Below are 57,671 nucleotides of genomic sequence, written 5' to 3' on the forward strand. Positions count from 1 at the left end.
TTTTTTTGCCCGGAAAAAGCGGAAAATAGCCGGGCGAAAAGGAAGGCGCAACGCGACACAGGAAACAACCAAAACGGCCGGAAACAACAGTGCCAAAAACCGGAGGGATCACCGGTTCCCGACCGGCATTTCCGGCTCGGATCGAATCTGACTCAAACCCGGAGATGGCGGAATCTCGTGATACAAATCGGACCTCGATTTCTTTCTCAACCGCAGATCAAGGTCTGCGAGAAGCTGGTCCCGCTGGGATCTGATGGCGGATCTCAGAGGCTCTGGAAGGCGTTCCGGATTGGTATATACCGGATCCAATTCCGCAGTCGACCATATCGGCGCAGGCTTCCAATTTGAAATCACATCCAGCAGCGGTGGATTTTCCACGAAGCAATGTTTGAGCTGCTCGAATCTCCCCGCCCATAGTAACGAGACCATCGTTCGCGTGCACTTTGGGCAGGTTCCACAATTGGCTGCCGGGCCAGTGCTTGCCCAACAGACTCGCAAGTGTTCTTGAACCAGAGAATTGCCGGCGATTTGTTCCATTTTCTCAGCCCGGGACAGGTGCTCCCCCCAGCTAATGAACCGGGTGTTTCCGGAACTCCAAAGATGATCAATCTGCCACGTGGATCCCCAGATGCGGGTGTCATTTCTCCGGGTGCTGGAACTCAGGACGAAATCATGGAAATCGGATTTCAGAAGATGGGCGACCGCGGCCATGGCACCACCGTGGGTGTAATCCCAATTGGTCTTATTGAAATAGGAATGCTCCCGAAGATTGGTTTGGATCTGCACCAAGGAAATTCCCTTTTGCCGGGCGACACTTCGGTAGGATTGCTCCGCTGGTTTCTGCCGTGATTCATTCGCTAGAGCGATGTCGAACCCGTGGATATTGACAAGTGCGTGGATTTTCTTCGGATAGTGATTAAGCGTGTGGAATGAATCGACCCCCGCGGTGAAAAACAGCGCCGTCTTGCGCCACCATCGTTTCGGTTTGCCACGATCGACGATGGGGACTTCGGGAGGTTTCACCTTCCTCTTCCACCAGCCGTTCGTGATTACCGATAGTTCATGGGTGTTGCGAAACCATGTCCCGCAGACGGGAGAGTTAGAAACGAGGCGGTCCTTCCGCAGTTGGGCGGGAATCAGAAATGCGGAGAGAAAAGCCTCGGGAGCCGCCGACAACACCGCATCTTTCGAGGAAAACCAGACCTCCTCTCCCGCGACCAAGGCGCTGACCACGCAGGAAGTTCCTTCCATGCGGGTGTGGATTTTTCCGATGTGGACTTGAGCCATCTACGGGGGGGGAGGGTTTCAAGCGGACGTCTAGAACTCGCAATTCCCGGGAGTTCGGGCGAACGGGATCACGTCGCGGATGTTGGCCATGCCGGTGACAAACATCAGCATTCGCTCGAATCCGAGGCCGAAACCGGCGTGGGGGACGCTGCCGTATTTCCGGAGATCCGCATACCAACCGTAGGCATCCGGATCGAGGTCGTGCTTCTTGAAATTCTCCATCAAGACGTCCAACCGCTCTTCGCGTTGGCTGCCGCCGACGATCTCGCCGATGCCGGGAACTAGCACGTCCATCGCGGTGACGGTTTTGTTGTCGTCGTTGAGCCGCATGTAGAAGGGTTTGATTTCCTTCGGGTAGTTGAAGACGGTGACCGGCTTTTTGAAGTGCTCTTCGGTGAGCCAGCGTTCGTGTTCGGATTGCAGATTGAGGCCGTATTCGACCGGGTATTCGAAGGCTTTGCCGCTGGCTTTGAGGAGTTCGACGGCTTCGGTGTAGGTAATGCGTTCGAACGGGCGGCTGGCTACAAACTCAAGTCTCTCGCGAAGGCCCTTGTCCACGAACTTTTCGAAAATGGCCAGATCGCCATCGCTGTTAGTGAGCGCTTCCTTAACCAGATATTTTACCAATGCCTCGGCGAGGTCCATGTCGCCTTCGAGATCGCAGAACGCGACTTCGGGCTCGATCATCCAAAACTCCGCGGCGTGGCGCGAGGTGTTGGAGTTCTCCGCGCGGAAGGTGGGGCCGAAGGTGTAGATGTTGGAAAGCGCGCAGGCGAATGTCTCGCCTTCGAGCTGGCCGCTGACTGTTAGGAAAGCGCGTTTACCGAAGAAGTCTTCCTCCGCCTTTGCAATCTTGTCATCCGGCAGCGTCGTCACCCGGAACATTTCACCCGCCCCCTCGCAATCGCTGGCAGTGATGATCGGCGTGTGGACGTAGATGAAATCCCGTTCCTGGAAAAACTTGTGCACGGCGAATGCCATCCGGCTGCGCATGCGGAACACCGCGCCGTAGAGATTGGTCCTTGGCCGGAGGTGGGCGATGGATCTGAGAAACTCGGTACTGTGGCCCTTTTTCTGGAGCGGGTAATCTTCCGGAACACCACCTAATAATTTAAGCGAAGTGGCCTGCATTTCCCAGGCCTGCCCTGCGGCGGGTGAGGGGATCAGTTTTCCGCGAATTTCAATGGAGGCACCGGTGCTCATTTTCGCGATGTCCTCGTATCCGGGGATACCGGCGTCGGCCACAATCTGCAAATTTCCAAGGCAGGTTCCGTCGTTGAGTTCGAGGAAGGAAAATGCCTTTGAATCCCTCCGGGTGCGAACCCAACCGGCGACGTGGAGATCATCGCAGGCTTCCGCGCGTTTGAGGACGTGTTTGATCAGCGATCGCATGGGCTTGGATAGCCAGCGGGCTCGGGCTTGTCAAAGCAGGTCCCCGGATTTGTTGATAGTTGACCTGAAAACCGCCTGTAATAGCCTTCCCTTCAAGATCGATCCAATCCATGAAATTTCTCTACCGGTTCCTGATTCTCGCGACGATGCCCGCAGCCCACGCCTGGACACCGGGCCAAGAGCCCCCGGCGATGCCACTCGCATCATTCAAGCTCCCCGAGGGCTTGGAAATCACCCCTTGGGCGGCCTCGCCCGCGCTTTTCAATCCGACGAATATCGACATCGACCATCTCGGCCGGATCTGGGTCACTGAAGGCGTGGACTATCGCGGGAAATCGGGACGTCAGCCTGCGGGTGACCGTATCGTGATTCTTGAAGACACGGACGGAGACGGGAAATCGGACAGTTCCAAGGTTTTTTGGCAGGATCCTGAACTTGTTTCCCCGCTCGGCATCGCCGTTTTCGACAACGTGGTCATCGTTTCCCAGCCGCCGAATTTGCTCAAGCTGACCGACGTCAATCGCGACGGGAAATTCGACCCCGCATCCGGTGACAAGCGCGAAGTCCTGCTCACGGGTTTCAACGGTAAAAACCACGACCACTCACTCCACTCGCTGACTGCTGGGCCGGACGGGAAGTGGTATTTCAACCAAGGAAACACCTGCGGCGTTTTCACTGACAAGTCGGGTAAGACATTCCGTGTCGGAAGTTACTACTACCAGAGCGGCGGTGGAGAGTGGCCTACCAATACCAAGGCGATCGCCGGTGAAAAAAGCGATGACGGCTTCGTCTATGTCGGTGGTTTCACGGTCCGCATGAACCCGGACGCGACACATGCGGAAATCATCGGCTATAACTACCGGAACTCTTTCGAGCAGACGATCAACTCGCGCGGCTTTGTATTTCAAAACGACAACGACGATCCGCCGGCTTGCCGTACCAGCCATGTTTTGGAACACGGAAATGCCGGCTACTTTTCCAACGACGGCACACGGTTCTGGGATGCTGACCGCCGGCCGGGTCAAGATGTTCCGACCGCCCACTGGAGACAGGAAAATCCCGGTAGCATGCCTGCTGGCGACGTCTATGGCGGCGGCTCGCCCACCGGCATCGCGTTTTATGAAAACGGCGCTTTGGGCGATAAATTCAACGGTACGCTGCTCTCCTGTGAAGCTGCTAGAAACGTCATCTTCGGTTATCAACCCGCTCCGGATGGTGCCGGTTTCAAGCTGGATCGCACCGATTTCCTTACCACGAACCCGGAGAAGCAATTCGACGGCGCCGACTTCACCGGTGGTGTGAAAAAGGCGGGATCCGCTGAACAGGACAAGCTGAAATTCAATTTCCGGCCGTCCGATGTTTGCGTCGGCCCCGATGGCGCGCTCTACGTTGCTGACTGGACCGATCCGCGGGTTGGCGGTCACGACACGCAGGATGAAGCCGCGTCCGGTATTATCTATCGAATCGCTCCCAAGGGCTTCAAACCGGTCGTTCCGAAGATTGATCTCGGTAAAATGGAGGGCGCGATCCTTGCCCTGAAATCTCCCGCCGTGAACGTTCGTTCGCTCGGATTCCAGAAGCTGAAAGCCGCCGGTGCGTCAGCTTACGATGCCGTTGCGAAAGTCCTCGATGATCCGAATCCCTACGTCGCCTCCCGCGCGATCTGGCTGATGCCTTATCTTGGTGAAAAAGGCCGCGCTAAACTCAACTCCCTGCTCACCAGCGGCAATGCCGCCAACCGTCTGACGGCATTCCGTGCGATACGCCGGACCGATGGTGCGATCGACGATCTGCCATACGCCCGCAAGCTGGCAAATGATCCTGCTCCGGAAGTTAGAGTGGAAGCAGCGCAAGCCGTGCGCTACCGGAATTTCGAAGAAGCCCGCGATGTCCTCGTCGCCGTGGCGTCGCAATATGACGGAAAGGACCGTTCCTATCTCGAATCTCTCGGCATCGGTGCGGGACACAACACCGAAGAACTTTGGAAAGCCGTCGGGCAAAAAATGAAACCCGGAGCGCCCGGCGAGTGGTCCGACATTTTCGCCCGCCTCACCTGGCGGCTGATGCCGGAAGCCGCGATTCCATCTTTGAAAACACGCGCCGCCTCGGCAAATTTGAGCACGGAGCAACGCTCGCTCGCCGTCGATTCCCTCGCCTTCATCAAGTCGAAGGACTCTGCCTACGCGCTGATGGATATCGCCGCGCAAGAGTCTCCCGTTAAGGACCAGGCCCTGTGGTGGCTGGCGAACCGGGCAGAAGGCGAGTGGTCGTCGTTAGGGATCAAGGACGAGTTGGAAAAGCGCAAGCTCATCGAGAAGCCCGTTCCGCTTGTTGAGATCATCGTTCCCGCGAAACCGGAGTCCACCAAGTTCAGCGTGGCCGATGTGATGGCATTGAAGGGCGATGCCGCACGTGGCCAGGCTGCGGCCGGACGTTGCATCATGTGCCACAAGATCGGAGAAGCCGGCCCGGATTACGGACCCAATCTCAAAGGTTTCGCAAGCCGACAGGCGCCGGAAATCGTCGCGCGTTCGATCATCGATCCGTCCTTCGATATTTCCCACGGTTTCGAAGGTTCGGCCATCAATCTGAAGGACGGAAAATGGATCGACGGCCACATCGTCGCGGACGGGGATCCCGTCGTCATCCGTTCGACCGGCGGTCTCACGCAGCGGGTGCCGAAGAACCAGATCGGCAGCCGCAAGGACATGGATCGCTCGCTGATGTTAGGAGCCGATCAGCTCGGCATGACCGCGCAGGACGTGGCCGACGTGGTCGAGTGGTTGAAAACCTATTGATCCGCTAATTTTTCCGTCACTCCGGCTTCGGCAGGCTTTTGTGCGAGCCGTCGCAGAGTGGCGGGTTTCCGGTGTGTTTGCACTGGCACCACCAGACGGTTTTTTTCTCCGTCACTTCGTATTTCACCGGCTGCAGGCCGGTGCCTTTGTGGGAACCGTCACAGAACGGAGGATGTCCGGAGCGCCCGCAGGAACACCACCAGTGAGTCCCTGCATCCACTTCGAGTGCCAGCGGCTTGGTATCACAAATAACGGGTTCGGCAGCCATGCCGACGAGACTGGTGAAGTCTCCGGATCAACGCGAGAGGGAAACCTGAAGGGCAGGTGATTTCTCGGAGGAGGTCGCGGTGGCATTCATCGACTCCAAGTCCAGTTTGACCGTCGCCGGGGTCTTGTCGAGTTTCGGATACCTTTGAGAAGGCACTTCGTTGAGAAATGTTGCTCCGAGCCATCCCACAAGGATGATCGACGAACCACTTACAAAGTTCCTAGTGCTCATTAAGTAATACGGGAATGCTTACTATTTCCGCTCGCAGGTTTTGGTTCCTTTGGCCGAAAATAGCAACCCTTAATATGCGCCTTCCGAAACAGATCTTTCAAAAGGGGATTGTCGTGATCCACACCTGCCACTAGCTTCGTCGCCACGAGACAACTGCCGCGGCAGCTCGGATTCCAGCAAGCAACTTTCCAATCCCATGGGCATATTCAGCAAACCCCGCCTGCGCGGTCGTGACCGACGTGAAGACATGCCGGAAGGCCATTGGACCAAGTGTCCAGACTGCGACGCACTGATCCACACGCTCGAGCTCAAGCAGAACCTTCACGTCTGCGTCCATTGCAGCCATCATTTCCTGATCGATTCGCGCGAACGCATTGCGATGCTCGCCGATACGGACACCTTCGAGGAAACGGAAGTGGGTTTGATCTCCGCCAATCCGCTTGGCTTCGCGGGATACGCCGAGAAAACGGCGGCCCTTCGCGAAAAGACCGGACTCGACGATGCGGTGATTTCCGGACGTCTCACGATCCAAGGCCACAAGGCGATGATTGCCGTTATGGATTTCAAGTTTTTCGCCGGATCGATGGGATCTGTTGTTGGTGAGAAAATCACCCGTGCCATCGAGATGGCCATCGCCGAAAAACGCGGTGTCATCATTGTTTCCGCCTCGTCAGGCGCACGGATGCAGGAAGGGATGCTTTCGCTGATGCAGATGGCGAAAACCTGCGGCGCTCTCGCCCGTCTATCAGAATCGAAGCTGCCCTACATCTCTCTTTTCACGCATCCGACGACTGGTGGCGTCACAGCATCCTTCGCCACCATCGGCGACATCAATCTGGCCGAGCCGAAGTGCATGATCGGCTTCGCCGGTCCGCGCGTGGTCAAGGAAACAACCCATCAGACCCTGCCTCCTGGTTTCCAGACGGCGGAGTTCATGCTTGAGCACGGTTTGATCGACGCCATCGTTCCGCGAACCAAACTACGCGAGCGGTTCGGGAGTCTGTTAGGATACATGATGCCGGGTTGAAAACGGAGGGCTGAAATGTCACCACTTTTTGGTGGCGTGTTCGTTCACGGCTAGTGATCTTTCCGCCATGAGTCAGGCATTGGAATCATTGTCTGAAAACCTTTCAATGCCAGTTGTCTGACGTCTTCGTAGTGGCTTGGAATGACCTCGAGTAACATCGGGAAATTGGCGATCAATTCGTCGCGAACAACTCCCAAATTGGTTTCGATCAATTCGTATTGGGGCGGAAGGCCGGGAATAAGCCCTGGCATCCTTCCGTCGCCATGTCTGCCTCCTCGAGTTCCTTCCGCCGTGGCAATGTCGGTGAATGTGATCCCAACGTTTACGTAGAAAACAGCCGCTTCTCCTTTGGTGTTCCATCGAGAGGATTGAAACTCCACTTCCTGAATCACCCCATCCAGCTCCCGAAGGAACTTGTTACGAACCTTCTTGAAGCCATTTACTTTAAAATAGCCCGTATGAAGATCTATCAGCAATAGTTTTAGTAAATGCTGCATCGATAATTTGTTCTAGCCGCACGACTGAAAGTCACCCTTCGGTGGGCGGAGTAATGACAGTGACGCGTTCGACCCCACGTTTCGAGAATTCCTCCCAGTAACGTTTTTCCCATGCGACGGTGCGGGCGCGGCGGTCTTCCTCGCTGAGTTTTTCCCATTCCGCGAAGCCGATGGCGCGGGCGAGATCGCGGTCGGCGAGTCTAACGGCCAGCTCGTCCCAGAAGCTCTCGTTGCGGAATTCCTCGTAGCATTCGTGATAGAAAAGGCTTTCCTCTTTCTCCGCCTTCACCCGGAAGCGCTGGCTTTCCTCGTCGAACTCGATCCAGTCGCCCAAACCCGAGTGGCCGGCTTTTTCGAGAATCTTGCTCTCCAGATTCTCAAACGCCGCGACCTGGTCGTTGGCGGTTTCCTTCTGGTTCCACGACGCCACATTGGCGGCGAGGCTAACCATTTCCACCAAGGTGGCGAGTTCCTGATCGGAGAGGCGCAAATGCATTCGTGCCGGGAACAAACCACCGCCGCGCCCCACCCGCAAGCCCGCATCACTCTTGGCTTGATCTTCGGGAAATCTCCGGCCAGCTTCCCGCCCTGCCGTGCACGAGTAGCTCAGCGGTAGAGCGGTCCGCTTACACCGGATTGGTCGGCGGTTCGATCCCGTCCTCGTGTACCAGTTTTTCAAACTGCCGTCGCCGTCCTCATTGTTGGGAATCCGCGAGGGAAGTTGCCCACGCCGGCCGTCCATTGATCACTTGATCCGCTGCGACCGAATCGCGCTGGATCGCGGTGTGGCTGTCATAAAGTTCGATTGTCGCCGGAGCTCCCGCGTTGCTGCATCTGATGACAATATCCCGACCCTCTTTCACGAACACCCAGCGCTCGATTGGCTTGGCGCAACGGACCCGTGAGATCAGTTTTCCCTTTTCCGAAACATCCAGCCCACCGGGAACTTCCACTGCCGAGAATTTCAGTTTCGCCGGATCCGCGACCGTCCATTCTGAGGCAGCGGGGGGCGGCTTAGGTCCCTCACGCACCTCATCCGAAGCGCAGGAAACCAGCGCCACCAGCGGCAATCCAGACATCAAAAAACGAGTCGTCATGGGCGGAACGGTAACCAGCATGCATGCCATGTCCATGGCGGGTTTCTCCAAGGGGAAACCCGCACGCTTCAAAGCCGCCAGACATCGAGCGCCATGCCTTTCCGGCAGTCCTGTGGGCTTTCATCGACCATCCCGCGGCTGAGCCAGCCATCGTTCCACTCCACCCAATGCGCGCGGCCGGGGCTGGTGAAGGAGCCGGTGTTGATGATGCGGCGGCCGTTTATCTCCCAGCACCCCTCTCGGTGGAAATGCCCGATGACGAGCACTTCCGCGTTCGGGAAATAGGAGTCGCAGAACTTGGCGCCCGCCGCGCCTTGGGTGAACCAGGCTTCCAACATTTTCACCGCGCGCTTGGGCGGCAGGACGGCATCCCAGGCGCGTTGGATGAAATGGCGGCCGTTCGGGTATTCCACGCTGCACAATTCCCGGGCGATTTCCCGGGCGACTCGCAATCTTTCCTCCGCGTCGTGATCGGCCAGCGGGTGTTGTTTCCAGAGCTCCAACACGCGCTCGCCGTTAACGAGGATTTCGCGCTTCCAAGGCGAGCCGTCGAAGAGCAGCGCATCGCCGTGCATGATGATGATTTTCCCGTCCGCCAGCTCCACCCAGCCGCGTCCGGGCCAGCCGGGGTCGTGGTTTCCGGAGAGAAAGACAGCCTCCACGCCTTCCTCGGCGCATAGGGCTCTCAGTTCTTCCAACAGCACGGTCGAGCGGGCGAGGAAGGGCTTCGCAAGCTCCTGCCAAGTGTCGCCATTGAAAATAACGGTGCCTGTTCCGGCGATCAACGGACGAAGTGCGGAGACGTCGTTGACTCGAGAAATCTTGTGACCCAAATGGAGATCCGAAAGTACCCGGACGGGTTCATTCATTGGCAATCCGGCGCTGTCGCACCGCCTCGAACACACAGACACCCGTCGCCACCGAAACGTTCAGACATTCGACTTTTCCGGCCATCGGGATGGAAGCCAGGAAATCGCAGTTTTCCTCCGTCAGCCGGCGCATGCCTTTTTCCTCGGCTCCGAGGACGAGCGCGAGCGGCCCCTTGAGGTCGAGGTCGTAGATTGACTTCGCCTTCGCATGGTCCGAGGTGCCGACGAGCCAGAGACCGGCGGCTTTGAGCTTTTCCATCGTCCGTGCGAGATTGGTCACCTGGGCGAACGGGACGTGATCCGCCGCTCCCACGGAAACCCGGCGCACGGTTTCGGTGATGCCGACGGCCTTGTCTTTCGGCGCGACCACGGCATGCACGCCCGCCGCATCCGCCGTCCGTAGGATGGCTCCGAGGTTATGGGGGTCTTGCACGCAATCGAGAATCAAGACGAAGGGCACCGCGTGTTCGGCCACAATCGCCATCAGGTCGTCCTCGTCGAGCGATGGAGTGATGGTTTCCACCGTCTGGACATGGCGGTTCTCACGGGCCTGTTTATTCTGTTGGCCATGCTGCGGCGAGAAGCGAGGTTTCATGGAGGGATTTTGCCTTGGTGAAATGCGCGAGTCGAGCGCGATGGCGCATGAATCAAGCCAAAAAAAGGCGACCCCACTTTCGCGGGGCCGCCTTGGAATTTTGACAGATCCGGTGAATCAGGGAGTCACGACCACATTCAGACGGACGAAGATTTTTCCTTGTCCCGGCAGGAGGGTGTAACTGATGAAGCCCGGGACACTGGTGTCCGCCGTTACAGGAGTCCAGTTGATGAGGTCAGGCGAGGTTTGGATGGTTCCGGTGGCGCTGGTTGCGGTGGAATCCTTGGGGAATGAGATCTTGTTCGCTACCAACTGGGGGCTGGTGGTGAACGAAGAACCCGTGGCACCGAAGAAGTATTCCACGCCATTGGAGACACCGTCCTTGTCGAAGTCCGCCGCCGCACCCTGGCTACCGGCGTTCGTGTTCGCCCACGAGGAATAGATGTTCGTAGGCGTGTCGTCATCGGTGATTGTATAGACTTTCGTTCCGGAAATGAAGCCCGCCGATGCGGCGGTCAAGGTTGCGTTGCGTGTGCCGGTGTAGATGGCGTCGTTCTTCGCAACCACATAGATCGTTGCCGAGGATTGGCCTGCTAGAATGGTGACGGTTGAAGGAAGAACGGCATATCCCGGGTAGTTGATACCATCAGGAGAGATATCCGCCAGAAGCGCTCCGGCCGTGCTCTCCGTGATGTCCACGACGAGCGTGGAAGCGGTGCTGCCTGTCCGGGCGACGGTCAGTGGCGATTCCTCGGTGACGCCGGTGGCACCTTCAAGCAATGTGGTCTTGGAGGTGGAAACGGTGATGAGCGGAGGACCGGTGTAAACGATGTCGGCCATACTCCTTGGGGCAACCGTGATCGTCAGCACCGAAGTGATCGAGGTCTTCTGAATGACGCCCGTCACCGTGTTGGGGCCGACGGGGATTGTCGCACCGGTGATTTCGAGGCCGCTGGGAGTGTTGGTGCCGAACAGGTTTTGGAACGTTCCTGCGGAGCCATCATTGATGCTGGTGAATGACGGAGCCGTGGCGAAGACAGATCCTGCACTTGAGAAAGTGACGCCCGTTACGGAAACCAACCTAGCTTGGTCCGCATCGGTCAAGGTGGCGAGTGTGCGAGACAGCGGCACTACCGCGTTACCTGACGAAATGGCGGTGCCGAAATCCACCTTCGGGGTGAACTGGAGCTGACCGTTGAACGTCGAGATGCTCCCGATGATGTTCGCAACATTGTCACCAACCGTGTAAGTGCTTGTCACCACCGTGCTGAAGTCATCGATCTGGATTCCCGCGCCGCTGTCCTGGAAGAACTTCGTGTTGCGGGTAGGGAGAGAGGCGGTGAAGGTCACTTGGCCGAGAACGCGGTAGATGGTGGTGCCTGTCGGCGATGCGCGCAGGGCGGTCAGGTCGGCCACATCGAGTGGAAGGAAGTAGGTCGACGTCGAAACGTTGCTGCGCGCCCCTCCTGTTGTGAATGCGGCCACCTTGAGAATCTTGGTTCCCGCTCCGATGTTGATCGTGATGCCCGTGCCGTTGTTGTAGGCGGGGCTGGTTGCGATAGGATCAGAACCATCCGTGGTGTAACGAAGGGTTTCCCCGGCCGCATAGGAGGCATAGTTCGAAACGAAGACGGTCTGATTGGTATAATAGGATCCGCCGGGCAGACTCACCGTTGGGACGAGGATGGTGCTGTCCTCGCCGACCATCGTGAGGTCGTCCATCGCGATGCCGGCGTCGCTTCCGCCATCGTTGAAGTCGCTCCAGCGGAGGAAGGCTACTTCGCCTGCCGCCAGGCTGATCGGCAGGGTGACAGAGACGACGGCGGTTTTATTAGCGGGGAGGTTTCCGTCGAGAGCTCCGTTTGCTCCAACGAACGCAGGCCCATTGAGATCAAGGCTGGGGAAAGTCGTGGCTCCGGAGGCCGTCAGGAAATTGTCGTTCGTGAAGGTGGTGCCATTGATTTTGCCGTAAGCGAATGCCAGGATGTTCTGAACTGCGGTGGAATTCCGCCAGAACTCGGCGGTGAAGGAGAACGTCAGGCCGGTGAGCGTGGAACCGCTGTCGTTTTTGACGAGAGTCCCGAAGGTCATGGTGTTGGTTCCCGAGGCGAGCATGCCAAGCGCCCGGTCGCTGGCAGCCGCCGCACCGTAGCTAAACATTCCGCCACTGCTGCCCGTTCCCGTATCTGCGGTGAGATTGACCGCCGCGACGGGGGGGGTTATGTTCCCGTTGTTCTTTACGCCGTACCAACCGTTGAGCGTGGAGCTGCTGGTGATCGTGCTGAAGTTGCCTTGAAGTCCGATCGTTCCTGAGAAAGCGCCCGTGATGGTCGTTGTGGGGAGGGCATCGAAGTTCTGGGTATAAGCCGCCCCTGGCGCGGTGAGCGAAACGTAGTTGATCGTGACTGCCGGAGACACCGTGCCGGAGACCGCGACATTGACCGTGGTCGCCCCGGTGCTGGTAACGGCTACGTTTCCGGAAGCACTGCCCGCGGCGGCGGCGGTCGAAATCCGAACAGAGATCACCGTGCTGAGAACGGTGCCGGAGGAGGGTGTCAGAATCACCGTCGGCCCATAGGATCCGGAGGTGGCGACTTCATATCCGGAGGGGGCGGTGATCGTGATGTTTCCTGTCAGGTTCGTGCCGGAAGCTGAAAAGGTCTGCGCGGCGGAAACGACTCCTGCGGATGTGGAGAAGCCGGTCAGGCTTGCGGGGGTGGCATCGAGCAGAGGTGCATTCAGTGCGTTTACGGTTCCACTGAGAGCAACTGTCTTGTTAGTGGCCCCAGTGCTGGACAAGGTGATATTGCCCGAGACAGAGCCTGCAGGTGCTGACGCTGCGATGCGGGTGTAAATGATGCCGGATGCAGAACCTCCGGATTGAGTAAGGGTTGCGGAACTTGAAAAAGTCGCGTCATCGGTGGAAACCTCAAAATTTGAAGGTGCGGAAACGGAAATGTCCGCAGTGAGAGCCGTGCCGCTGACGGTGAAGTTCTGTGAGGTTGAGGCGGTACCAGCCACCGTCGTGAATGATGTGAGCGAGACGACGCTAGTGCCAATCGTCGGGGCGCTTGAGATGAGTGGTGACAGATCAGCCCAGTTGTTTGTGACGAGCATTCTGCTGATCGTGCCTGCAGCGGCATTTGAGGCTGAACCTTGTCTAAGAGAGACGGCTGCATAGGAAGTAATCTCGGCGGAAGTTCCTGCCCAAGTCACCGTGTTCAGGTAGGGTGAATTGCTGGCTTCTGTTGTGCTGGTGGGGTTGATGTAGAGCGCACCAGTGTCATTCAGGGTGCCGGCATTGATATTGTATCTGAAAATCAACACGTATTCGGTGTTTACATCCAACTCTTGAGTTCCATAGGAAACGGTGGCCCCGGTATTTCCCATCAAGAGTCCGATCAGAAACTTGCTGGCTGTAGAGCCTCGCTTGACATACACTCGGCCATTGTAGGTGGCGCTGCTAGTCGCGAGAGAGTTGAAACACGTAAAATAATCGCCCGTTGCCTGGGCCGAAGCAATTTTTAATTTCAACCCGAGGTAAAGGTTGCCGCTGGTGGCTGCGGTAAAGCCGACTCCGCCATCCTGACCTGAGGTGTTTAGCACCACGACGCCTCCGCTGATCGCTAGAGTGGGTGTTGCCGCACCGCTCTCGAGCCATCCACCTTGTCCGATAAGATTTGCGTTTGTGAAGGTGGAAAAATCCTGATCAAGTAAGGCGGTTCCTTTGGACGTCTGGGGAAGAAACCCGAGAATTCCAGCGGCCAGCAACGCTGGGGCCGCCAATAGGCTAGATCTGATCCGGGAAGAAATCCCGGTTGAGCTCAATTTGTTAATCAGCGGGTTAGCGAGTAAAGCTCGCGACCAGTGAGCTAGCTTTGAAAGCCTGCCCGAGGATGGGGTTTGAGGGAGAAGTCTCATTTTTTTTGGGATATGGTGATTGAATACGATGCGATACTCTACGAGTTCATGGGGGCACTCATGGATTTAAATGTGTCTTGTTCGTCACGGGTTTAAGCAAATGCTGCGCCAGAATGGATCTGCTATATTTTGCCGTATTTCTTCTTGCTGTTTCCGAGTTTTCAGTATTTATTGAAAACCGTGAACACGGAGGTCGAAAAGCTCAAACATGCTCGTGACGAATTCGTCGCGCAGTGGGGCGCGCTCGGCACCCAGTGGGGGATCAATCGGACGATGGCGCAGATCCATGCTCTGCTCATGACCGCTCCCGAACCGATCACCACGGACGACGTGATGGAAGAGCTGCAGATCAGCCGCGGCAATGCCCACACGAATCTCAAGGAGCTGGTTGCCTGGGGGTTGCTGCGGGTGGTGGTGAAAAAAGGCGAGCGCCGTGAATTTTTCGAAGCCGAAAAGGATGTCTGGAGCATTTTCACCATCGTCGCCCGCGAACGGAAACGCCGCGAGATCGAGCCCGCGTTAGCGATCCTGAGCAAGTGCGCGGAAGAGAGTCGCGAGATCGACAGCCCGCAGGGCAAGGCGTTTTACGATCAAATGAAGGCGCTGGAGGACTTCGTCGGATTCGCCTCGAAAATGTCCGACCGTATTGGCGCGATGAAATATGGATTTGCCGTCCAGTTGGCGACGAAGCTTCTCGGTTAAAAAAATTTCACCCAATTTTTCATAAATTCCTGAAAAATCGAAATAAACGAAAAGAAAAAACAAGAAAGGAACACCACAAATGAATGCAACCGTCATTAGTTATGGAATCTATCTCGCAATCGCGCTGCCACTTACCATCTGGGTCGCGCGGAACCTTTTCCGGAACGGCCGGATCTTCCTGGTCGATTGCTTCCACGGCAACGAGCTGCTGGCGGACAGCGTGAACCAACTGCTGGTGATGGGCTTCTATCTGATCAATTTCGGATTCGTGGCGCTTTACCTCAAGTTGGCCGACGAAGTGCAGGACGTCCGCGGGATTTTTGAAGCGCTCAGCGGCAAGCTGGGCGTGGTCTTGTTAGTTCTGGGAGCCATGCATTTCTTCAACCTGCTCGTGTTCACGAAAATGCGGAAACGCGCGACTTGGGACCAAGCGCCGCCTCCAATGCCACCAGCCGGAATCGTGAGAGCGAAAGTCTGATCGCTTGAATTTCGAAATCACTCCGCCGCCATGAAAACGCTAACGATTTTCTACGATCCCCGTTGCGGGCTGTGTGCGAAGTTCCGCGTCTGGTTGGAAGCGCAGCCGAAGCGCGTGGCCGTCGAATTCCTCGACTACGATTCCGCTGAAGCCCTCAGGCGATTTTCCGATTCGTTAGTCTTAGGCGCTGAGCGTGATGTGGTGGTGCTGGCCGACGACGGCCGTTGGTGGCAGGGCAGCGCCGCCTGGCTGACCTGCCTGTGGACGACGGTTCAATATCGAGATTGGTCGTTCCGTCTGGCAGCTCCGGTTTTCCAACCGTTCGTGAAAAAAGCGGTGCACCTCTTGTCCGAGAATCGCCTGACGATTTCCCGCCTGATGAAACTCCGGACCGACGCCGAATTGGCGACGGCCATCCGCTCGCTGCCCGTAGCGAAATGTAAAAACGGCGTTTGCCACGTTTGATCTAACCTAAAAACAGAAAGACTTTCTTATGAATCCCGTCATCGTGATTTTCGGAGCCAATGGATTCCTTGGCCGCTACCTGACCCGCCACTTTGCCAGAAACGGCAAGGAGGTTGTCGCCATCGCCCGCAGCCGCGAGGGCTGGAGCGGTGATGGAATGTTTCTCGAGTGGGACGGCAAAACCCTCGGCCCTTGGGCGCTTGCCCTCGAAGGCGCGGAAGCCGTCATTAATCTGGCCGGCCGCAGCGTGAACTGCCGCTACACGGAAAAGAACCGGCGGGAAATCCTCGAGTCCCGGGTGGATGCGACCCGTGTGATCGGCGAGGCGATCAAGGGCTGCAAGACACCGCCGAAGACCTGGCTGAACACGAGCACGGCGACGTGGTATCGCCACGCCGAGGACATGCCGCAGAACGATTGGCTCGGCGAACCGGGCGAGGGATTTTCCTGCGACGTGGCCCAAGCGTGGGAAGATGCGTTTTTCAATGCGAACGTGCCTGCGGAAACAAGGAAGCTGGCGCTGCGCATCGGTATGGTCTTGGCCAACGAGGAGGCGACAGTTTACGATGTGCTCAGAAAACTCACCGCGCGTGGTCTCGGCGGGACGATGGGCAGCGGCAACCAGCGGATCAGTTGGATCCACATGGAGGATTTCCTGCGGGCTGTGGATTTTGTCATCAACGATCCGTTTCTCGACGGGACGGTCAACGTCACGGCCCCCGAATTTCCAACCAACCGCGAGTGGATGCGGACTTTCCGCGAAGCGGTCGGGATGCCGCTCGGTGTGCCTGCCAGGCGCTGGATGTTGAAAATCGGTGCCCGCCTGATGGGAACCGAGACCGAACTCGTCTTGAAAAGCCGTTGGGCGGATTCCGTCCGGCTGCGGGATGCGGGATTCCGTTGGAGGTGGAGCCGGGCTGTGGATGCCGTGGCCGACCTACACGGTCGCCGGGGTCTGCAAGGGTTCTTCAAGGCGGCGTCCGAGCGCAGCGCCGGGGCCCGGGTTTGGCTGCCTGCGGCGACCCGCTAGCCGGGGCGGCGGCGGCGAAAACCGGATTTTTATTCCCGGCGGAAGGGCGTAACTCTTTGATTTCAAGTGTGAATACATGGTAAACTTGCCCTTCCCGGCTTTTTCCGGTTGCCGCAGGAGCCGATGGAGACTATGAGATGCGCGCTTTGTTTCGCGCAGGCGCTATCCCTTTTCCAATCCCTACTGCATGATTTATCGATCCCTTTCCCTAACCGCGCTCGCCTTGGTGGCGGCGCTTTTCACCAGCTGCGGCGGCTCTGGCCCCAATGTCATCTCTAAATCCTCGATCCGTTCCGGCTCGGGGATTTATGCTAAAAGAGAGAGCTTCGCGCTGCCTCCGGCCTCTTCCCAAGCGGTTGCCGCCGCCGCTGGAAAGCCTCGCGACAAGCACTCGATGCCGGTTTACGCCTTCAGTGATCGCAACCGGATCGTCCGCACCACGGCTTACACCTCCACCGAGTCCGACCACTTGATTTACGGCGACAAGAACGCCACCGGCACCACGCTTCGCTACAACGACCGGGTCCGCAGCGCCGCCGCCGATTGGTCGTTCTATCCGGTCGGGACCACGTTCCGCATCAAGGGTCTGCCTTATCTTTATGTCGTGGACGATTACGGTTCCGCCCTGCTTGGCACCGGCACCGTGGACATTTACACTCCAACTAAAGAAGTCATGGGCCTATGGGCGACCCGGACTGTCGAGATGACCGTCGTGCAATGGGGGTCTATGACCCGCAGCGCCGAACTTCTTAGCCAGCGCACCAGCTACGATCATTGCCGGAAAATGCTGGCAAACATCGTCCGTCAGCGTCCGGACTTGGGCAACGTTGCGAAAAACTGAGTTCCCAAGAATTTCCAAGGCCCGGCCGTTCATTCGGCCGGGCCTTTTTCATTTTATTGAATTGGTGCCAGCAATCGCGCCGCCCGGCAGGCTGCGCGGAAGAAGAACGATTTTCCGGTGAACTCCTCGATTTTGACAAGCTTGGAGTGACTGAAATCGTTCAGCAGCATGGCTTCCACCTCGTTGACAAATTTTTGATCCGTCGAGAAACCTGTGATTTCGAAATTCAAACGGAACGAGCGGTTGTCGAGATTCGCTGTGCCTACTGCAGCAAGCCGATTGTCGATCAGCATGACTTTCTCATGGAGAAATCCGCGGTGGTAGCGGAACAATTTCACGCCGTAGGGAAGGACTTGTTCGTAGTAAGAAAACGCCGAGAGCCAGACGAGCAGTTGATCCGCCCGCTCGGGGATGAGAATCCGGATATCCACTCCACGCAGGGCAGCCGTTTGCAAGGCGGTGAGCACGCCCTCGTCCGGAACAAAATACGGTGTGGCGATCCAGAGCTTTTTCCGCGAGGAATTGGCCGCCTCCGCCACCACCAGTTGCCACGAATCCGCAGGGTCGGCCGGGCCGGTGGGGATTACCGCGGCGATTTGATTCGCCTCTTCCGGCCGGGTTTCCCATTGCAGTTCGGGAACTTGATCGGAAGCCCAGAACCAGTCTTCGAGAAACACCAGTTGCACCGCCTGCACCACCGGGCCGCGCATTTTTAAATGGGTGTCGCGCCACTCGCCGAAGCGCTTGTCCCTTCCCATGTATTCGTCGCCTACGTTGAGCCCGCCGATGAATGCCGTTTTGCCGTCGCTCACCACGATCTTGCGATGGTTTCTGAAATTCAGTTGGAACCGTGACCACCAGAATCGGTTGATGCCGAAGGATAGGCATTCGATTCCCGCATCCCGCATTTCCTTGAGGAAACGCCTTGGCAACTTGTGTGAGCCGATCTCGTCGAACAAAAAGTAAACCTTCACTCCCGCCTTCGCCCGGCTGATGAGCGCCTTTTGGAAGCGGGTGCCGAGCTGGTCGTTCTTTACGATGAAGAAGTTCACGCAGAGATAGTTTTCCGCCTCTTTGATCACTTCGAAAATCCGCTCGAAGGTCTGTTCGCCATCGATGAGTAGTTCGAGATCGTTCCCTTTGGTAAACGGCAGGCCGCCGAGCAACTGCGCCGCTTTTTCAAAGGCGTCGTCGTCCGGAAGGTCCACCTCGCAGTGGCGCAAACGCAGGTGCATCGACTCCGCCAGTTTCTTCAATCGGTCGTCCGTCTCCCGCCGCCCGCCGATATTGCGGGAAAACCGGGTTCGTCCTAACAGCCAATACATTGGAATGGCCAGGAACGGAATCGTCAGCAGCGAAATCACCCAGGCGATGGTTCCCTGCGAGGTCCTCACGTGCATCAGCGCATGAAGCACATGCAGAATCCCCACCACGTAAAATGTCAGCAAAGCGGCCAGCCCGAGCCAGGTCGAGTATTCGAAATCCGGGAATAACATCAGCCCCAGTTTACCGCATCCTTGCGGAGCCAACAAGCTTTCAAGCCCGGCTTTTCAAGCGATGGAAATGCCAGCGGATTTCCTCTTCGTAGCTCCGCAGTGACGGATAGGCGTTTTTCGTGTCAGACCGTTTCAGTCCTGCACCAACCCGGTCCGGCGGTAGTATTTCCTGCAGATCCATCATCGCACCTAGCAGCAGCGCCGTATCCCGCAACCTTAGCGGACGCCCGCGGAAAAACATCATGCTGTCCGCCGAAACAGAAGCCCGAAGCCGGTTAGGCGATGACGAGAAAAAGAAATCGAGGCGGAACTCGGGAACATTTTCCTCTTTGTGCTGTCTTTCAGGTGTCGGAATATCGAGCGAACCATTTGATGAACTGATGTGGCGAACCCCCATCTTCCATTCGGTCTTGGATTTACGCTGCGTTAAAAATCCGCCCGCGATGAAAACCAGTTCTTCCAGTGGCCTCGATTGCTCACGCCCTATGGTGTCCGTGAAGATCAGCGCGTCCTTCGCCAAATCGATCCGTTGAATCGTGAAGGCCTCGTGCAAAACAGGAATCTCGCTGTCCGCCACAACGTCAGTCGCAAAACCCTGGAGCTTCAAAGCCGCTTGAAATGCGGTCGCTTCTTCAAACGAAAGTCCCGAGACCACGATCCCGAACAAGTCGCGCTGCATGCCGGCGCAATCGGCGCGCGCGACGGATGGCGCCGCATCCGAGGCTTCCTCAAGCGATTCCCGGTCAATCGTTTGATCGAGCGAAACCTGCAGCAAACTGAACGTGGACATGGAAATCGGGAAGTTCGGTCGCCGCCAGCCAAGCTAACCGATCAACGCTTGCGGATGAGCATGAACTCATTGCCGTCCGTGTCAAAACACATCGCCAGATGCGGCGGCTCGCCATCCTCTTCCTGTGGCTCGCGGGTCAGACCGCCGCCATTGGCCACCACCTCGGCGGCTCCGGCGACCACGTCCGCGACTTGGAGGCTGATGCCGGTCCATGTCTTTTTTCCCTCGCCGCCACCGTGGATGCCGATGATGGTACCGGCGATCTCCAGTTCGGAGATATGGCTGTTGCTTCGGAGGATTTCCGCTCCGAAAACTGTCTGATAGAAATTTGTCGCCCGCGCCAGGTCCGCTGCCCAGATGACATACTTGACGCGTTCGACGAGCATCTCAGTAGGAGAAAATCTCGTCGGCTTTGAAGAAGCGTTTGATCTCGGCTTGCGCGGCTTCGACCGAATCGGAAGCGTGGCAGACGTTGCGCATCTTCGCGTCGGCATCCTTGAAGCCGAAGTCGCCACGGATGGTGCCTTCCGGAGCGACCATCGAGTCGGTCGGTCCAAGCAGGTCACGCACGGCGGCGATCACGTTCTCACCTTCGAGTGCGAGCGCGATGACCGGCGTTTCCTGCATGAAACCGCGAACGGCGGGGAAAAACGGTTTATCGGCGATGTGCGAGTAGTGCTCGGCGAGGATTTCATCGCTGAGGTGCATCATCTTGATGCCACGGATCTTGAAGCCAGCCGCAAGGAAGCGGGCGAGCACGGTGCCTGTGAGGTTTTTTTCGACTGCGTCGGGTTTGAAAAGGATGAGGGAAGTTTCGGAACTCATGCGGGTGGAGTTAGTGCCGGGCCTTGCTTTGTGCAAGCCTTTTGCGGAGCCGGATTTGTTAGCAAATCTTAACGATCAAGCGCATCCGCACGCTGGCGGAGTGCCTTCGCGGCATCGGCATTCCGGTTCTCCGTTTCCCAAAGCAAAGCCAACCGGCGGAGTGCGGCGGCGGTTTCCTTCTTCGCATCGGCCGGGTAGGCCCGGATCGCGGTCCGCAAGCGCTCTTCGGCGGATCTGCTCTGTCCCTCGGCGATCAGCGCTTCGGCGGACTCCATCAGAAATGCGGGATCGGTCTTGGCATCGACGGGTTTGGCGGCCTCCGCCTCGCGGAAAAGCCGGGCCGCCTGTTCGCGTGTCTCCGGATCACGGCGGGTGGCGACGGCGAGTTTTTCCACCAGCTCCCGGTTTTCCGGATGATCGAAAACGGCCTTCTCTAGCAAAATTCTCGCCTGCTTGGGATCGTTCGCCGCCAGCCATTCGTCCGCGAGTTTGATGAAGTCCGCCGGCGGGCCACCACGGATTTTCAACAATTCGCCGGCATGATACCGGGCGAGGTCCGGCTGGTTGCGGAGTCGATAGAATTTCGCCAGCGACTGATGGGCGAGTGCCTGTTGCGGGTTGATTTCCAAAACTTCCTTGAGCGCCGCCTCGCCTTCGGTATCGCGCTTCGCCGTGAAATAGAGAACGCCTAACCGAGTCCGAATTTCCAACGAAGAGGGTGCCGCTTCGACATGGCGTTTCAAAATGTCGATCGCCTGATCCGGACGATCGGTGTCGCGGAAATGGTCGGACGCCGCACGGGCGAGCTGAGGAATCTCGGGATGCGCTTCGAAGGAAGTTAGAAACCGTTGGTCCACTTTTTCCCGAGCTGCCGCATCCTCCGCCTCGAACATCCCCCGCGACAGGGACGTATAGAGCAGAACGGATTCGGGATCGTTCGGCGAAAGCATCTCCAACAATTCCACCTGACGGACCTTGTCTCCGTTTGATTGCGCGTGCTGGAAAAGCCGTCGGATGATTTCCGGGTGGCCGGGATACTTTGCCAGTGCGGCTTCGAGTGTGTCGTTGGAAAGCTTCAAAGCCAGCGTGTCGCCATTGCTCTGTTGATCCAGGAAATCGGTATAAGTCAGCTGGACTCCGAGATCGTCCGGCCGTGCCGCCGCGAGATCTCGATAGAGCTTTACCGCACCGGAGCGGTCTCCTGCTGCCATCCGCAGTCTAACAGAACGGCTGACAAGTGGCATCGCCTGGGGATCCGCAAGCCGTGCTAATTCGAAAAACCTCGAAGCTTCTTCCGCATTTCCACGCGTTTCCGCCAGCACACCCAATGCGAAACTCAGGTGGGGATCATCATTTCCCCGAACCGATGCGCCAAGAAGCAGGAGGATGGGAACTGACCGGATCAAGGAATGGGAATGGTGATGAGTCGGTAGCATCCGTTGTTGCGGAGGAATTACCGCAAAAGCCGGGGATCCGCAATCGTGCAGATGAGAAGGTTCCCCTTCCCTAACATAATGATGCCCGTTGTTCTCGGCCGGTGATTCCGGGACAGACAGTCCGCATTCAGAAACTCACTTCAAATCCGGACGACGACGGCACCAGACGAACATCGTCGTAGCGAAGCCACAAAGCAGGATCGATGACGGTTCCGGCACTGCCTGAATCGCGAAGGATGCAGTCGTTGTATCCGAAGCCGAAAGGGAATTGAATGCTGTCATCGACGTTTTCGAACGCTGTGTTTCAGAGCGGCTGGATCCGTTTGCTGGAATTTTGTGAGTTCGGAGGACGTTCGCGGCAAAATACCGATCAATCGCTGCTTTGGAGTGGCGAAAAAGAGATTCGTCAATAGCGCCTTCCGCGTTCGGACCTTTGTTGATGCGGGATTTGATTTCGATCCGGGGTCCTTGATAGCCTTCCGGAGGGTTCCAATCGGCGGGCGGCTGAGCGAAATTTCCGGTTTCGTCAATCCCGACCAAGGGTTCCGAGCCTTTGTCGAGGGGCTGACTTCCCAGAAAGGCCGCTCGATCGCCACTCAGGAAACCCTCGGACGAACTCAAGTTTCCGGATTCAATCGGGCGGTCGTCCGAGAGCGTGTAGGCGAGCCACTGGCCAAATTTTCCGAAAATCTCATCGAAATAGGCGGATATCTCGGAAGCAGAGGTTTTGCCACTGGCCTTCGGAGCCGGATCACCTTCCGAAGTTGCTTCAGACTCAACCTCCAGCTCAAGTCCCGCCGTTTTGACGGAATCTTCTGCCATGCAGAATCCACACAACACCATGAGGCACAGTGGGATCAGTTTGGAATAAGTCGCCTTCACGGTTTTGCGGGATCGAGGAAATTGAATCCGAAAACGCCGAGGAGTTCCCGAATTTCAGGATGGCTTAACCAATTTCAGCGTCCGGGGATACCTACGCGATCGCGTAGGTATCGCAAACCCAAAGAAGCGCGCAGGGATCCAAGAGGCATTTCACAGCCCCACTCCTTGAGTCATGTTCTCCGCTAAAGTGGCGGCAGGCTTTCAAGGATCGTTTCCAAACGCTGCGTGGTGCCGTGGGTGGCGCACCAATTTCTGATATAAGTCATGTCGAGCGTCTCCGGGCCTTGGACGGCGAGCACGTCGCGGGCGTCGTCGAGATCCTTGGAGCGGCCCCAGCGGATTTTTTGGGTGACAATGTCTTCTGCGGAGGGAAGCCAGACTTCGCGATCAAGCGCCTGTGAGAAAAATCGCTTCCGCCTCTCGAACTGGGCGGAGACGAATGGATCTTCAAAAAGTTCGAAAAGCTCGACACTCAATCCGGTATCTTCAGGAGGCCGCCCGATGTGGCGTCTGCCCCAGGTGATTGTGTCGAACTGAACCTGCGGGCTGAAGATGATTTGAGGCTCCAACACTTGGATGATGCGTTCCATCGTGCCGGGTTCGGTGATGTTCACCACGATATCAACGTCCTTGGTCGAACGTGGGATCGCGTAATAATTGTAAGCAAGCGCGCCCGTCAGCATGTAGGGCGCGTCGGTTGCCTCACAGGCTGAGATCGCCAGATTGGCGAGGTGCTCGACGGTGATCATGCCGGAGCTTGGAAGGTGTAGAATTGATGATCACGGGCGCGGCAGAGCCTTTCCATCCGGCGGCGGACTTCGGCCCAACCCTCGCGAATGTCGGTGATGCCGTTTTGTTGCATCGCCCCGTCAAGCATGAGGCGCATGACGAAGTTCGTATGCTCCAAGCCCCCCTCGAAGCGCTGTTCCGGAGTCAGGTTTCTCGCACGCAGGACCTTGTCCCGATAAATCGAATCCTGAAGATCCTTGAGCGCGGTCGGATGGTCGTGGGGATTGGCCATTGCGAAGGAGCCTAATGAAACGAGCGCCGCTTCGCAATGGCGAAGAAATCCGCCATCAAGCGCCGCGCGAGGCGATGTGGTCGAATTTGTCGTCGATGAATTTCAGGACGAGGGCTTCGACCTCATCATTTTTCAGGCGCTCGAGCACGTCCACCGAGAATCCGCGGGCGATGAGCTGGCGGGCTTGGCCGGGAGCGATTCCGCGGGCGCAGAGGTAGAAGATTTCCTCGTCGCTGATCTGGGAGGAAGTGCTGCCGTGCGAGCACTTCACCTGATCGGCGTTGATCTCGAGACCGGGCATGGAATTCGCCTCGCAGGTGTCGCTCATCAGGAGATTGCGGCAGGTCTGATAGGCGTCGGTGTGGTGCGCGCCTTCATCGACGAAGATGAGCCCGGAGAAGATCGTGCGAGCGTCGTCGTAGAGGGAATTCTTGTACAACAGATCCGAGTATGCACCTTCGGAAACGTGGTGCTGGAAGGTGCGTTGGTCGTATTCCTGCTCGTGAGCCGGGATGCTGACGGAGAGCATGTCGGAACGCGAACCGGGGCCTTCGAGGCGGGAAAGCGATTCGTTGCGAGCCCAAGAAGCGCCGGTGTTGAGGATGAATCCGATGGCCGAGGCATCGCGGAGCGTGGCGGTCTCGTTGATCTGGATGACGCGGGTTTGCTCGTTGAAAGCTTGGATGGCGACGTAATCGAGCTTCGAATTTTGTCCGGCGGAGAGGTCGTTGAAGGCGATGGCGAGGCCCGGTTGTGAATTGTCCGCCGAGCGGAAAATATCGACGACGCGGACTTTCGAGCTCTTGCCGGTGACGATGAGCGTGTGCGGGAAGATGACGGTGTTTTCACCGGCGATCCAGTGGTGGACTTCGATGGTGCCTTCGACTTCAAGCTTGTCGGAAACGTGGACGAACAAGCCGTTTGTTAGAGATGCCTCATGCAGTGCGGCGAACTTGGCGGAGCCGAGACGCGTTTCCTGTTTCATGAAATGCGCCTGCACCAGATCACTGTGGGAAACGAGGGCTTCGGCGAGCGGCAAGCAGATCACGCCTTCCGGCAGATGCGATTCCACGTGGACGAGTTCGTCGTTCACAAAGATGAGTTTCGCGGCAGGGGATTCAAGGCCGGTGGATCGCTCAATGAGTTCGTTCACGCCTGATGCCGGAGCCTTTTGGAAGCCGGAGAAATCGAGCTGTTTGATGCTGGAGAAACGCCAGGTTTCATCACCCCGCTTCGGAGCGGGGGTGGCGAGGAAACGTTGCCACGCCGACTGCTGGCGTTTGGCGAACCAAGCGGGAAGATAGGCGGGCGTTTCCGGAGCGGATTCGAGAAGGGAGGATGTTTGTTCGAGCACGGCGGGCATGGGAAAAATGCAAAGTGGGTGTTAGGTCAATTCGGGCGCGGGCATCAGCCGACGCTGCCTTCCATTTCCAGATCGATGAGGCGCTTGAGCTCGACGGAGTATTCCATCGGGAACTCGCGGACGAGGTCGTTGATGAAGCCATTGACGGCGAGCGACATCGCCTGGCCTTCGTTGAGGCCGCGCTGTTGCATGTAGAAGAGCATGTCGTCGGACACCTGGCTAACAGATGCTTCGTGTTGAGTGGCGTGGCGGTTGCCTTTGACCGTGATCGCCGGATAGGTGTCCGTGCGGCTGTGGCTGTTGATGAGCAGCGCATCGCATTCGGTGTTGTTTTTACAACCCTTGAGATGCTTCGGAATGTGGACCTGGCCGCGATAGGTCGAACGACCTTCGCCAACGGATATCGATTTCGAAACGACGTTGGAAGTCGTGTCGTCGGCCGCGTGAATCATCTTTGCGCCGGTGTCCTGATGCTGTCCGGTGTTGGCGAGGGCGATGGAAATGACCTCACCACGGGCGCGCTTGCCCTTCATGATGACGCCGGGATATTTCATCGTGAGACGTGAGCCGATGTTGCAATCGATCCACCGGACTTCCGCATCTTCCATCGCGATGCCGCGCTTGGTGACGAGGTTGAACACGTTGGACGACCAGTTTTGCACGGTCACGTATTGGATCTTCGCCCCCTTGAGTGCGACGAGCTCGACAACGGCGGAGTGCAGCGTGGCGGTTTCGAATTTCGGAGCCGTGCAACCTTCCATGTACATCAGCTCGGAACCTTCGTCGGCGATGATGAGCGTGCGTTCGAACTGGCCGAAATTTTCCGAGTTGATGCGGAAATAGGCCTGCAGCGGTTGCTTCAGTTTCAGCCCTTTCGGAATGTAGATGAACGAGCCACCGGAAAACACGGCGGAGTTGAGAGCTGAAAATTTGTTATCGCCGGTAGGGATCACCTTGCCGAACCACGGGCGGAAAATTTCCTCGTGCTCTTTCAAGCCTTCGGTGGAGTTGCAAAAGATGACGCCTTGTTTCGTGAGTTCTTCCTTCACGTTGGAATACGCGGCTTCCGAGTCGAACTGGGCTTCGACACCGGCGAGGAACGCGCGCTCCTGTTGGGGAATGCCGAGGCGCTCGAAGGTTTCCAAAACGTCGGCAGGCACATCGTCCCACGAACGCTTTGGCTTCTCACCGTCGGATAGATAATAGCGTATGACGTCGAAATCGATGTTCTCAAGATCCTTCGTCGCCCAGTTCGTAGGCATCGGCTTGTCTTGGAAAACTTTCAGCGCCTTGTGACGGAATTCACGAACCCAGTCGGGATCGTTTTTTACGTCGGAAATGTAGTCGACCGTCGCGGAAGTGAGACCACGTCCGGCGTCGAATTTGTTGCGTTCCGGGAACGTGAAATCGCCCTTGGTGCGATCAATGTCGATCGCCTCGCGGGTTTCCGTATCGAGAACGTCTGTGGTGTCGTAGGACATGGTCTTTGAGAAGTTAGAGAAGGATCGGTCTCAGGCGAGGGCGGGCTCCTTGAGGAACTCGTAGCCGTCTTTTTCAAGTTCCAGAGCAAGTTCCGGACCGCCGGAGCGGACGATTTTGCCTTCGGCCATCACATGGACGTGGTCCGGCTTGATGTAGTCGAGCAGGCGCTGATAGTGGGTGATGAGGAGGATCCCGCGATTGGGCGAGCGCATCGCGTTGACGCCTTTGGCGACGATCTTGAGCGCATCGATATCGAGGCCGGAATCGGTTTCATCGAGGATGCAGTATTCGGGCTCGAGCATCATCATCTGGAGGATCTCGTTGCGCTTTTTCTCACCGCCGGAGAAACCTTCGTTCACAGCGCGGGCGGTGAATTTCCGGTCCATTTCGAGGTGGTCCATTTTCGAATAGAGGTTCTTGTAGTAGGCGACCGCATCGATTTCCTGTCCCTTCGGCAAGCGGGCTTGCAGCGCGGCACGGATGAAGTTGGCGTTCGAAACGCCGGGAACTTCCGATGGATATTGGAACGCGAGGAAAATGCCGCCGCGCGAGCGTTCGTCGATGCCCTTGCCGAGGATTTCCTCACCGTCCTGCGTTACCGAGCCGGCGGTGACGATGTAGCTTTCGTGACCGGCGATCACCTTCGAGAGCGTGGACTTGCCGGAGCCGTTAGGTCCCATGATCGCGTGGACTTCGCCCTTCGGGATCTCGAGGTTGACGCCTTTGAGGATTTCGGTGCCATCTTCGAGAGTGGCGTGGAGGTTGGTGATTTGCAGGCTCATATTTTGGAAAAGTAGGGATTCAGAGGGATCAGGCAGTGGCAATTTTGCCGCGCAGGATGATTTCGATGTCATCGATCATTGCGCCCGGTGGTAGTTCGAGAACTTCCGCGAGGTTGATGCCGGGCTTGAAACCGACATCGTGGATGACGCCGGTGGACTGGTCGTGGAAATGGCCGTGCTCCTGGAGATTCGAGCAGTAGCGCGAGGACTCGCGCTCGAAATTCACCTGCCGGATGATGCCGTGCTGGACGAGCGCTTCGAGGCAGTTGTAAACGGTCGCCAGCGAGATGTTCGGCAGGCGGTCCTTGACCCGCATGAAGACGTCATTGGCGGTCGGGTGGTTCCGCTCCTGCATCAGGATGCGGTAAACTTCCTGGCGCTGGCGCGTCATTCGCAGGCCGGCGATCTCATCAGGGATCTCCATTTCGGCGGGAAATTCGGGGTTTTGTGTGACCATCGCGGCGGCAAAGTAGGTCCGCGGCAGATGATATCAAGAATTATTCCAATTCTTATTTTTTAGGAAATCTGAAGGAATTCCCTGAGGAAGAGGGATGCGTGAGGCAGGGCCTTCCGTCGGATGTGACGGTCAAAAGAAGCAAAGGATGGAAATGAAATGTTCGCTGGCTGAACCGGACACAGTCAGGCCCGCCCTGTCCGCTTCGTTCCTATTCTTCGTTAAACCCTCCATAAACAGGCAGCTACCCGGAACCATTTTTCCGATCTAAGAAGAGAGCCCGTCGTTTGTTCCGGGCTTCCGTGCAGCGCGCCATTCTATCTACTGATCGGCGATCTATTTCCAGTGGGTTGTCCGCGCGGGAAAGATCCAAACCCAACCTTGAAACCCTGCCGGCCGCCAATGGATGACCGGATCGTTGACAGCTTGTGCTCCGATTTCCCGGATTGATCGGCGCGCTTCCTCCAGCCTTGCAGCGGTGTTTCCCATCAAGCCCCAATCAACCACCCCATGCCTTTCCGTCCCTTTGTCTCCCGCCGGGTGCTTTTGGCTTCCGTTATTTTTGCGGTGTTTTGTGTAGGGGCGTTGTTTCTGTTTTGGGGCCAAGAACCGTCGCCGGTCCGCGGGTCATCCTTCTCAACCCCTGTCGCAGCGACCGGGCCGACGGCTGCCAACGCGACCGAGGCTGCGGAGGCAAAAGACTCCGCCGGGGCACCGGTTTCTTCCGTCGCCGCCTCAACTCTCAATCCGAAGGCTCCCCGGGAGATGGATCTAGCAGTAAATCCTTATGCCGGCGGATTGATCGAGCCCGGCAAATCAAAACGCAAATGGGATGTCGGCTATATCCAGAGCTTCCTAAAGGCGAAGGACGGCGATCCGGTCACCTTTGAACTTACCAACGGGGTTATGGCCGTGGGCAACGTGCATATGATTAATTTCAACGATGCCGGGGTCTCTTACGTGTCCGGCGAGCTAACAGCGCCCGAAAAGGGGAAGTTTTTTTTCCTGACGCCCCCGGAAGGTGGTAAAGCAGGCAAAGCGGTCGGAGTGGTGGAGTTTCCGGAAAGCAAGACCGCCTATCGAGTTGAGCCGACGGGACCCGACGGCGACCCGGAATTGTGGCAGCGGCGACTGGACGAAGTCGTCTGCTTGTCGATGGCGGAAGCAGATCCGGATTTGCTCGCCAAGGAGCAGGCCGAGGCAGAGGAAAAGGATGCGGAGGAGATCGTTCCTTTACGTCCCGATGAAGTACCGGATTACGTTCCGAGCTACAATGCCGGGATTGTTTCCTTGCAGAGCTATCCGGGCGCGCAAGGGGTGATGCTGCTAGATTTCGCGGGCGGTTACACGGCGAGTTGGGGCGGCGTCAATTACACCCGGCCTGATGTGAGCAACGACACCATCAAGGACATCTGGAAACGGATTGCGGAAGACTACATGGGTTTCAACATCAACGTCACGACGGATATCAAAGTGTTCCTGGCGGCCCCGGCGGCGAGCCGGCAGCGCTGCTGTTATACCACCACTCCGATCACTCCCGCCGGTGTCGCGTATTTCGGCTCGTGGAACTGGGGCAACGACACGGTTTGCTGGTCGGTTTACAACGTTGGCAAGGCGGCCGCTGAAGTAGGGGCGCATGAAGTAGGGCACACGCTGGGTCTGGCTCACCAGGGCCAGACCGGAGGCGGCGAGTATTATGGCGGCCAAGGCGGCGGTGAGGTTGGCTGGGCGCCCATCATGGGGGTCGGGTATTACCAGGCTCTGACCACTTGGGCCAAAGGGGAATATCAGAATGCCAACCAGCCGCAGGACGAATTGCAGACCATCACGACGACTAACAATAACGTGGCTTACCGGATCGATGACACGGGAGCAACGCTGGCTGCCTCGCGCTATCTGGACATCAACAATGACAACACGGTGTTTGCCGAAGGAGTCATCGAGCGGACTGCGGACACGGATGCCTTTCAATTCACCACCACAGGCGGCGCGGTCAGCCTGACAGTTGATCCGGTGGCCCCGGGGGACTGGGGAGACCTCGCGACCATGGCGACGCTGGCGGATGCGACGGACACGGTCATCTCGACGACCAATGTGCAGAACGACGTGTCTTCCACCATCACCTCAAACCTGGCGGCGGGAACCTATACTTTCCGCGTCACCGGGACTGGGAAAAACGATCCCGTGACCAACGGATTTTCGAGCTACGCGAGCCTCGGCTACTACTCCATTTCAGGAAGTGTGGCGGGAGCCCGCTTGCCGACCCGCCTAAGCGTAAACGAGCGCGCGCCTAACAATACCGTGGTGGGCACGGTGCCGGCGACCAATCCCAATGGCAGCCCGCTGGTCTATACCATCACCGGCGGAAACACCGGCACCACCTTCACCGTGGACAATACCGGCGTGGTCCGCGTGGCGAACAACTCGCTGCTGGACTATTACGCGCTGGCGGCAAATCCGGCCCTTTATCAGGCGCAATTCGAAGTTTTCATGAACATCACCAACACGAACAACCCGTCGCTGTCGGAGACGAAGCGGCGCGTGGTGATTGCCGTGAACCAACTTTATGCACCGGTGCCGACGGCCTTGACCGCCACTTTGGACAGCAGCTTGCGGGTCAACCTCGAATGGTCTGAAACCTACGGGACGGTTTCATACAACTTGAAACGCTCAACGGTCCAAGGCGGGCCGTACACCACCGTGGCGAGCACGACCGCCGGCAAATACACCGATGCCGGCCTGATCCATGGTGTGACCTATTACTACGTCGTCACGGCGGTCAACGCGAATGGCGAAAGCAACAACTCCGCGGAAGCCAAGGTGCTGGCGCTCGCGGTGGCGGGTGGTTTCGAATCCCCGGTCCTTGGCAGCGGCCACCGCTACAATCCCACCGGCGGTGGCGGTTGGACCTTCAACGGCGAAGCTGGCATCATCTCTAACGGAAGCGCGTTCTCCGCCCCGAATGCCCCGGAAGGTGTGCAAGCGGCATTTATCCAACGGAATGGCTCGCTGCTACAAACCTTCGGTGGTTTCACGCCGGGAATTTCCTACACCATCACATACGTGGCCGCGCAACGCGGGGGGAATAGTCAAACCTGGAACACCGTCATCGACGGCAACGTGATCAAAGCCAACACCCTTGTTTCCAACAGCTATGCGGTCCAGACCGCCACCTTCACCGCGACGGCGGCGTTCCACAGCTTGTCCTTCGTCGGCACCAATCTCAACGGTGGTGACAACACGATCTTCATCGATGATGTGCAAATCAGCGCTGCGACACCGGCGATTCCCAATTTCAGCTTTGAAACCCCTAACATCGGGACCGGTTCGGGAAGCTATCAATACAATCCCTCGGGTGGCTCCTGGACCTTCAGCGGATCGGGCGGGAATGGCTCCGGACTCGCCGGCAACGGCAGCGGCTTCAATAATCCCAATGCCCCGCACGGGACACAGACTTCGTTTGTCCAGAGTTTCGGCACGATCACCCAGTCACTTTCGGGTTTCACGCCGGGCAAAACCTACACCTTGAGTTACTTTGCCGCCCAGCGGCCGGGGAACCAGGGTGGCCAGACCTGGAACGTGAAGATCAATAACACGGTCATCCAATCCAACGGCGCGGGAGGCACTTCTTTCACCGCCTACAAGGCAAACTTTGTCGCTTCGGCGGCAACCCAGACGCTGTCCTTTGTCGGGACGAATCTATCAGGGGGAGACCGCACCGTGTTCATCGACTATGTCAGCCTGGTCCTGCCGATCCAACCCGTCGCCGCCGCGGTGGCCATAACCAGTCCCGGGGACAACTCCGCTTTCGGGGCCAGCGCGCCGGTCAGCCTAACCGCGACCGTGGCCGCAAATGGCAATCTTATCAACGGCGTCCAATACTTTGTTGATAATGCCATGATCGGCCAGATCTCCAGCGCGCCTTACACCTGTGCCTGGGGGAACGCCACCGGGGGCAAGCACAGCGCCTATGCGCGCGTGTTGTTCAACAATGGCAGTGTCGCCGATTCCGTTCCGATCAATTTCGTGGTGGCAAACGTGAACTTGAACCTCGGGTTCGAGACTCCCGGCATTGGAAACGGAAACTACAACTATCGTACTTCCGGAGCGGCCTGGACCTTCAGCGGTACCGGAGCGAGCGGCTCCGGCATCGTGGCCAACGGCAGCGTGTTCTCCAACCCCAATGCGCCGGAAGGTTCGCAGGCGGCTTTCGTGCAGCAGTTCGGCAGTTTCGCGCAGACGATTGCCGGGTTCACGCCGGGCACCAGCTACACGATCAGCTACTCGGCGGCGCAACGCTCCACGGTGCAAAACGGCGGCGAGACTTGGGACGTTGCCATCGACGGCAACGTGATCAAGAGCAACATCGCCGGTGCCACCACTTACACGGCGCAGACGGCGACGTTCACGGCCACGGCCGGATTCCACACGCTCTCCTTCGTGGGAACCAATCTCAACGGCGGGGACAACACCGTCTTCATCGACAATCTCAGCTTCAATCCGCCGCTCTCGACCAATCAAGGTCCCAAGCTGGTGGTAAACTCCTCGCCTGCCACGGCGGTGGATGTGGTGGCGAGCGATGTCTCGTTCGTGGCCGCCTTCACCAGTCCTCTTTCTATCACCTATCAGTGGCAAAAGATCGTGAACGGGCAGGTGTTTGATGTGCCCGGGGCGACCACTCCCGCCTTGAATCTTGCCAACCTGCAGTTAGGCGATGCCGGGTCATATCGGCTCCAGGCATCCAGTTCGGCTGGGGTCTCCGTCAGCAGCGTGAGTCAGCTCACGGTCAATAGCCCTCCGGCCGCCGTCAGCAACGTCATCAACGCCTACGCGGCCCAAACAGGACTGGGCGCAGCGATTGCGGACTTCTCTCCATCGTGGATTCCGCACCAAGGCAACCTGATCTCCACCAAGGTGCCCACCAGTGTGGGAAGCGGGAGTTTCACCCAAAGCACCAACGTTCTAACCGATGGCGGCGCGGGACGGCTCATTTACGCCTCCGGAGGAGCTTCAGCCTCCCAAGTCACTGCCGGCGGAAGCGCCGGTCAGTCCGTGACCTACAACCTCGGGACCGCCGTCACCGGCTACGATCTTTCCAGTATCGTGGTCCATGGCGGCTGGTGTGACGCTGGCCGCGACCAACAGGCCTACACGGTTTCGTATTCCACGGTGTCCGCGCCAACGACCTTTATTCAACTCGCGGTCGTCGATTACAACCCGTCGAATCCCGGTGGTGTCCAGTCCGCGACGCGGTCCACTCTGACTTCCGCCACCAGTGCTCCGCTCGCCAGCAGCGTTGCCGCGCTCAAGTTCGATTTCACCACGCCGGCACCAGAGAACGGCTATTGCGGCTACACGGAGATCTCGGTGTTCGGCACCCCGTTTTCGCCGGCGGTCACGATGCAGACCACGCCCGCAACGGCGAGGGACGTAGTGGGCGGCCAGGTGACTTTCACCGCTTCCATCGCCGGAGCTGCCAACTTGTCCTATCAGTGGCAGAAGGTCGTTGGCGGCGTTCCGAGTGATATTGGCGGAGCGCTGAGCCAGACATTGACTCTAACGAACCTGCAAATCGGCGACAGTGCGTCCTATCAGCTCAAGGGAACCAACGCCCAAGGCTCGGCAACCAGCGCACCCGCGGCACTCACGGTGACCGCCGCGCCCGCGGCCGTGGCCAACGTGATCACCTCCATGGCCGCGCAGACAGGCCTGGGCGGAAACACGACCTTCCTCCCGAGTTGGAAACTCATCGCGGACAACAGTTTGATCGGCGGAATGGCTCCTTCCACTTCGGCGGGAAATTTCAGCCTCAACTCAAATGGCAAGGCCATCACCGCCTTGACAACGCCGCGTACTCTGGCGATCAACCCGACAGGTGGTGGAGATAACAGCATCAACTATCTGAGCTGCGGAAATGGCAACGGAGCCGGTTCGTCGGCGGTTTACACGCTTCCCGCCAGCGTCACCGGCCACACGCTGACGAAGATCATGGTCTATGGCGGCTGGAGCGATGCCGGACGCGACCAACAGGCCTACACCGTTTCCTATTCGAAGGTGGCGACGCCGACGACGTTCGTTTCGTTAGGAGCGGTGAATTACAACCCGACCAACCCGGGAGGGGTGCAATCCACGACGCGGGCCACTCTGACTCCGGCAAACGGCATATTGGCCACGAACGTGGCGGCGGTGAAATTTGATTTCACCACTCCGACATCGGAAAACGGCTGGGTCGGCTACTCGCAATTCGCGGTCTATGGGGCGCCGACGCCCTCCTCCGCGCCTGCCAATCTGGTGGCGACGGCGGCCAATGCCGGGGCCAGCCTGAGCTGGACAGGCTCTGTGGGTGCGACGAGCTACAACGTGAAGCGTTCGACCGTCAGCGGCGGCTCTTACACGACCGTGGGCAACGTCACGACACCGGGCTTCGTGGATACCGGCCTAACCAATGGCACGCACTATTACTATGTGGTGACCGCGGTGAATGCCGGGGGAGAAAGCGCCAACTCCGGCCAAGCTGCCGTGACACCTGTTTCCACGGGCTATCAGGCATGGCTGGATGCCTATCCTTCGATCACCGGGACGGACCGGGCTGCTGATGCGGACCCCGATCACGACGGAGTGGCGAATGGTATTGAATTTCTAACCGGAACTTCGCCTGCCAATGGCGCAAGTTCTTCCCCTGTTACGAGCACCGTGGATACTTCTGGAAATCTGGTGCTCCAGTTCAAGCGCGTGGTTGCAGCCAAGAGTTACACCGTGGCGGTGGATGTTTCCACCGATCTGCAGGTGTTCGCCGCGACCTACATTGTGCCCACTGGAGCGACCACCGGCCCGCCTGTGACAGTTGTCGAAAATGGCACAGCCGCCGACGATATTACTATTGTGATCCCGCGCGCCGCCGCCGCCGCGAAATTCGCCCGAGTCCGGATTTTAATCCCGTCTTCCCCATAAAGCCATTCAATGCTGCAGAGATTGAGGGCGGGAAATTAGTTCGTTCAGTCGAAGAGCCACCGCTTCGACACATGCTTGTCGTTCTTGTCGCGCAGCTCGCATTTGAGAGTGCCTTCAGCGGGATGCCTTGCCCAACAGTCGGTCAAGGTGAGGGATCGCTGCCTGATAAATGGATTGGTGGCCGGCGGCGGTGGGGTGTTGGCCGTCGGCAGTTTCGAATTTGATCGTCTCGAGATCGATCAGATAAGTTTGGCGATCCTTGCTAGATTCGAGATAGGTGTTCACCGCGGCGGTGACTTCGTTGCGGGCTTTTCCGGAAACGGGAATCATGACGAAAATCCGGGTGTCGGCGCTGGTGCGCTGGCGGAGCTTGTCGAGGGCGGCGATGACCGTTTCCGCTTTTGGTGCGCCGTTTTCACCGAGGTTGAGGAGAATGACATCGGGGCACGGCTGGAGTTTTCCGTCGGTGAGGCGGGAAGTGGTGCTGGTGAGTTGATCGACCAGATCGGCGACCTGGGGATTGTTTCCTCCACCGCCGGACCAGGCGTAGCCACCGAAAGCGAGGCGGGATTCGCGGTAGTTGTAGTGCTTGGCCAGGAGATAACCATAACTGGCGCGTGCGTCATCGGAGGCTGCCCAGCGATCGTCAGGGGGACGGCCTTGATTGGCGGTGTAAACGGCGGCATCACCGGAGAGGATGGAATCGCCGAGATTCAGCCAGAGGGGAGCGGCAGGCGGGGCGACGATGCGGCACTTTGGATCAACGGTGAAGCCAGTTAGGGTGACGGCATTGGCAGGGACATCGCCGTTGAAACGGTCCTCGAAGGGGGAGAGTCCCTTGATGAAAAGGTCGATGACTGGGTTGGCGACGGTTTCAGAGAGAATGATGGATGTTTCACCGGCGGCGAGCTGGTGGGTTTGAACCGGGCCTTTGTTGACGCTCCATGCGAGGATGGGAAAGCGGTCCGGCGAGGGATACTTGAGACGGGCGGTGTCGAGATTGAGGACGACGCGTTTGGTTTCCATGAAGGCGAGTCTGATAGATGCGCCGCAGACGGGGGAATGGACGGCGTTCGCAGTGCGAATCCAGTTGAGCGGGGAAAGTCCGGCGAGAATCTTGGCATCATTGGCGGGAATCATGCGGGTGGTCGATGGACTTGAAGTGCCGGCGTCGTTCGGAGCTTTGGTATCGGCGGCGATGCCGAGCATCGGAAGGAGGCACAAAACGAAACTGACGAGGAAAGTGGGCACGCCTCCGACACTGGCAAAAGGCTTCCGGAAAGCACGCGGAATCGTGATGGCCAGACACTACGTGTTTATGGCAACGGCTTTTCCCACAGATAAATACAGCGCTCTGAAACGTCTTTGCCCGTTTCATCCAGAAGCTTTCAGATCATGCGCAGGACCGGAAGCGGCAGCTTTCCATCGTCATCACATCCTACGAATCAAGCTCACTTCGCCACCTTCAAGCGCATGAATTCACGCGGGTTGGCCGATTGGAGAGAAGCGGAGCGCCACGTATAGGTGGAAGTGCCGTCGGCGTTGTGTGTCTCGCCCAGATAGATCACGTCGCTTGGCGAGTTTGCCCAGGTCGCGAGATTCGTGGTGCGTTGCACGGTGTAGGTGATGTCGTCCGCGGCGAGATTGCGGTTATAACGGAAAGTTAGGAAACCTGCCTCGCTGGTGAATGTCGGGAGTGTGGCCGGGTTGGTGCCGGCGAGTGCGTATTGAAGGAGATTCACGATGCCGTCGCCATTGTCATCGCCGAGCGCGTTGCCGCTGAAAGTCGTGCTGTCACTGGTGCCTGGATTGCCATTGAGAGCGACACTGGCGCGCCAGTTCACCGGTTTTGAATGGTCGGGATTTGCGGCGGGATTAATCAGCACGAGGCTGAAGCCGTCACCGTCTGCCGAGTCAGGCCATGGTGCCTTTTCCTCGTAGGAAAAATCGCGGATGGGCTGGCCCTGCGCGTTAAGGAGGATGATATGGTCGCCGTTGTTCGAAAGATAGGTTGTTGGCTGATAGGCTCCGAGGATGTTGAAGCCGCTGCCATAGCGTAAGGTGAACGCGGCTTGGTTGCCGACGACGAGGGCGCGGGCACCTGGCGATAGAACGACGCTTGGCAACGGCGACGAGAGGCCTGCGGTGAACTGGCAGTTGGCGAGCGAGATGGTGGCGGTGGGGCTGATGTTTTGCAGTTCCACGTATTCGAACAAATCAGGATCCGTATAACCGGCGGAAAGTTCGGCGGCGCTCGGTGGTCCGGGATGATACATGATTTCGGAGATGACGAGATTCGTCGAATCCGCCGGAACAATGGTGCCGTTGCCGGTGATCGTGACCGAGCTGGTGCCGATCTGAACGCCTTGGGAATTGTAGGCATTGATGGTGATTGGATTCGGACCTTGGGCGATGGTCACATTCGTCTGCCAGGTCGTGCTGCTGAGCCATGTCACGTTGAGCGGCAGACTGGAGCCTGCCAGCCGCATTTGCGCGACATCCACCCAGGCATCACCCGCAATCGGGACCGTAGGACCCGGCGCGGTGCCGCTGGGTGTGGTGATGGCAAAAGGAACCGACGGGATCGCGGTGTTGAGCTTGCCGAGTGCGTAGGTGCGGCGCGCATCCACATAGCTCATGTATTGCGTGAGGTCCTCGGGAACGAAGTTGCTGTAGTGCTCTGCCCAACCTGTGAGATAGGCGGTGGAGAAACTCGTCTGGCAGATGTCATAGACATGCGCCCAATACATGCGGAGGTTCGCCGTATTGGACACGAGTTTCACGAGATCGCCGTTAGGAAACATCGTGGAAGTCGTGCCGTTGCTGAAACTGTAATCCATGTCGTAAGGCATGAAAATCCAGCGAGAGTCCGAGGGTCTCCGGAACGTGTAGAAATTGTGCGTTGATCCTGTGCCGTAGTTGTCGGCGACTCCGAAGAGTGTCTCGATGGCGAAGCTGCGCAGCCACTCGCTCACGTCGATCATCGCGTTGGTATCGGTGTAATATTGCGCGTCTGGCGTGGAGGACCGGCCGAATGCAGTTAGGAAGGTGGTGAGACCGCTGTAGTCGTCGGCATCCTCGTGATTGGAGATGAGCCAATGCCAGCGATACGCCTCCTTGTCCGATCCGAGACTTGTTAGCGGAACTGACGTGACGTTGTCGGGTTCAGGATACTTGAGATTCTGGGGATTCCCGCGCGGGCCGTTTACACCGGTCGTCGTCGTCGGGTAATAGATGAGTTCGTATTTGAAGAGGTTGCCGTCGCCTCCATTGGCATAGGCGCTGTCGAGATACTCGCCGGTGACGATCCGTTGGCGTCCGAAAATTGCGGAGCCGGTCTGCGCGCTTTGTGGCGCGATGACCCGGCAGAGATCGTCCTCGCTGCCGGGGATGCCGCCGGCGTGGGTGATCGCGCGCTTGATCATGATTTCGTTGCCCGAGCCGCCGCGATCAATGACGCAGGAATCGACGGCACCGAGAAGCAGGTGGTCGGTAGGGAAGCGCAGATTGAAGCTCACGCGCGCCGGCTGATTGCGGCCGCGCTCGCTGCCGTGGAGGTGGGTGCCGCAATCATAATACGCCTCGCTCTCGTTCCAGATCACGGTGCAGCCCATGGTGTCATTGTTCATCACATTGGTGGGCGTGTGCAGGATGGTGGTGTCCGCGGCGGTCATCACGATGCGGATGTTGTTAGGCTTCACGCTATTGACCGTGAGGCGGGCCTGGCCGTCGTCCCAAGGAATGATCGCCCGCGAATTTACCCCGAGCGCGGGAGCCGTGCCGGTCACACCGAGGCTGTCGGCGGCTTGCACGTAGAACTGCACTTTCGCGCCAGCGGCTTGTCCGGGGATGGCTGCCGTGTAGCGGCCTGAGCCTTGGGTGGTCATCGCGGTGTTGGTAAACGAACCACCATTCACCGCATAGAAAAGTGTCACCGCTCCGAGATTATCCGGATCGCCTGCCGTCACACTAACGGTTGCGGCTTGGTTGGCAGCGGGTACGACGGGCGAGTGGCTGAGGCCGCTGAAGGTTGGGCCGAGATTGGTAATGCGCGCGGTATTGGCAGCACCGGGAGTGCCTCCGCCAGCAGCCACGGGCAGCACGGAGGTGCGTGCGATACGGTCGAAATAGAGGCGTGTATTGAGCAATGGCGAGCCGCTTACCCAGCGGGCGCGGAAACTCACGGTGTAGGTGAGATTGTTATTGATCGTGTGCTCAGCCCCCGAGGATTGAAGCATCGTCTCGCAGTGGTTGTGCATGTGTTCGCTTGCCCCGGTGGCATCCACACGCAACACGTTGCCGGAACCAAAGGGATCGCTCACCACGCTGGCGCGGCTGTGGGTGCCGAGGCAGCGCCAGCCCGTCGTGTTGGAATTGAAGCCGCCATTGAGAATGAGCTGGGTGCTTCCCTGCGTGACGCTGATGTCGTCGATCATCATCGAGCCCGTGTCCAGCAGGCCGAAGATGAACTCGTTCCAAGTCGTCGGGTCGTTGCCATTCGCAGGAGCGGCGGTGGTTTGAAACGTGTAGGTCTGCCAAGAACCGCGATATGCCTCGTTGCTCGCCGCCCAAGCCTCGGGACGGGTGTTGTCCGCACGCGGATCGCGCAATTCCAGCGAGGACCCGCCACCGCCGGCTGCGGCTGGCCATGGCGCGCTGTTGCCTAACGAAGTCTCATTCACCGGATTGCCGAGGGCGTCGGCGATTTGCAGAAGCTCGCCACCATGTTTGATCTTGCTGCTGAAATTCCCGATGATTTTCCCCGCGACGCCAGGCCATTTCGCCTGAAGCGCGGTGGCATTATTAGATACGACGAGGTAATCCCCGGCCGCAATAGTCGTGCCGGTGGGGAAGCTGTAACTGATGCCTGCGGAGAAAGTCCAACCCGTGAGCACAACTGGCGATGCGCTGCGGTTGTGGAGTTCCACCCATTGCTCTGGATCTGCCGCGAAGGGCGATTGCGTCAACGGACGCTGCTCATACATCACTTCATTGATGACGATGCTGTTATTGAAAACGAAGGTATTTGCCGTGCCGAATGTTGCGCTGCTGGGAAACAGCCATCTGCCCGGATACTGGGTGGAAAGCCCGCGCAGCTTGCCCGTCACCTTGCGGCCATCCAGCACCTCGATGCCGCCCGCTTTGATGAGGAAGAGCTTGTCGTCCTTTACCGGGGTGAAAGCGAGTTGCGCCGCTGTGACGGTTAGATAGCCGCCTGCGGCGAGCGTGTCGGTGAGCGAGTAGCTTGCGCCGGTGGAACTGCGGATGCTGTAGCCTGCGAGATTCAGCGTGCTCGCGCCGAGGTTGGCGAGTTCCAGCTTGAAGCCTGCGCCGCCCGCGCTGATTTCGTTGAAGACAAGTCCCGCGACTGTATCTGCCGGGGAGGGTTCGGTTTCACTCAGTGTGAGCTGCGCACCGAAGACCATGTCCGGATCACTCGCGAAAGTCGCCACCTGCACCGCGATGACGTTGTTGCCCTTCACCAGTGCCGAGTTGGGAATTGCAATGTCCGTGGAAATGTTAGCAGCCGCCGTACCCGAGGTCGGCGGATTGTTCTGTGTGTAAACCTGCGTGCCGTTCAGCCACACCGTGCAACCGTCTTCTGCTAGAAGCTTCAAAGTCAGGGCGGTGCGGGAGGGGGTGCCGGTGAAACTGAACGTCCGGCGGAAGGCATACGTGGTCGCTGTGGGTAAAACGGTGTGGAGCGCGCCCGCGCTTGAGACATTCAGCGGTGTGGCCGCACCACTTGTCAAATTACCGATCTGTGCACCGGTTAGCGCTTTCGACCAGATCGCCACATCGTCGAGTTTTCCCGTCCAGAATTCCTGAGCCTGCTCACCACCGAAATAGAGCGGCTGCGGGTGGTTCTGCCCCTGCGTGATCGTGTGGGTGCCGGCCACCACGCCGTTGCGGTAGTAGGTCAGCGTCGCGCCGGTTTTCACCATCGCGTGGTGTATCCAGCCGCTGTTCGCAGCGATGTCCGCGTAATTGAGGTCATCACCCACTCCGCCGCGGTGGAACTCAAAGCTCGTCGGCGTGAATTTGATGAACTCGCGTGGAGTCCAGTCGGTGCTGGCGACGGGCGAGTAGCGGTTGCCGATGATGACATTGGAACCCGGCTGTTGGGTGGAGTTCGCCCAGAATGACCAGCTGAAATCATTGGTCAGTGTCATCTGCGGGATGATGTCGCTACCCGCACTCACACGCTGCCCGTCCGCGCTGAATTGGATCACATTTCCCCGCGATCCATCGCTCACGATCGTCGGCAAGCCCGCCACACCCGCCGCCGCTCCGCCCGGTGCCAGATTTGCGGTGGTGCCGCCACTGATGGAATCCAGCGGCCAATAGCCCGCCAGTCCGTCGGTCCCGCCACCCAGCGTGGGCGTGCCGGTGTAAAACAAGGATGCGCCCGAGCCCCAGGCGCTGTCGTCGAATGCAGGCTGCTGCCAACCCGCTGGCGGAGTGCCGGTGAAATATTTCCACGTCGAGTCCAGATCCGAAGCCGTCGTCACCGTTGCTGCCTGACCGACCACCGCGAAATTCGATCGACCCGGAGTGCCGCCCGTGTCCGCGCTGGCCGCCCAGCCCGAGGCATTCGGGTCAGCGATCTCGCTGTTGCGGCGGGCCAGAGTTGCCCCCGAGCCATCCGCGGCGTTCGGCCAGTCGCCGCCGTCGCTATAGGTAATACTGTCCATTACCCGCGCGTCGTGATTCAGCAGTTCGATCGTCTCGGCGCTGTTGTTAAGAGCCCCGGTCCAAGGCCCGAGCGCGCCGAGCCCGTTCAGCGAGAACGCGTTCGGAGTCGCGGCGATCACGACAAACCCATGCCCTGGGATTTTAGCCCCTTCGGAAAACGTGTAGTCCACCGCATTGGCCAGCTTCCATCCCGAGAGATCGATATCCACCCCTGTCAGGCTATGTAGCTCGATCCACTCCGTATCGCCCGTCAGCGGGTGGTAGTGGATTTCATTGATGATGACGGCAGCGTCGTTCCCCCGGGCGAGCAGGGAAAGCCCGACAAGGGCGAGCGTGGTGGGGATGAGACGGAGCAAAAAATGCATGGGCGCGGCGTTAAGAGCGGATCATTCACGAACTACATGCCCCACTCCTTTCATAGATCAAGCCGACCACCAGAAACGTGTAGGTAGCCCAACGTCCCACCACCCCGCATCTATCCTCCCGCATCCGAGCAATTCGGTCGCCATTTCCATCTCGTCATGCGCCTGTCTTGGGGCTGTCACCACAAATGATTTTCGGAAAGCACGCGGATTGGTGATGGACTCTGGAAATGTCGCCTCGGCCGCGATTTTCCTTGAAGGGCTTGGGCGTGGCTAGCAGCTTGTTAGTTGAAACAAACCGTCTGTATTCATCCTCAATTTCGTCAAAAATGAACTCCTCCGGCTGGTCTTTCCGCCCCCGCACCTTCGCCATTTTTTTCACCGGACTCGCTGCCGGTTGCCTCGTGGGTTGGTCGATCTCACGTTATGCCGGAAATGAGGCAGCCGCGGCTTCAGAGGATGGCAATGGCTCGCCGAATCATGGTGGCGAGATGAGAGATCGAAGGAGACCGGAGCCGCGTGGAGTTGAGCGGACCGCCGGATCCAGCCCCGTGTCGGCTGCGGAGTCGAAGGCCTTCGCGGATTCCGTCCGCTCCATCTTTCGTGAAACGGTGGAGGAACGCCGCATGGCGATGTTCCAAAGCCTGTTGGAGCGGACGGGCCCCGAGCATTACGCGGTGGTGGTTTCGCTGATCCGGGAAAACGATCTGAAGGGCAGTGGCAGCGCCGGCGAGTGGTCCAAGTTATGGGCTAGCTGGGGCACGCGTGATCCCATCGGCGCGATGGAATACATCAGGACTCAAAACTGGAGTGGATGGAGCGACCAAGCGCCGCTCGAAGCCAAGAACCGCACGCTCACCTTTTGGGCGCAGACCGATCCCGAGTCCGCCCGCCGCTTCGTCGAGGAGAGCAGCGAAATTGCCAGCGGAGACCGGTCGTTCGTCTCCGGACTGGTGCGCGGGTGGTCAAACGTCGATCCTGCCGGTGCCGCGCAATGGCTTTTCAAGAGCGGCCTGGGAATGAGGGACGAATACGGAGCCGTGGTGGAAGCGATCAGCCGCAAGGGCGGCCCGGAAGCCCTCGACGCATGGTTTTCCGGGATCAATCAAGCCGGGGCTCCGGCGAAGGACATCAGCGGCTTCGCGCAGATCATCGTCCAGAACAAGCAGGCCTATCAGCCGGAAAAGGCCGCCGCGTGGGTCGAGCAGCACCTTGGCGAGCCATGGGTGGCGGAGAGCGAAATCGTCAGGAGCACCGCACATTTCTTCGCCTCGCAAGATCCGGCGAACGCCATGGCATGGGCCCAGAGAACCGGCTTGGAGAGCGCCTCCACCATGGCCATGTCCACTTGGTGCCAGCGGGATCTCCCGGCTGCGAGCCAATGGCTGAAGGAGAATGAATCGAGTCCTTCCTACTCGACGGCCGCCTCGGTCCTCGGGATGTATCTGCAGCGTAATGATCCCGCGGCGGCGAAGGCCTTTGCCGAAAGCATCTCTAACGGATCGGTGCGGGAGCGGGTGCTGCGACAGATCCAGGGGAATTGAGAAGGACGCGGAAAGCGGTGCTGCTTGTTATGGCCGGCGTGCGCAGGGCGGGCTTTCACGGAGCCGGCTTTTTCCACAGATAAACCCAGCGTTCGGAAACGCATTTGCCGTTTTCATCCAGAAGCTCGCAGGTCATGTCCATGTCGCCCAGATCTTTAGGCGGTTCGCAGACGAAGAACGCGCGCAGCACTTGCGGCATGTGGAGTTTGTCGCTGCGGCCGAGGCCGGCGGGGAGGTCGTCCACGTTCGGCATGCTGATGTCTGATAGACCGACGTGGATGAGTTTCACCGATTGTTGGTTGATGGTGACGACCGGCTTCAGTTTGGAAATGTCATCCCATTTCGGATCGCCCACCTTGAGTTGCGGTGTGAGCGGCTTCGCGAAATCGATGGTCATCAGCACCTGATCCGGCTTCTGCACGGGAGTCCCGGAGCGAGTGGCACGGACGGAGAAAATCCCCGAAGGCGCGGGATCGCGCATCCAGCGCAGGCGGTAGTGAAATTGATAGGGTTTGCCGACTTCCAGTGCCGGGGTCGGCTCCCACAGCAGGATCACGTTGTCATCGGTCTCGTCTCGGGTCGGCATTTCGATGAGATGCAGTTTGCCATAATCAAATCCCTCCACCGGCTCGACGCGGACACTCGGACGATTGTGATAGAGCGCCTCCGGATCCTGATAGGAGGAGAACGACCTGTCGCGCTGGAGCAGCGCCCAAGACCGCGGTTTTTCCATGGTGAAAACACAATGCCGGAACTGGCCCTTGGTGGTTTCCAGCGGCCGGTAGTGGAGATTGCCGCTGCCGAGTTCCATCAGCAGTCCGTCGTTGTCATGCACTTCCGGGCGGAAATCCAGCGGCTTCGGATAGGTGCTCTCGCCGAACCAGAACATCGTCGAAAACGGAGCCAGCCCAAGCTGTTGGACCGGTTTGCGCAAGGTGATTTCCGCAGTGATGTCCATGACTGTTTCCGGGCCGGGAGTGATTTCAAACTGATAGGCTCCGGCCACGCTATCGCCGGTGAGTAGCGCGCTCACCTTCATCGATTTCGAATCCTTCGCCGGCTCTTCCAGATAGAACTCCGAGAAATCCGGAAACTCCTCACCCACGCCCGGCAGGCCGCTGTTGATAGAAAGCCCCCGCGCGGAAAGCCCGTAAGGCGCGTTCTTTGGAATCGCCCGGAAATAACTCGCACCCATGAAGACGAGAAACTCGTCCATATAGTCCGCCGTATTCAAATGCGTCCGCGCCCGCCAACCGGCGTAGCCTTGCGGCGGCGGTGTGCCGGCGGGGATCTTGTTTTTCCCATAGTCGAAAAGCTTCAGGTTGAACTTCAGCGGTTCCGATTTTCCGCCCACCACTTCGTTCAGGGACACCATCTTCTTCGCTGTCCAACCGGGGTGAAAGAAATCGATGGAAAACGGCTCTTTCTCCTCGGCCCACAATCCGGAATCCATCTTGAAACGGATGTCGCGGTGTTGGTCGTAGGTGAGATTTTTCCAGAAATCCGCCAGCTCCTGCTTGGGTGGGGAATAGGGCTCCGCCGCGATTTTCCGGGCTTTGGCGCAAAGGGCATCGAACGAAAAATCCTCGGCCCGGACCGTCGGAACGATGCAGGCGGCGAAAGCGACGGCAGTTAAAACGTGCGAACGGCGAATCATGGATAAATCAATGACTTGCCCGAAGCGTGATGGCAACTCCCTTGAAGCAATGAAACGGGAAGCCCTTCGATGGAGAAGAACTTCCCGCTATTTAGCCCATGAGAAACCGCTGCCAGTCACCGACGTCGTGGTGATTGCGGATCAACACGGAAGCCGGCAGCGAGCGGGGGACCGCGGGGCTGCGGAGCAAACGCAGTCCGGCTTCGTGCGGTAGTCGGTCGGCCTTGCGCTCGTTCACCGCACGGTGCGAGAGCACGCAGTTTTCCCACGACGACGCGCCGCCGCGCGAACGCGGGATGACGTGGTCGATGTTGCCTTCGCCGGGCGCGAGTTTCCTGCCGGTGTATTGGCACACGCCGCCATCGCGCTCCCAGATGCCGCGCGAGCCGAAACGCGGACGACAAATGGGAACCTTGGCATACCTGGCAGCGACGATCACCGTCGGCACCCGCACCGGTCCGCGCGGAGTATTGATCGAATGATCCTCCTCGCGGACCGGCAGCTTCAACCAATCCTCCCACGGTACGGGCACGATGTGATCGTCGCCCCGCACATCGAGTCCGGTGGCCGCGCCGGTGGCCATCATGCAGAAGGCGTCCGCAGGCGTCTTGGTGTGGATCGCCTGCCAGTTGCGGTTCAATAACAGGACAGTGGTCTTATGGAGGATATCTTTCATGGTATGGGATAGGAGATTATGGATAGGAGATCGGGGATGAAGAGGAATTCATTCCATCTCCGATCCCTGATCTCCTATCTCTTCAGTCTTCGGCTCTCTCGCCGGGTGGACACATTTTCACGAGTTTCGGATCAAATCGGCCGAGCACCTCGACAAGGTCGCGCTGTGCGGCCATGACGGTGTGGATGTCCTTGTAAACACCCGGCACCTCGTCGAGGCCGGCGGACATCAGATCCACCCCGCGCTCGGCCAGCAGCTTTTTAGTGCCGCTCCAGGTGAACGATTGCAGCGCTTTGGTCCGGCTCATCACGCGGCCTGCTCCGTGCGATGCGCTGTTCAGCGACTCGGGTTGCCCCTTGCCGCGGACGACGAATCCCGGCGATGCCATGGAACCGGGAATAATTCCTAACACACCCTTGCCGGCTGGCGTCGCGCCCTTGCGGTGGACGATGAGTTCGCGCTCATGGCCGTTCACGACATGGCGCTCTTTCCATGCGAAGTTGTGGTGGTTTTCGATATCGAGGATGACGCTTGCTCCGAGCTTTTTCGCGATGTGCTTGTGAATGAGCTCATGGTTTGCGGCGGCATAGCGTCCCATCAGGTTCATGGCGTTCCAGTATTCCTGCCCATCCTCCTCATCGAGCGTAAGCCATGCCAAGTGCTTGAGTTCCTTCGGCAAATTCGAACGGCGGGCCATCGCGCGTTTGCTATAGGTATCGCACACTTGCGCGCCGGTTCCACGCGATCCCGAGTGACTGAGCAACGCGAGGTATTCGCCATCGGGCAGCCCGAGCCTTTCATTGGTCACCTTGAATGCACCGAACTCGACGAAGTGATTTCCACTGCCGCTGGTCCCGAGTTGCGACCACGCCTTGTCACGAAGATGCCGGGTCACGGGTGAAACCGTCCAGTCGTCGTCCATCACATCGTGGTCGCGCCGATCCTTGAAGCTGCATCCGATCCCGAAACGTGTCTCGCTTTCGATGATGTTTGCCAAACGGTCGCGCTGACCAGCGATGATGTTAGCCTTGCGATCATAAACCGTGAGCTTCATGCGACAGGCGATATCAACGCCGACGGCATAAGGAATCACGGCATTTTCGGTGGCAAGAACGCCACCGATCGGCAGGCCGTATCCCGGATGGGCGTCCGGCATCAGCGCACCCGCCACGGCGACGGGCAACGCACAGGCATTCGCCATTTGCCGCACGGCATCGGCTTCGAGGTCGTCGCCCCACTGGCGCCAGGGCGCGAGTTCCGCCCGCGGCGTGAAAGCCGGACGGTAGATGGAACGCGCGAGCGGAGCACGCAGCGGGTCTGCGAAAAACGCCGAAGGATCGGCGACGATTTGGAAGATCTCCTCGCCCAGCCGCGCGCCTTCGTTTCCATCCGCGATGTAGCGTTGGATGAATTCGTGCGCGTGTTGGATCGGCTCGCCCGCAGGCACGCCGAGGAAGATCAGGTCTTTGGTTTTCATAAGATGGTTAGTTGAAAAAAGCGGATGGATGGACCGGAAGCGGTGTTTGTTTTCATTTGAAAATAATGGGGCATGTGGCGGCTTCCAACAAGGGAAGCGGGCAACTGTAATGAGACTTGCGTCCTGCGTATTTCGTTTTGCTGTTTGATCCGTTGCACCGTGCGTTTTGATGTTCGGCATCGGCGTCGGAGGTAGCGTTTTCAGCGCTAAACGTTTGGTTTACGTTTGGGGTTCAGTCACTCGTTCTTCGCGGCTATCACACCGCCACATACCCGGATTTATGCCGTCAGACCGACGGATTGCGAATGGTTGAACTCGTCAAGCTCGTCCTGGAGCGAGGAAATCTCGGCTTCCAGTTCGGCTGCGAGCGAATCCACCGCGGACTTTTTCAACTGCGCGACGTACTCGACCTCGGCGGCCGAAAGTGAGAATCCACTTCCTTCCTTGAAAACACCTTGGCGGGTATCGAGGGACTTGATCAAGGCGACCAGACCCTTCAATTCCGCAAGGCGGAAGATGCGCGGATAGAGCGCGACGTTCGCCACGGCGATCGCAGATTTCACCGATACAAGTTCATCGACTTTCGCGCGAAGCGCGGCGAGCACTTCATGCGCATCGTAGTCGAAGGGGACGGTCGTAGTCCGCGAGTTTTGCTTGGCGAGGCGGTCCTTGAGATTGGCCACTTCGCCGGCGAGTTGGTTTTTGAGTTTGAGTGCTTTCGTCAGTTTCATGATGTGTTAGTTGGTTGGTGGTTTCAGGTGAAATGGTGAACCCGCAGGGATGTGCGCCCTGCTCGTCCGGTTAAAAGCCGGATGCTTCGCTGCCTAAGCTTCGGGTCCGAAGAATGGTGATCACGGATGGATTTGAACCAGCACTTGCGGCGTTCTCGACGCCGTGCCTCTGCCAATTGGGCTACGTGACCTTGGGAAAATGGCGGAACGCGGAGGACATGCTCCCCATCCCGCGTGATGCGGGACGATTTCTTTAGCAAAGAACCCCGGCGCGCTGGTCCGGTTCGCGTTCCATGAATACTCCCGGCCGGATTTGCACCGACACTGGGCGGAGTTTAAATCCGCTGCCTCTGCGTTGGGCTACGGGAGCAAAAATGGTCCCGGCGGCAGGACTTGCACCTGCACTGGACGAGGTCTGAGCTCGTTGCCTCTGCATTGGGCTACGCCGGGGGAAATGATGGAGGTTGATTCGGAAGCTGGTCCGGATGCGCCGCATGGACGCAGCCGGATCAACCTCCGGGAAATTCTGATAGGCGTTCGCGATCTCGCGGCGGTGCACCCTTTCGAGCAGGCGATACCTCCTGTTATTCCAATACCAGCTTTGGCGACGGCCCTTGAGCCATCCGTAGCGTCGCCAGCCTTGCCGTGATTCCAGCCACTCCTCGATTTCTGCCAGACGGCTTTCGATGGATGGGTCGATCTCGCGGCGTTGCTCGATCCAGTTGCGGGCGATCTTGAGCCGGTAGAGCGAGTCATCGATGAAGATCCAATAGGGCTGCCAATGGCGGTTCCTTCCCAATCGAAGCTCGTAACGAAAGTAGCGAAACCACGATTGAGGGTATTTCTTGTGGCCCCATTCATGGATTGGAATCGGGCGCAGCGGTTGCTGGATTTCCACCAGCTTCCTGGAGCGTCCGCTGCGGCGGCGGAAATCACGGCCGTGATGGACCACGGATTGGCCGATGACCTTGAGGATCTCCTCCAGAACGGAGTGGTCCAAGCGGGATAGGGCACGTTCCGTCATCACATGAGAGCGCCGCCATCCCTGCTGGATGGGAGGATCGAGTTTTGTGATGGTATAGCGGCTTTTCTGAAGGGAATCGTGTTCCCGGATGATCGCGATCAGCTCGCGATCCGAATAGCTTTTTTGATTTAACATAATGAGGTGTGTGGGTTGGAAATGGCGGCCCCGGACGGATTTGCACCGCCAACCTGCCGATTCAAAGTCGGCTGCTCTGCTGATTGAGCTACGGGGCTAACAAAAAATGGACGCGCACCCCGGACTCGCACCGGGTGAATCGGTTTTGCAGACCGACGGCTCGACTCTTCGCCCTTTGCGCGGAATGAAAACTGGGTTGATCAACCGGACTTGCACCGGCACTGCCGCCTTCACAGGGCGGGATGCTACTCTTACAACATGGTCAACATTGGAAAATGGTGCTTCCATAAGGGGCATGGACGTCTCGCCCATGCTTGGGGACGAGACGTCCCCACCCCTTATCTGGCAAAATGGCACTCCATGCCGGTGCTGCCCCGGCTTCTGCGGCGTGAAAGGCCGCTATGCTAGCTGATACATCAATGGAGCTTTATGGAAAATGGCGGCTGCGTCCGGCATCGCACCGGACTCTCCTCGTCTTCAGCGAGGCGCTAATCTATCTCAGCTACACAGCCTGAAATGGTCCCTCCGCGCGGTTGCGCGCCGCGGTCTATCGGTTATCGGCCGATTGCTCTGCTATTGAGCTACGGAGGAATGGGTGGCGGAGCGCCAGGGACTCGAACCCCGGACACCATGAATGGTGCGACTGTTTTCAAGACAGCGTCCTCGACCGGCCGGACGCGCTCCTTGGGTAAAATGGCTCCCCGACGTGGGACTTGCACCACGACGACCCGTTTAACAGACGGGCATGCTGCTTTGACATCATCGGAGAAATGGTGCTTCCGGCAGGAATTGCACCTGCGTAAATCCACTTAGAAGGCGGATGCCTGATCTGTTCGGCCACGGAAGCTGGAAATAAATGGTCGCGCGCCCCGGTGCCGCCCCGGGTGTCTCCTCGTCCCAAGCGAGGCGGATTGCTGTCTTCCTCGCGCGCGATCTCTGAAAAGTGGCTGGTGCGAGACGCACCAGCCACGCTGATAAAAATGGTTGCGGAGGCCGGATTCGAACCGGCGGTACGCGGCGTATGAAACCGCTGCCTTACCACTTGGCTACTCCGCTGTTGTTGGGGAAAAATGGCACGGCGTCCCGGTGCTGCCCCGGATTTGCAAGGTTTTGGAGACCTCGCCGCGCAGGCTGGCGCCCGCCGTGTGTGATAATTTGAAAAATGGTGCGGCCAGCCGGAATTGCACCGGCATTCCCTGGTTGGAAGTCAGGAATCCTGCTGTTGGACGATGACCGCATTGTGAAAATAAAAAACAAACACCGCTGCCAGTCCGGTGATGGACTCGCACCCGCAGGAAAATTTCTCGGCGGATCTTTCGGTGTTTCAGGCACACCTCCCGTGGCACGAACTATCTATAATAGAGTCATGCCGAAGCCTCTGGTTTGTATATCTTCCAGGGCGGGGAATCGGGACAATACAGGTCCTCCGGCGAGTCATGATTTCATGACTCGCTTGACAGTGGATTCGCGAGCGGCGACCGTCATTGCGGTTGATCACTCACAGTCCGTCTCTCTCGGGGACCTGCTGGATTGTCGGCCGATTCCGCCCCGTCGTCAGTTGCTGCTGACGGCGGGGTTTTTTACGCCCGGTGGTTTGTTATTCGTAAATCATGTGAATGGAATGGTTTGGTTTGAATGATGGACCCATCGCTGGAACCCTTGAAATCATAGGGAAAAATCAGGAAAACAAAAACCCCGCCGGCTACTGGAGCGGGCGGGGTTCTCGACGAAAATCGATGATCTGAATCAGATCGTGAACTACCTGCCTGCCTCCTTGGTAAGGGAATTGTCCGAAAAGCCTAACTTGAGTCTGCCGGTCCCGGAATCGAAACTGTATCGGCTCTCCTCAATGCACACGAACATGCCCATGACCGGCGACCACTGGGTCGGCTGCGGATGGATGGGGTGGAGTGTGGTTGATTGCATGACTTGCTGAAGGTTCAAAAGGAGTAGGCGGAAGATATACAATGGTCAATAGAATAATTGGAGTTTTTGATATGTTTTTCAATCGGTGATGGATTCTCCGATTTGAATCCACTGGATCTATCAACACACTGCTAGAATTGGAAGCGTTCCCACGGCGGTGCCGATCAACCGATCCATCCTCCCGGAGCGCGGCACGCTCTGCCGCCGCCAACGGCGGATGGAAGCTCTGCTCCGTGGGGCGCGGAGCTCTTCCTCTTTTCGTCCGCCGAACGAAGCTCCGCACCGCATCCGGCAGGGCCGGAGCCGCCACGGGCGCGAGCAAATCATCGCGCACTCCGGCCGTTTCCCGTGGTTGACCCGGTGGGGGGGCATTGCTAGCTTCCGCCCCCCGTCATGAGCGCCGCCCCGAATTACAAAGACACCCTGACCCTTCCGCAAACGACTTTTCCGATGCGCGGAGATCTGGTGCAGAACGAACCCGCCCGTTTGGAGAAGTGGGAAAATGAAGGACTTTACCAGAAAATCCTCGCCCGCCGCCGCGCTCAAAATGCTCCGGAATTTATTCTCCATGACGGCCCGCCGTTCGCCAATGGCGACGTCCACATGGGCACCGCGCTGAACAAGCTGCTCAAGGATCTCGTCGTGAAATCGAAGACGATGGCTGGTTTCACCGCGCCATTTGTCCCCGGCTGGGACTGCCACGGCCTGCCGATCGAGTTCAAGGTCGTCAAGGAAGCTGCCGGGCTGGAGCCTGCGGAAATCCGCCGCCGCTGCACCGAGTTCGCCTCGAAATTCATCGACATCCAGCGCGCCTCCTTCCGCCGGCTTGGGGTTTTCGGCGATTGGAAAAATCCCTATCTCACGATGAACCCCGCCTATGAAGCCAGCATCCTGCGCGTCTTTGCGAAGCTGGTGGAGAACGGTAATATCTATCAGGCGAAAAAGCCGGTGCAGTGGTCCTATGGCGCGCAAACCGCCCTCGCCGAAGCCGAAGTCGAGTATCAGGACAAGGAAAGTCCGGCGATTTTCGTGAAGTTCCCGCTCGTTTCCGGAGAATTCGCGGGCAAGGCGAGCATGGTCATCTGGACGACGACGCCATGGACGCTCCCTGCCAACCTCGGCATCGCCGTGCATCCCGAGTTCACCTATGTGGTCGGAAATTTCGTCAAGGACGACGTGGTGGAAACCTTTGTCATCGTGCGGGAACTCATCGGCGCGTTCACCGAAAAAACCGGCTACGCGCTGGCGGAGACCCTTCAGGAAAGCAAAGGCAAGGAATTCGAAGGCTTCGAAGCCGGACATCCGTTCCTCGACCGCACGTCGAAGCTCATTCTCGCAAACTTTGTCACCACTGAGACCGGCACCGGTGCGGTTCACATCGCCCCCGGCCATGGCGCGGACGACTACGTGGCGGGTCAGCAAAACGGCTTGGCTGTTCTATCACCTGTCGATAACGAGGGCAAATTCACCGAAGAAGCCGGACTTGAGGAGCTTGTCGGCATGCATGTTTTCAAGTCGAACGCCCGCATCATCGAGATCCTCACCGAGAGCGGGAATCTGCTAGGCCAGGAAGTTTACAAGCACTCCTATCCGCATTGCTGGCGCTCGAAAACTCCGATCATCTTCCGCGCCGTCGAGCAGTTTTTCATCTCGCTCGAAACGCTTCGTGGCCAGGCACTCACTGAGATCGACAAGGTCGAGTGGTTGCCGGCTTGGGGCCGCAACCGCATTTACGGCACCGTCGAGTCGCGTCCGGATTGGTGTATCTCCCGCCAACGCACGTGGGGCGTGCCGCTGCCGGTTTTCTTCGATGAAAACGGCGAGACCATCATCTCCGCCGGGCTGGCTAACAAAGTCGCCGACCTCGTGGAAAAGGAAGGCACGAACGTCTGGTTTGAAAAATCCGACGCCGAACTCGCCGCTTTGTTAGAGCTGCCCGCCGGCGTGAAGAAATGCCGCGACACTCTCGATGTGTGGATCGATTCCGGCTGCTCGCATGCCGCCGTGCTCGACGCGCATCCGGAACTGAGCTGCCCGGCCGATCTCTATCTGGAAGCCACCGACCAACACCGCGGCTGGTTCCAGAGTTCGCTCATGCTGAGCACTGGCTATCGTGGTTTCGCGCCTTACAAAACCGTGATGACCCACGGCTTCGTCGTCGATAAGGACAAGAAAAAGATTTCCAAGTCCGATGCCGCGAAGTCGGGCAAACCAACGGACGCCGCGCACTTTTACAACCAATACGGTGCCGACATCGTCCGGCTCTGGGTTTCCTCCGTGGACTGGCAAAACGAAGTGCCGTTCGGTGAAGATCTCTTCAAGCAAGTCGCCGAGCCTTACCGCCGCTTGCGCAACACTCTGCGCATTCTGCTAGGAAATCTCGATGGCTACAAGCCAGTGGCCGCGCCCGAATACACGTTGCTCGATCGCTGGATCCTGGAGCGCCTTCACGAGGTGGTCGCCGAGTGCCGCAAGGCCTACGACGCCTACGAATTCCGGAAGGTCTTCAATTCGCTCAACCAATTCTGCACCGCCGATTTGTCCGCGATCTACATCGATGCGACGAAGGACCGCATGTATTGCGACGCGCCGGATTCCCCACGCCGCCTTGCTTCGCAAGCGGCGATGCACGAAATTTTCATCAGCATCGCCACCTTGCTGGCTCCGATCCTCGCCTACACCGCGGACGAAGCTTGGGAGCACGCTCCGTTCACTGAAGGAACCGTTCATGAACAGGATTTCCCCGAGGCGAACACCGCATTCGTCCCCGGCGACGCAACCGGCAAGGCTAGCCGTCTTTTCGAAATCAAATACGCCATCCAAACTGCGATCGAAGCCTGCATCCAAGCCAAGGAATTCACCCGCAACAACGAGGCGGACGTCGCTCTAACGATTCCCGCCGCCGATGCCTCATTGCTGGAACTCCTGAACGACCGTGCCTTTTCCACGGAGTTCTTCATCATCGCCGGTCTCGCCGTCTCAGTCGGTGATGAACTCGCCGCCACCGCGCGCAAGACGGATCACTCGCTTTGCCCGCGGTGCAGAAAACACGAACCGTTGCTTGAGAGCGGACTCTGTGAGCGCTGCGATGAAGTCGTGGGATAGGACCTATAGGATTTATAAGACTTATGAGTTTCCCGAAACTTCTCCTCGTCCTCGCTTTCCCGCTTTACGTGCTCGACCAGATCACGAAGTTTTGGATCGTGGGAAAATTTCCACCGCCGTGGGCAGACCCTGAAGCGAAGCAGGAGGTTATCAGAAATTTTTTCAATTTGGTGCGGGTCCACAATCAGGGCGTTGCGTTCGGATTCGGCAATGGCACGGCTTGGGCACCGGTAGTTTTCCTGTTCGTGCCGCTGATCGCCCTCACGATGATCCGGATTTTTTGGAAGAAGGGAGTCTTCAATCACCCGCTGTCCCAGGTCGCGGTCGCGTTGCTGCTGTGCGGGATTTTTGGAAACCTAACGGATCGTCTGGTTCAGGGATTCCGGCTTGAGGAGTTCAAGACCGCCGGCTTGTGGCAGCGTCTTTCCGAGGGCTACGTCGTCGATTTCATTTCGATCAAGCTGCCTCTTTACGATAAACTGGTGCCTTCGAGCCACGGTTGGTGGCCGACGTTCAATGTGGCGGACTCCTGCATCTGCGCCGCCGCCGTGCTGTTATTTATCGGCGGCCTTCGCGACGAGCAGCTCGCGAAGAAGAAGGTCGAGGCTTGAGTTGTTTGTAGGCTTCCGGCTGGCGAGCTGTTAAGTCCCGGATTTCCAAGGGCTTTTAGTGCCCGAAATTTCAAAAATCTTCCTTTCGGGATTCCCGACCATTTGCGGTGAGCTACTAAATGTGGCGTAGATTTTGGATTGACGCTACCGGATGTATGCTTAGGATGCGCGACGTTGTTCCTCACAATTTTTCATGCGTTGCGTCCAATGCGGTTCCCTCAAAGACAAAGTCCTCGACTCTCGGTCATCGAAGGATGGCACGACGATTCGGCGGCGGAGGGAGTGCTTGAAATGCACGTACCGCTACACGACCTACGAGCAAATCGAGCGAACAGAGCTGCGGGTGGTGAAACGCGACGGAGCCCGCGAGGCGCTCAACCGGGAAAAGCTGATGAGCGGCCTGATCAAGGCCTGCGAGAAGCGCCCGGTGCCGATGGACCGTCTGGACCGTGCCGTGGAGGAGATTCTAACCGATCTGCACAAGGACCATGTCAGCGAGGTGCCATCCGCCATCATCGGCGGCAAGGTGATGGACAAGCTCCATCAGATCGATCCGGTCGCCTATGTCCGCTACGTTTCCGTCTATCGCCAGTTCGAGGACGTGAACGAGTTCATCGCGGAAATCCAATCGCTTTCCCGTCGTGCCGCGCGCGATCCTTTCCAGCGGCGCCTGTTCAAGGACTGACGGAAACCCTCTTCAACTGACTCCCCCCAGAATCCCCACCCACATTATCTTCCTCCCCGCCAAACCGACCCTGTGATCTCCCTCATCGGCAATCGACCCGCGCTTCAAATCGGCCGCTACCAAGTGATTGATTACGACACCGCGTGGCTGGATGACGCCTTGCGCCGGGCTGCGGCGGCCGCCGAGCATGAGGATTTCCCTTTCGTCGCGGACATCCGCAGCGGCATCGTCCAGTATCTGGAAACGAAGTGTTCGTTGAAGCTGCTGCACCTTGAAGATCTTTTCGACCGCATGCGGAAAATGCTGGTGAAGATCGGTTGTGAGCGGATCGCTGAAAAACTGGAGCCGCTCGCTCCTCCGGTCACGGTTTCGCTGGTGCGTGCGGCGATGGAGGCTGGCAACGGCTTCGAACTCGCGTTTTTTGAAACTCTCCGCAGCGAACTGGCCGAACTCCGCGCCGCCGGGGCTGAGGAAATCCGCTTTACGGGCCTGCGCGAAAGTTCGCTGATTCTCCGCGGCACGGCCAAATGGACCAAGCATTGCGAGAGCCTGCTTTCCGAGATCGAGGCGTTTCTCAAAGCCTGGGACCGCGACCAACCGGACGATGACCGGCAGATGCGGTTGTGCGTCGAGAGCGAAAACTGAGAGGTGTCTCCCGCGAGGATTCAGACCGAATTTCTCCGGGTTCTTCACTCCGGCCGCGACAAGCTGCTTCGAGTGATCACCGTGCAATTCATTGTCATCATGCGGAATTTGCGTAACGTGGTGGTTGAAATGAACGCGAATCCCCCTGCCATCCCTTCGTTTTTCCTCGCGCTGTGTCTGGTCAGCTCCGCCGCTGCCGATCAGTTCGGCGATTTCACCTACACCGATGATGGAACGTCGATCACCATCACGGATTATCCAGAAGCCGCGACGGGCGCGGTGGTGATTCCGGAGATGATTTCTGGCAAGCCGGTGACCGGAATCGCCGACGTTGCTTTCCTTAACTGCGGCGAGATCACCAGTGTGTCGATTCCGGCGAGCGTGAACTCGATCGCCGACCAGGCGTTTGTCAACTGCGTGAAAATGACCACCGTGAACATTCCTAACGGAGTGCCGCGGCTGGGCTACAATACGTTTGCCGCCTGCTTTGTCCTGAATGGTGTGACGATTCCTTCAAGTGTAACGGAGATCGGAGACTCCGCATTCAGTGCGTGCAAGGGACTGACGTCCATCACGATTCCTCCGACGGTCACGACCATGGGGCATTCGGTCTTCTACGTCTGCAACAGTTTGGCATCCGTCACCCTTTCTCCCAACGTCACCGACATCGGGCAGTTCCAATTCTATGCGTGTTCCGCACTGACGAGCGTGACGATTCCCGCCGCCGTGACCAGCATCGGCAACAGCGCCTTTGCTCTCAGCGGCCTAACGGAAGCGAATTTCAAAGGCAATGCTCCGCTCATGGGAACCAACGTTTTCGCGAGCACCGCCGCCGGCTTCAAGGTGAACTACTACAACGGGAAGACCGGTTTCACTTCGCCGACCTGGTCGGGTTACGACGCGGTCAACGTAGGCGATGAGCCGATTCCCGAAATCGAAGTTCGACAACCGGAGAACACCGTTCTGGCGGATGGCGTTACCGGGAAAGATTTCGGCAGCGTGGCGATCGGCGGCACGGTCAGCCTGGACTTCATTATTAAAAATACCGGGACCGGCGATCTCACGGATTTGACGATTTCGGTCAGCGGGGCCAACCCCGGCGACTACCAGTTAGGGTCGCTCGGAGCCACCAGCTTGCCTGCGGGTGAAACCACGTCGGTCACGATTTCGTTCCATCCGACCGCGGCCGGCACCCGCACCGCGATAATCCAGATTGGCAGCAATGACAGCGACGAAAATCCTTATGACATCGGCGTTACCGGCGTCGGGCTTCGTGTTCCCGAGATCGTCGTTCAGCAGCCCAAAGGGAGCGGCCTGGCGGATGGCAAGGCGAAGATGAGTTTCGGCACGGCGGCCGTTGGCGAAAAAGGAACTTCGAAGAAATTCATCATCAAGAATACCGGAAAGGGAAAACTCA

44 protein-coding genes and 10 tRNA genes (1 of these 54 running past the window's edge) are annotated in these 57,671 nt (G+C 58.3%); 16 read left to right on the forward strand and 38 right to left on the reverse strand.

All coding sequences use genetic code 11. The features are described from left to right. Positions 1-108 precede the first annotated feature (108 nt). Together ABIQ96_RS19860 and asnS are read right to left on the reverse strand one after the other, a co-directional pair. Complete coding sequence (locus ABIQ96_RS19860; protein ID WP_348216385.1) at positions 109-1,287, reverse strand: hypothetical protein; 1,179 nt, start codon at positions 1,285-1,287, stop codon at positions 109-111. A gap of 30 nt (positions 1,288-1,317) precedes the next feature. Next, the gene (asnS, locus tag ABIQ96_RS19865; RefSeq protein WP_348216386.1) at positions 1,318-2,679 is read right to left on the reverse strand and encodes an asparagine--tRNA ligase; all 1,362 of its coding nucleotides are present in this window, start codon (positions 2,677-2,679) and stop codon (positions 1,318-1,320) included. A gap of 110 nt (positions 2,680-2,789) precedes the next feature. Between asnS and ABIQ96_RS19870 the strand changes: the two genes are divergently transcribed. Continuing rightward, positions 2,790-5,477: a PVC-type heme-binding CxxCH protein gene (locus ABIQ96_RS19870; RefSeq protein ID WP_348216387.1), complete on the forward strand. Its 2,688-nt coding sequence runs from the start codon at positions 2,790-2,792 to the stop codon at positions 5,475-5,477. Between the two features lie 16 nt (positions 5,478-5,493). Here ABIQ96_RS19870 and ABIQ96_RS19875 read toward each other — a convergent pair whose 3' ends face one another. Together ABIQ96_RS19875 and ABIQ96_RS19880 are read right to left on the reverse strand one after the other, a co-directional pair. Then, positions 5,494-5,745 (reverse strand): CDGSH iron-sulfur domain-containing protein, encoded by a 252-nt coding sequence (locus ABIQ96_RS19875; RefSeq protein ID WP_348216388.1) that lies wholly within the window; start codon positions 5,743-5,745, stop codon positions 5,494-5,496. A gap of 27 nt (positions 5,746-5,772) precedes the next feature. Continuing rightward, positions 5,773-5,976, reverse strand: coding sequence for a hypothetical protein (locus ABIQ96_RS19880; RefSeq protein WP_348216389.1), 204 nt, complete (start codon positions 5,974-5,976; stop codon positions 5,773-5,775). 196 nt (positions 5,977-6,172) lie between these two features. Between ABIQ96_RS19880 and accD the strand changes: the two genes are divergently transcribed. Beyond that, positions 6,173-7,003 carry an acetyl-CoA carboxylase, carboxyltransferase subunit beta gene (gene accD, locus ABIQ96_RS19885; protein ID WP_348216390.1) on the forward strand — a complete coding sequence of 277 codons (831 nt, stop codon included), beginning with the start codon at positions 6,173-6,175 and terminating at the stop codon, positions 7,001-7,003. Between the two features lie 50 nt (positions 7,004-7,053). Here accD and ABIQ96_RS19890 read toward each other — a convergent pair whose 3' ends face one another. Both ABIQ96_RS19890 and ABIQ96_RS19895 read right to left on the reverse strand, forming a co-directional pair. After that, the gene (locus ABIQ96_RS19890; protein WP_348216391.1) at positions 7,054-7,500 is read right to left on the reverse strand and encodes a DUF4304 domain-containing protein; all 447 of its coding nucleotides are present in this window, start codon (positions 7,498-7,500) and stop codon (positions 7,054-7,056) included. A gap of 31 nt (positions 7,501-7,531) precedes the next feature. Beyond that, the gene (locus tag ABIQ96_RS19895) at positions 7,532-7,996 is read right to left on the reverse strand and encodes a hypothetical protein (protein WP_348216392.1); all 465 of its coding nucleotides are present in this window, start codon (positions 7,994-7,996) and stop codon (positions 7,532-7,534) included. 99 nt (positions 7,997-8,095) lie between these two features. Here ABIQ96_RS19895 and ABIQ96_RS19900 point away from each other — a divergent pair. Then, positions 8,096-8,170, forward strand: a tRNA-Val gene (locus ABIQ96_RS19900). Positions 8,171-8,195: 25 nt separating this feature from the next. Here the strand turns inward: ABIQ96_RS19900 and ABIQ96_RS19905 are convergent. From ABIQ96_RS19905 to ABIQ96_RS19920, 4 genes are all read right to left on the reverse strand, one after another. Next, entirely contained in the window at positions 8,196-8,597 is a 402-nt protein-coding gene (locus ABIQ96_RS19905; RefSeq protein ID WP_348216393.1) for a hypothetical protein, read from the reverse strand. Positions 8,598-8,665: 68 nt separating this feature from the next. Further along, positions 8,666-9,466 carry a hypothetical protein gene (locus ABIQ96_RS19910; protein ID WP_348216394.1) on the reverse strand — a complete coding sequence of 267 codons (801 nt, stop codon included), beginning with the start codon at positions 9,464-9,466 and terminating at the stop codon, positions 8,666-8,668. Continuing rightward, positions 9,459-10,061 (reverse strand): 23S rRNA (guanosine(2251)-2'-O)-methyltransferase RlmB, encoded by a 603-nt coding sequence (rlmB, locus tag ABIQ96_RS19915; RefSeq protein WP_348216395.1) that lies wholly within the window; start codon positions 10,059-10,061, stop codon positions 9,459-9,461. Before rlmB ends, ABIQ96_RS19910 begins: the two co-directional genes overlap by 8 nt. Before the next feature lie 117 nt (positions 10,062-10,178). Further along, positions 10,179-13,847, reverse strand: coding sequence for an FN3 associated domain-containing protein (locus tag ABIQ96_RS19920; RefSeq protein ID WP_348216396.1), 3,669 nt, complete (start codon positions 13,845-13,847; stop codon positions 10,179-10,181). 315 nt (positions 13,848-14,162) lie between these two features. Here ABIQ96_RS19920 and ABIQ96_RS19925 point away from each other — a divergent pair, with 315 nt between their 5' ends. The 5 genes from ABIQ96_RS19925 (at position 14,163) to ABIQ96_RS19945 (ending at position 17,498) form a co-directional block, all read left to right on the forward strand. Continuing rightward, positions 14,163-14,684 (forward strand): MarR family transcriptional regulator, encoded by a 522-nt coding sequence (locus tag ABIQ96_RS19925; protein ID WP_348216397.1) that lies wholly within the window; start codon positions 14,163-14,165, stop codon positions 14,682-14,684. Positions 14,685-14,763: 79 nt separating this feature from the next. Then, positions 14,764-15,162, forward strand: a complete 399-nt coding sequence (locus ABIQ96_RS19930; protein WP_348216398.1) for a hypothetical protein — start codon at positions 14,764-14,766, stop codon at positions 15,160-15,162. A 30-nt stretch (positions 15,163-15,192) separates the two neighbouring features. Further along, positions 15,193-15,627 carry a DCC1-like thiol-disulfide oxidoreductase family protein gene (locus ABIQ96_RS19935; protein ID WP_348216399.1) on the forward strand — a complete coding sequence of 145 codons (435 nt, stop codon included), beginning with the start codon at positions 15,193-15,195 and terminating at the stop codon, positions 15,625-15,627. 28 nt (positions 15,628-15,655) lie between these two features. Beyond that, the gene (locus ABIQ96_RS19940) at positions 15,656-16,657 is read left to right on the forward strand and encodes a TIGR01777 family oxidoreductase (protein ID WP_348216400.1); all 1,002 of its coding nucleotides are present in this window, start codon (positions 15,656-15,658) and stop codon (positions 16,655-16,657) included. Positions 16,658-16,844: 187 nt separating this feature from the next. Beyond that, the gene (locus ABIQ96_RS19945) at positions 16,845-17,498 is read left to right on the forward strand and encodes a 3D domain-containing protein (RefSeq protein WP_348216401.1); all 654 of its coding nucleotides are present in this window, start codon (positions 16,845-16,847) and stop codon (positions 17,496-17,498) included. A 53-nt stretch (positions 17,499-17,551) separates the two neighbouring features. Here ABIQ96_RS19945 and cls read toward each other — a convergent pair whose 3' ends face one another. From cls to ABIQ96_RS20005, 12 genes are all read right to left on the reverse strand, one after another. Further along, a complete protein-coding gene (gene cls, locus ABIQ96_RS19950) occupies positions 17,552-18,994 on the reverse strand; it encodes a cardiolipin synthase (RefSeq protein WP_348216402.1) in 1,443 nt (480 codons plus the stop codon). A gap of 40 nt (positions 18,995-19,034) precedes the next feature. Next, entirely contained in the window at positions 19,035-19,784 is a 750-nt protein-coding gene (locus ABIQ96_RS19955; protein WP_348216403.1) for a hypothetical protein, read from the reverse strand. 41 nt (positions 19,785-19,825) lie between these two features. Continuing rightward, the gene (locus ABIQ96_RS19960) at positions 19,826-20,170 is read right to left on the reverse strand and encodes a VOC family protein (RefSeq protein WP_348216404.1); all 345 of its coding nucleotides are present in this window, start codon (positions 20,168-20,170) and stop codon (positions 19,826-19,828) included. Between the two features lies 1 nt (position 20,171). Further along, positions 20,172-20,609: a nucleoside-diphosphate kinase gene (locus tag ABIQ96_RS19965; RefSeq protein ID WP_348216405.1), complete on the reverse strand. Its 438-nt coding sequence runs from the start codon at positions 20,607-20,609 to the stop codon at positions 20,172-20,174. 68 nt (positions 20,610-20,677) lie between these two features. Continuing rightward, positions 20,678-21,853, reverse strand: coding sequence for a tetratricopeptide repeat protein (locus ABIQ96_RS19970; RefSeq protein ID WP_348216406.1), 1,176 nt, complete (start codon positions 21,851-21,853; stop codon positions 20,678-20,680). A 327-nt stretch (positions 21,854-22,180) separates the two neighbouring features. After that, positions 22,181-22,867, reverse strand: coding sequence for a PEP-CTERM sorting domain-containing protein (locus ABIQ96_RS19975; protein WP_348216407.1), 687 nt, complete (start codon positions 22,865-22,867; stop codon positions 22,181-22,183). A gap of 242 nt (positions 22,868-23,109) precedes the next feature. Further along, positions 23,110-23,676: a hypothetical protein gene (locus ABIQ96_RS19980; RefSeq protein WP_348216408.1), complete on the reverse strand. Its 567-nt coding sequence runs from the start codon at positions 23,674-23,676 to the stop codon at positions 23,110-23,112. After that, on the reverse strand, positions 23,673-23,948 hold the full coding sequence (locus ABIQ96_RS19985; protein WP_348216409.1) for a hypothetical protein: 276 nt from the start codon (positions 23,946-23,948) through the stop codon (positions 23,673-23,675). The genes ABIQ96_RS19980 and ABIQ96_RS19985 overlap by 4 nt, the downstream gene beginning before the upstream one ends. Before the next feature lie 55 nt (positions 23,949-24,003). After that, the gene (locus tag ABIQ96_RS19990; protein ID WP_348216410.1) at positions 24,004-25,311 is read right to left on the reverse strand and encodes a SufD family Fe-S cluster assembly protein; all 1,308 of its coding nucleotides are present in this window, start codon (positions 25,309-25,311) and stop codon (positions 24,004-24,006) included. Between the two features lie 44 nt (positions 25,312-25,355). Continuing rightward, positions 25,356-26,792, reverse strand: coding sequence for a Fe-S cluster assembly protein SufB (gene sufB, locus ABIQ96_RS19995; protein ID WP_348216411.1), 1,437 nt, complete (start codon positions 26,790-26,792; stop codon positions 25,356-25,358). A gap of 30 nt (positions 26,793-26,822) precedes the next feature. Beyond that, positions 26,823-27,575: a Fe-S cluster assembly ATPase SufC gene (gene sufC / locus ABIQ96_RS20000; protein ID WP_348216412.1), complete on the reverse strand. Its 753-nt coding sequence runs from the start codon at positions 27,573-27,575 to the stop codon at positions 26,823-26,825. A gap of 28 nt (positions 27,576-27,603) precedes the next feature. After that, the gene (locus tag ABIQ96_RS20005) at positions 27,604-27,999 is read right to left on the reverse strand and encodes a Fur family transcriptional regulator (protein WP_348216413.1); all 396 of its coding nucleotides are present in this window, start codon (positions 27,997-27,999) and stop codon (positions 27,604-27,606) included. A 540-nt stretch (positions 28,000-28,539) separates the two neighbouring features. On the opposite strand from ABIQ96_RS20005, the gene ABIQ96_RS20010 reads away from it, so the two are divergent. After that, positions 28,540-34,980, forward strand: a complete 6,441-nt coding sequence (locus tag ABIQ96_RS20010) for a DUF642 domain-containing protein (RefSeq protein WP_348216414.1) — start codon at positions 28,540-28,542, stop codon at positions 34,978-34,980. A 114-nt stretch (positions 34,981-35,094) separates the two neighbouring features. Here the strand turns inward: ABIQ96_RS20010 and ABIQ96_RS20015 are convergent, their stop codons facing one another. Next, positions 35,095-36,231, reverse strand: coding sequence for an SGNH/GDSL hydrolase family protein (locus ABIQ96_RS20015; RefSeq protein WP_348216415.1), 1,137 nt, complete (start codon positions 36,229-36,231; stop codon positions 35,095-35,097). 200 nt (positions 36,232-36,431) lie between these two features. Further along, positions 36,432-42,041: a lamin tail domain-containing protein gene (locus tag ABIQ96_RS20020; RefSeq protein ID WP_348216416.1), complete on the reverse strand. Its 5,610-nt coding sequence runs from the start codon at positions 42,039-42,041 to the stop codon at positions 36,432-36,434. Between the two features lie 326 nt (positions 42,042-42,367). Between ABIQ96_RS20020 and ABIQ96_RS20025 the strand changes: the two genes are divergently transcribed. Beyond that, a complete protein-coding gene (locus tag ABIQ96_RS20025; RefSeq protein ID WP_348216417.1) occupies positions 42,368-43,582 on the forward strand; it encodes a hypothetical protein in 1,215 nt (404 codons plus the stop codon). 55 nt (positions 43,583-43,637) lie between these two features. Here the strand turns inward: ABIQ96_RS20025 and ABIQ96_RS20030 are convergent, their stop codons facing one another. The 8 genes from ABIQ96_RS20030 to ABIQ96_RS20065 form a co-directional block, all read right to left on the reverse strand. Continuing rightward, a complete protein-coding gene (locus tag ABIQ96_RS20030) occupies positions 43,638-45,239 on the reverse strand; it encodes a glucan biosynthesis protein (protein ID WP_348216418.1) in 1,602 nt (533 codons plus the stop codon). Positions 45,240-45,330: 91 nt separating this feature from the next. Further along, positions 45,331-45,915: an HNH endonuclease gene (locus ABIQ96_RS20035; RefSeq protein ID WP_348216419.1), complete on the reverse strand. Its 585-nt coding sequence runs from the start codon at positions 45,913-45,915 to the stop codon at positions 45,331-45,333. Between the two features lie 82 nt (positions 45,916-45,997). Next, positions 45,998-47,392, reverse strand: coding sequence for an RtcB family protein (locus tag ABIQ96_RS20040; protein ID WP_348216420.1), 1,395 nt, complete (start codon positions 47,390-47,392; stop codon positions 45,998-46,000). Positions 47,393-47,670: 278 nt separating this feature from the next. Then, positions 47,671-48,123: a hypothetical protein gene (locus ABIQ96_RS20045; protein WP_348216421.1), complete on the reverse strand. Its 453-nt coding sequence runs from the start codon at positions 48,121-48,123 to the stop codon at positions 47,671-47,673. Positions 48,124-48,156: 33 nt separating this feature from the next. Next, a tRNA-Lys gene (locus ABIQ96_RS20050) sits at positions 48,157-48,231 on the reverse strand. A gap of 6 nt (positions 48,232-48,237) precedes the next feature. Further along, a tRNA-Leu gene (locus tag ABIQ96_RS20055) sits at positions 48,238-48,314 on the reverse strand. Positions 48,315-48,421: 107 nt separating this feature from the next. After that, positions 48,422-48,493: transfer RNA gene (locus tag ABIQ96_RS20060), tRNA-Leu, on the reverse strand. Positions 48,494-48,498: 5 nt separating this feature from the next. Continuing rightward, a tRNA-Leu gene (locus ABIQ96_RS20065) sits at positions 48,499-48,573 on the reverse strand. 409 nt (positions 48,574-48,982) lie between these two features. Here ABIQ96_RS20065 and ABIQ96_RS20070 point away from each other — a divergent pair. Beyond that, positions 48,983-49,132 (forward strand): hypothetical protein, encoded by a 150-nt coding sequence (locus tag ABIQ96_RS20070; protein ID WP_348216422.1) that lies wholly within the window; start codon positions 48,983-48,985, stop codon positions 49,130-49,132. Between the two features lie 587 nt (positions 49,133-49,719). Here ABIQ96_RS20070 and ABIQ96_RS20075 read toward each other — a convergent pair. The 6 genes from ABIQ96_RS20075 to ABIQ96_RS20100 form a co-directional block, all read right to left on the reverse strand. Further along, positions 49,720-49,794 (reverse strand) — tRNA-Phe (locus ABIQ96_RS20075). A gap of 84 nt (positions 49,795-49,878) precedes the next feature. Beyond that, positions 49,879-49,966, reverse strand: a tRNA-Ser gene (locus ABIQ96_RS20080). Positions 49,967-50,053: 87 nt separating this feature from the next. Then, positions 50,054-50,129, reverse strand: a tRNA-Arg gene (locus ABIQ96_RS20085). Between the two features lie 134 nt (positions 50,130-50,263). Continuing rightward, a tRNA-Met gene (locus ABIQ96_RS20090) sits at positions 50,264-50,338 on the reverse strand. A gap of 107 nt (positions 50,339-50,445) precedes the next feature. After that, positions 50,446-50,519: transfer RNA gene (locus ABIQ96_RS20095), tRNA-Gly, on the reverse strand. Positions 50,520-51,040: 521 nt separating this feature from the next. After that, the gene (locus tag ABIQ96_RS20100; RefSeq protein WP_348216423.1) at positions 51,041-51,208 is read right to left on the reverse strand and encodes a hypothetical protein; all 168 of its coding nucleotides are present in this window, start codon (positions 51,206-51,208) and stop codon (positions 51,041-51,043) included. 393 nt (positions 51,209-51,601) lie between these two features. Here ABIQ96_RS20100 and ileS point away from each other — a divergent pair, with 393 nt between their 5' ends. The 5 genes from ileS to ABIQ96_RS20125 form a co-directional block, all read left to right on the forward strand. Continuing rightward, positions 51,602-54,313 (forward strand): isoleucine--tRNA ligase, encoded by a 2,712-nt coding sequence (gene ileS / locus ABIQ96_RS20105; RefSeq protein WP_348216424.1) that lies wholly within the window; start codon positions 51,602-51,604, stop codon positions 54,311-54,313. Positions 54,314-54,336: 23 nt separating this feature from the next. Then, positions 54,337-54,924 carry a signal peptidase II gene (locus tag ABIQ96_RS20110; protein ID WP_348216425.1) on the forward strand — a complete coding sequence of 196 codons (588 nt, stop codon included), beginning with the start codon at positions 54,337-54,339 and terminating at the stop codon, positions 54,922-54,924. 193 nt (positions 54,925-55,117) lie between these two features. Next, the gene (nrdR, locus tag ABIQ96_RS20115) at positions 55,118-55,609 is read left to right on the forward strand and encodes a transcriptional regulator NrdR (protein WP_348216426.1); all 492 of its coding nucleotides are present in this window, start codon (positions 55,118-55,120) and stop codon (positions 55,607-55,609) included. A 72-nt stretch (positions 55,610-55,681) separates the two neighbouring features. Continuing rightward, on the forward strand, positions 55,682-56,254 hold the full coding sequence (locus tag ABIQ96_RS20120) for a hypothetical protein (RefSeq protein ID WP_348216427.1): 573 nt from the start codon (positions 55,682-55,684) through the stop codon (positions 56,252-56,254). A gap of 99 nt (positions 56,255-56,353) precedes the next feature. After that, positions 56,354-57,671, forward strand: partial view of a leucine-rich repeat protein gene (locus ABIQ96_RS20125; protein ID WP_348216428.1) — the 5' portion only. Its footprint extends 218 nt past the window's final position; 1,318 of the gene's 1,536 nt are visible here — the first part of the coding sequence; the start codon lies at positions 56,354-56,356; its stop codon lies off the right edge, out of view.

This window comes from Luteolibacter sp. (assembly GCF_039920825.1).
Classification (GTDB): Bacteria; Verrucomicrobiota; Verrucomicrobiia; order Verrucomicrobiales; family Akkermansiaceae; genus Luteolibacter.

Excerpts from the sequence above, each read along its gene's own strand:
- ABIQ96_RS19975 (WP_348216407.1), bottom strand. The coding sequence starts at position 22,867 with ATGGCAGAAGATTCCGTCAAAACGGCGGGACTTGAGCTGGAGGTTGAG.
- ABIQ96_RS19875 (WP_348216388.1), bottom strand. The coding sequence starts at position 5,745 with ATGGCTGCCGAACCCGTTATTTGTGATACCAAGCCGCTGGCACTCGAA.
- ABIQ96_RS20025 (WP_348216417.1), top strand. The coding sequence starts at position 42,368 with ATGAACTCCTCCGGCTGGTCTTTCCGCCCCCGCACCTTCGCCATTTTT.
- cls (WP_348216402.1), bottom strand. The coding sequence starts at position 18,994 with ATGTTATTCCCGGATTTCGAATACTCGACCTGGCTCGGGCTGGCCGCT.
- ABIQ96_RS20070 (WP_348216422.1), top strand. The coding sequence starts at position 48,983 with ATGGATTGGAATCGGGCGCAGCGGTTGCTGGATTTCCACCAGCTTCCT.
- ABIQ96_RS20030 (WP_348216418.1), bottom strand. The coding sequence starts at position 45,239 with ATGATTCGCCGTTCGCACGTTTTAACTGCCGTCGCTTTCGCCGCCTGC.
- ABIQ96_RS19985 (WP_348216409.1), bottom strand. The coding sequence starts at position 23,948 with ATGGCCAATCCCCACGACCATCCGACCGCGCTCAAGGATCTTCAGGAT.
- ABIQ96_RS19990 (WP_348216410.1), bottom strand. The coding sequence starts at position 25,311 with ATGCCCGCCGTGCTCGAACAAACATCCTCCCTTCTCGAATCCGCTCCG.
- ABIQ96_RS19935 (WP_348216399.1), top strand. The coding sequence starts at position 15,193 with ATGAAAACGCTAACGATTTTCTACGATCCCCGTTGCGGGCTGTGTGCG.
- ABIQ96_RS19890 (WP_348216391.1), bottom strand. The coding sequence starts at position 7,500 with ATGCAGCATTTACTAAAACTATTGCTGATAGATCTTCATACGGGCTAT.
- ABIQ96_RS19880 (WP_348216389.1), bottom strand. The coding sequence starts at position 5,976 with ATGAGCACTAGGAACTTTGTAAGTGGTTCGTCGATCATCCTTGTGGGA.
- ABIQ96_RS19960 (WP_348216404.1), bottom strand. The coding sequence starts at position 20,170 with ATGCTCGTCGAACGCGTCAAGTATGTCATCTGGGCAGCGGACCTGGCG.
- asnS (WP_348216386.1), bottom strand. The coding sequence starts at position 2,679 with ATGCGATCGCTGATCAAACACGTCCTCAAACGCGCGGAAGCCTGCGAT.
- ABIQ96_RS19910 (WP_348216394.1), bottom strand. The coding sequence starts at position 9,466 with ATGAATGAACCCGTCCGGGTACTTTCGGATCTCCATTTGGGTCACAAG.
- ABIQ96_RS19940 (WP_348216400.1), top strand. The coding sequence starts at position 15,656 with ATGAATCCCGTCATCGTGATTTTCGGAGCCAATGGATTCCTTGGCCGC.
- ABIQ96_RS20005 (WP_348216413.1), bottom strand. The coding sequence starts at position 27,999 with ATGGAGATCCCTGATGAGATCGCCGGCCTGCGAATGACGCGCCAGCGC.
- ABIQ96_RS20035 (WP_348216419.1), bottom strand. The coding sequence starts at position 45,915 with ATGAAAGATATCCTCCATAAGACCACTGTCCTGTTATTGAACCGCAAC.
- ABIQ96_RS19955 (WP_348216403.1), bottom strand. The coding sequence starts at position 19,784 with ATGTCCACGTTCAGTTTGCTGCAGGTTTCGCTCGATCAAACGATTGAC.
- ABIQ96_RS20020 (WP_348216416.1), bottom strand. The coding sequence starts at position 42,041 with ATGCATTTTTTGCTCCGTCTCATCCCCACCACGCTCGCCCTTGTCGGG.
- sufC (WP_348216412.1), bottom strand. The coding sequence starts at position 27,575 with ATGAGCCTGCAAATCACCAACCTCCACGCCACTCTCGAAGATGGCACC.
- ABIQ96_RS20100 (WP_348216423.1), bottom strand. The coding sequence starts at position 51,208 with ATGCAATCAACCACACTCCACCCCATCCATCCGCAGCCGACCCAGTGG.
- ABIQ96_RS20110 (WP_348216425.1), top strand. The coding sequence starts at position 54,337 with ATGAGTTTCCCGAAACTTCTCCTCGTCCTCGCTTTCCCGCTTTACGTG.
- ABIQ96_RS19965 (WP_348216405.1), bottom strand. The coding sequence starts at position 20,609 with ATGAGTTCCGAAACTTCCCTCATCCTTTTCAAACCCGACGCAGTCGAA.
- ABIQ96_RS19945 (WP_348216401.1), top strand. The coding sequence starts at position 16,845 with ATGATTTATCGATCCCTTTCCCTAACCGCGCTCGCCTTGGTGGCGGCG.
- ileS (WP_348216424.1), top strand. The coding sequence starts at position 51,602 with ATGAGCGCCGCCCCGAATTACAAAGACACCCTGACCCTTCCGCAAACG.
- ABIQ96_RS19980 (WP_348216408.1), bottom strand. The coding sequence starts at position 23,676 with ATGATCACCGTCGAGCACCTCGCCAATCTGGCGATCTCAGCCTGTGAG.
- nrdR (WP_348216426.1), top strand. The coding sequence starts at position 55,118 with ATGCGTTGCGTCCAATGCGGTTCCCTCAAAGACAAAGTCCTCGACTCT.
- ABIQ96_RS19870 (WP_348216387.1), top strand. The coding sequence starts at position 2,790 with ATGAAATTTCTCTACCGGTTCCTGATTCTCGCGACGATGCCCGCAGCC.
- ABIQ96_RS20010 (WP_348216414.1), top strand. The coding sequence starts at position 28,540 with ATGCCTTTCCGTCCCTTTGTCTCCCGCCGGGTGCTTTTGGCTTCCGTT.
- ABIQ96_RS19905 (WP_348216393.1), bottom strand. The coding sequence starts at position 8,597 with ATGACGACTCGTTTTTTGATGTCTGGATTGCCGCTGGTGGCGCTGGTT.
- ABIQ96_RS19895 (WP_348216392.1), bottom strand. The coding sequence starts at position 7,996 with ATGCATTTGCGCCTCTCCGATCAGGAACTCGCCACCTTGGTGGAAATG.
- ABIQ96_RS19970 (WP_348216406.1), bottom strand. The coding sequence starts at position 21,853 with ATGCCACTTGTCAGCCGTTCTGTTAGACTGCGGATGGCAGCAGGAGAC.
- sufB (WP_348216411.1), bottom strand. The coding sequence starts at position 26,792 with ATGTCCTACGACACCACAGACGTTCTCGATACGGAAACCCGCGAGGCG.
- accD (WP_348216390.1), top strand. The coding sequence starts at position 6,173 with ATGGGCATATTCAGCAAACCCCGCCTGCGCGGTCGTGACCGACGTGAA.
- rlmB (WP_348216395.1), bottom strand. The coding sequence starts at position 10,061 with ATGAAACCTCGCTTCTCGCCGCAGCATGGCCAACAGAATAAACAGGCC.
- ABIQ96_RS20040 (WP_348216420.1), bottom strand. The coding sequence starts at position 47,392 with ATGAAAACCAAAGACCTGATCTTCCTCGGCGTGCCTGCGGGCGAGCCG.
- ABIQ96_RS19860 (WP_348216385.1), bottom strand. The coding sequence starts at position 1,287 with ATGGCTCAAGTCCACATCGGAAAAATCCACACCCGCATGGAAGGAACT.
- ABIQ96_RS20045 (WP_348216421.1), bottom strand. The coding sequence starts at position 48,123 with ATGAAACTGACGAAAGCACTCAAACTCAAAAACCAACTCGCCGGCGAA.
- ABIQ96_RS19930 (WP_348216398.1), top strand. The coding sequence starts at position 14,764 with ATGAATGCAACCGTCATTAGTTATGGAATCTATCTCGCAATCGCGCTG.